The sequence below is a fragment of the Tepidicaulis marinus genome, assembly GCF_000739695.1.
In the GTDB taxonomy this organism is placed as follows: domain Bacteria; phylum Pseudomonadota; class Alphaproteobacteria; order Parvibaculales; family Parvibaculaceae; genus Tepidicaulis; species Tepidicaulis marinus.
In genome coordinates this window covers 1-54,204 of the sequence record NZ_BBIO01000014.1, presented here as the reverse complement: position 1 = coordinate 54,204, position 54,204 = coordinate 1, and the positions used below count along the sequence as shown (strand labels likewise).

The 54,204-nt window shown below is 61.2% G+C and carries 56 protein-coding genes and 3 tRNA genes (1 of these 59 only partly in view); 37 read left to right on the top strand and 22 right to left on the bottom strand.

Translation table 11 applies throughout. From position 1 onward, the window contains the following. Positions 1-807, top strand: partial view of a hypothetical protein gene (locus tag M2A_RS18040; protein ID WP_156101758.1) — the 3' portion only. The gene continues 27 nt to the left of window position 1, outside the view; 807 of the gene's 834 nt are visible here — the last part of the coding sequence; its start codon lies beyond the left edge, outside the window; its stop codon occupies positions 805-807. A gap of 258 nt (positions 808-1,065) precedes the next feature. Here the strand turns inward: M2A_RS18040 and hfaB are convergent, their stop codons facing one another. Further along, the gene (gene hfaB / locus M2A_RS12690) at positions 1,066-2,046 is read right to left on the bottom strand and encodes a holdfast anchoring protein HfaB (RefSeq protein ID WP_045448174.1); all 981 of its coding nucleotides are present in this window, start codon (positions 2,044-2,046) and stop codon (positions 1,066-1,068) included. Between the two features lie 16 nt (positions 2,047-2,062). Beyond that, positions 2,063-2,515, bottom strand: coding sequence for a holdfast anchoring protein HfaA (gene hfaA, locus M2A_RS17485; protein WP_052379463.1), 453 nt, complete (start codon positions 2,513-2,515; stop codon positions 2,063-2,065). Positions 2,516-2,848: 333 nt separating this feature from the next. On the opposite strand from hfaA, the gene M2A_RS12680 reads away from it, so the two are divergent. From M2A_RS12680 to M2A_RS17480, 3 genes are all read left to right on the top strand, one after another. After that, complete coding sequence (locus tag M2A_RS12680) at positions 2,849-3,481, top strand: 2-hydroxychromene-2-carboxylate isomerase (protein WP_045448172.1); 633 nt, start codon at positions 2,849-2,851, stop codon at positions 3,479-3,481. Next, the gene (locus M2A_RS12675) at positions 3,474-4,259 is read left to right on the top strand and encodes a rhomboid family intramembrane serine protease (protein WP_045448170.1); all 786 of its coding nucleotides are present in this window, start codon (positions 3,474-3,476) and stop codon (positions 4,257-4,259) included. The genes M2A_RS12680 and M2A_RS12675 overlap by 8 nt, the downstream gene beginning before the upstream one ends. A gap of 108 nt (positions 4,260-4,367) precedes the next feature. Beyond that, positions 4,368-4,703 (top strand): DUF4389 domain-containing protein, encoded by a 336-nt coding sequence (locus M2A_RS17480; RefSeq protein ID WP_156101757.1) that lies wholly within the window; start codon positions 4,368-4,370, stop codon positions 4,701-4,703. Positions 4,704-4,724: 21 nt separating this feature from the next. Here the strand turns inward: M2A_RS17480 and M2A_RS12665 are convergent, their stop codons facing one another. Beyond that, on the bottom strand, positions 4,725-5,702 hold the full coding sequence (locus tag M2A_RS12665) for an NADPH:quinone oxidoreductase family protein (protein WP_045448168.1): 978 nt from the start codon (positions 5,700-5,702) through the stop codon (positions 4,725-4,727). Between the two features lie 218 nt (positions 5,703-5,920). Between M2A_RS12665 and M2A_RS12660 the strand changes: the two genes are divergently transcribed. After that, positions 5,921-7,342 carry a carotenoid oxygenase family protein gene (locus M2A_RS12660; RefSeq protein WP_045448165.1) on the top strand — a complete coding sequence of 474 codons (1,422 nt, stop codon included), beginning with the start codon at positions 5,921-5,923 and terminating at the stop codon, positions 7,340-7,342. 10 nt (positions 7,343-7,352) lie between these two features. Here M2A_RS12660 and M2A_RS12655 read toward each other — a convergent pair whose 3' ends face one another. Together M2A_RS12655 and M2A_RS12650 are read right to left on the bottom strand one after the other, a co-directional pair. Further along, a complete protein-coding gene (locus M2A_RS12655) occupies positions 7,353-7,985 on the bottom strand; it encodes a GDYXXLXY domain-containing protein (RefSeq protein ID WP_052379461.1) in 633 nt (210 codons plus the stop codon). Then, the gene (locus M2A_RS12650) at positions 7,982-9,289 is read right to left on the bottom strand and encodes a DUF2157 domain-containing protein (protein WP_045448163.1); all 1,308 of its coding nucleotides are present in this window, start codon (positions 9,287-9,289) and stop codon (positions 7,982-7,984) included. The genes M2A_RS12655 and M2A_RS12650 overlap by 4 nt, the downstream gene beginning before the upstream one ends. A gap of 234 nt (positions 9,290-9,523) precedes the next feature. Between M2A_RS12650 and M2A_RS12645 the strand changes: the two genes are divergently transcribed. Further along, positions 9,524-9,952 (top strand): CBS domain-containing protein, encoded by a 429-nt coding sequence (locus M2A_RS12645; RefSeq protein ID WP_045448160.1) that lies wholly within the window; start codon positions 9,524-9,526, stop codon positions 9,950-9,952. Between the two features lie 2 nt (positions 9,953-9,954). On the opposite strand, the gene M2A_RS12640 is transcribed toward M2A_RS12645, so the two are convergent. From M2A_RS12640 to folE, 3 genes are all read right to left on the bottom strand, one after another. Beyond that, entirely contained in the window at positions 9,955-11,019 is a 1,065-nt protein-coding gene (locus tag M2A_RS12640; RefSeq protein WP_052379460.1) for a patatin-like phospholipase family protein, read from the bottom strand. A gap of 94 nt (positions 11,020-11,113) precedes the next feature. Beyond that, positions 11,114-11,578, bottom strand: coding sequence for a phosphoribosyl-AMP cyclohydrolase (hisI, locus tag M2A_RS12635; protein ID WP_045448155.1), 465 nt, complete (start codon positions 11,576-11,578; stop codon positions 11,114-11,116). 25 nt (positions 11,579-11,603) lie between these two features. Further along, complete coding sequence (gene folE, locus M2A_RS12630; RefSeq protein WP_045448321.1) at positions 11,604-12,227, bottom strand: GTP cyclohydrolase I FolE; 624 nt, start codon at positions 12,225-12,227, stop codon at positions 11,604-11,606. A 492-nt stretch (positions 12,228-12,719) separates the two neighbouring features. On the opposite strand from folE, the gene cysS reads away from it, so the two are divergent. From cysS to thrS, 4 genes are all read left to right on the top strand, one after another. Continuing rightward, positions 12,720-14,117: a cysteine--tRNA ligase gene (gene cysS, locus M2A_RS12625; protein WP_045448152.1), complete on the top strand. Its 1,398-nt coding sequence runs from the start codon at positions 12,720-12,722 to the stop codon at positions 14,115-14,117. 18 nt (positions 14,118-14,135) lie between these two features. After that, on the top strand, positions 14,136-14,576 hold the full coding sequence (locus M2A_RS12620) for an iron-sulfur cluster assembly scaffold protein (protein ID WP_045448149.1): 441 nt from the start codon (positions 14,136-14,138) through the stop codon (positions 14,574-14,576). A gap of 500 nt (positions 14,577-15,076) precedes the next feature. Further along, positions 15,077-15,457 carry a membrane protein insertion efficiency factor YidD gene (gene yidD / locus M2A_RS12615; protein WP_197052928.1) on the top strand — a complete coding sequence of 127 codons (381 nt, stop codon included), beginning with the start codon at positions 15,077-15,079 and terminating at the stop codon, positions 15,455-15,457. A gap of 10 nt (positions 15,458-15,467) precedes the next feature. After that, the gene (thrS, locus tag M2A_RS12610; protein ID WP_045448146.1) at positions 15,468-17,456 is read left to right on the top strand and encodes a threonine--tRNA ligase; all 1,989 of its coding nucleotides are present in this window, start codon (positions 15,468-15,470) and stop codon (positions 17,454-17,456) included. A 43-nt stretch (positions 17,457-17,499) separates the two neighbouring features. On the opposite strand, the gene M2A_RS12605 is transcribed toward thrS, so the two are convergent. Next, positions 17,500-18,312, bottom strand: coding sequence for a hypothetical protein (locus M2A_RS12605; RefSeq protein WP_045448143.1), 813 nt, complete (start codon positions 18,310-18,312; stop codon positions 17,500-17,502). A 172-nt stretch (positions 18,313-18,484) separates the two neighbouring features. Between M2A_RS12605 and M2A_RS12600 the strand changes: the two genes are divergently transcribed. Next, a complete protein-coding gene (locus M2A_RS12600) occupies positions 18,485-19,078 on the top strand; it encodes a nitroreductase family protein (RefSeq protein WP_045448140.1) in 594 nt (197 codons plus the stop codon). A 12-nt stretch (positions 19,079-19,090) separates the two neighbouring features. Here the strand turns inward: M2A_RS12600 and M2A_RS12595 are convergent, their stop codons facing one another. From M2A_RS12595 to M2A_RS12580, 4 genes are read right to left on the bottom strand one after another with little or no spacing between them, the layout of a single operon-like run. After that, on the bottom strand, positions 19,091-19,390 hold the full coding sequence (locus M2A_RS12595; protein ID WP_156101756.1) for a hypothetical protein: 300 nt from the start codon (positions 19,388-19,390) through the stop codon (positions 19,091-19,093). Between the two features lie 46 nt (positions 19,391-19,436). Beyond that, positions 19,437-20,264 (bottom strand): phytanoyl-CoA dioxygenase family protein, encoded by an 828-nt coding sequence (locus M2A_RS12590; RefSeq protein ID WP_045448134.1) that lies wholly within the window; start codon positions 20,262-20,264, stop codon positions 19,437-19,439. A 19-nt stretch (positions 20,265-20,283) separates the two neighbouring features. Continuing rightward, a complete protein-coding gene (locus tag M2A_RS12585) occupies positions 20,284-21,147 on the bottom strand; it encodes an HpcH/HpaI aldolase/citrate lyase family protein (protein ID WP_045448131.1) in 864 nt (287 codons plus the stop codon). Between the two features lie 4 nt (positions 21,148-21,151). Beyond that, positions 21,152-21,610, bottom strand: coding sequence for a MaoC family dehydratase (locus M2A_RS12580; protein WP_045448128.1), 459 nt, complete (start codon positions 21,608-21,610; stop codon positions 21,152-21,154). A gap of 83 nt (positions 21,611-21,693) precedes the next feature. On the opposite strand from M2A_RS12580, the gene M2A_RS12575 reads away from it, so the two are divergent. The 3 genes from M2A_RS12575 to M2A_RS12565 all read left to right on the top strand — a co-directional run bounded on the left by M2A_RS12575 (position 21,694) and on the right by M2A_RS12565 (position 23,970). Then, entirely contained in the window at positions 21,694-22,863 is a 1,170-nt protein-coding gene (locus M2A_RS12575; protein WP_045448124.1) for an acyl-CoA dehydrogenase family protein, read from the top strand. A gap of 8 nt (positions 22,864-22,871) precedes the next feature. Then, positions 22,872-23,288 carry an HIT domain-containing protein gene (locus M2A_RS12570; protein ID WP_045448121.1) on the top strand — a complete coding sequence of 139 codons (417 nt, stop codon included), beginning with the start codon at positions 22,872-22,874 and terminating at the stop codon, positions 23,286-23,288. A gap of 166 nt (positions 23,289-23,454) precedes the next feature. Beyond that, positions 23,455-23,970 carry a response regulator gene (locus tag M2A_RS12565; RefSeq protein ID WP_081875611.1) on the top strand — a complete coding sequence of 172 codons (516 nt, stop codon included), beginning with the start codon at positions 23,455-23,457 and terminating at the stop codon, positions 23,968-23,970. 112 nt (positions 23,971-24,082) lie between these two features. Here the strand turns inward: M2A_RS12565 and M2A_RS12560 are convergent, their stop codons facing one another. Next, positions 24,083-25,465, bottom strand: a complete 1,383-nt coding sequence (locus tag M2A_RS12560) for a spinster family MFS transporter (RefSeq protein WP_052379459.1) — start codon at positions 25,463-25,465, stop codon at positions 24,083-24,085. 156 nt (positions 25,466-25,621) lie between these two features. Between M2A_RS12560 and M2A_RS12555 the strand changes: the two genes are divergently transcribed. Beyond that, positions 25,622-26,524, top strand: coding sequence for a hypothetical protein (locus M2A_RS12555; RefSeq protein ID WP_052379458.1), 903 nt, complete (start codon positions 25,622-25,624; stop codon positions 26,522-26,524). Positions 26,525-26,551: 27 nt separating this feature from the next. Here M2A_RS12555 and M2A_RS12550 read toward each other — a convergent pair whose 3' ends face one another. Further along, positions 26,552-27,757, bottom strand: coding sequence for a CaiB/BaiF CoA transferase family protein (locus M2A_RS12550; RefSeq protein WP_045448116.1), 1,206 nt, complete (start codon positions 27,755-27,757; stop codon positions 26,552-26,554). Between the two features lie 140 nt (positions 27,758-27,897). Here M2A_RS12550 and M2A_RS12545 point away from each other — a divergent pair, with 140 nt between their 5' ends. The 4 genes from M2A_RS12545 (at position 27,898) to pcaF (ending at position 31,900) form a co-directional block, all read left to right on the top strand. Further along, the gene (locus M2A_RS12545; RefSeq protein WP_045448114.1) at positions 27,898-28,242 is read left to right on the top strand and encodes a TraR/DksA family transcriptional regulator; all 345 of its coding nucleotides are present in this window, start codon (positions 27,898-27,900) and stop codon (positions 28,240-28,242) included. A gap of 122 nt (positions 28,243-28,364) precedes the next feature. Continuing rightward, positions 28,365-29,288 carry a sterol desaturase family protein gene (locus M2A_RS12540; RefSeq protein ID WP_244444452.1) on the top strand — a complete coding sequence of 308 codons (924 nt, stop codon included), beginning with the start codon at positions 28,365-28,367 and terminating at the stop codon, positions 29,286-29,288. A 178-nt stretch (positions 29,289-29,466) separates the two neighbouring features. Next, the gene (gene spbR / locus M2A_RS12535) at positions 29,467-30,627 is read left to right on the top strand and encodes a SpbR family protein (protein WP_045448110.1); all 1,161 of its coding nucleotides are present in this window, start codon (positions 29,467-29,469) and stop codon (positions 30,625-30,627) included. A 58-nt stretch (positions 30,628-30,685) separates the two neighbouring features. Beyond that, a complete protein-coding gene (gene pcaF / locus M2A_RS12530) occupies positions 30,686-31,900 on the top strand; it encodes a 3-oxoadipyl-CoA thiolase (RefSeq protein WP_045448108.1) in 1,215 nt (404 codons plus the stop codon). 17 nt (positions 31,901-31,917) lie between these two features. Here pcaF and M2A_RS12525 read toward each other — a convergent pair whose 3' ends face one another. Continuing rightward, positions 31,918-33,063: an EAL domain-containing protein gene (locus tag M2A_RS12525; protein ID WP_045448105.1), complete on the bottom strand. Its 1,146-nt coding sequence runs from the start codon at positions 33,061-33,063 to the stop codon at positions 31,918-31,920. Between the two features lie 225 nt (positions 33,064-33,288). Between M2A_RS12525 and M2A_RS12520 the strand changes: the two genes are divergently transcribed. Further along, entirely contained in the window at positions 33,289-34,086 is a 798-nt protein-coding gene (locus tag M2A_RS12520; RefSeq protein WP_045448102.1) for an NUDIX hydrolase, read from the top strand. Positions 34,087-34,091: 5 nt separating this feature from the next. Here M2A_RS12520 and M2A_RS12515 read toward each other — a convergent pair whose 3' ends face one another. Further along, positions 34,092-34,859 carry an NAD kinase gene (locus M2A_RS12515; protein ID WP_045448099.1) on the bottom strand — a complete coding sequence of 256 codons (768 nt, stop codon included), beginning with the start codon at positions 34,857-34,859 and terminating at the stop codon, positions 34,092-34,094. A gap of 101 nt (positions 34,860-34,960) precedes the next feature. On the opposite strand from M2A_RS12515, the gene cutA reads away from it, so the two are divergent. After that, positions 34,961-35,296 carry a divalent-cation tolerance protein CutA gene (gene cutA, locus M2A_RS12510; RefSeq protein ID WP_045448096.1) on the top strand — a complete coding sequence of 112 codons (336 nt, stop codon included), beginning with the start codon at positions 34,961-34,963 and terminating at the stop codon, positions 35,294-35,296. Here cutA and moaA read toward each other — a convergent pair. Beyond that, on the bottom strand, positions 35,293-36,330 hold the full coding sequence (gene moaA / locus M2A_RS12505; RefSeq protein ID WP_045448093.1) for a GTP 3',8-cyclase MoaA: 1,038 nt from the start codon (positions 36,328-36,330) through the stop codon (positions 35,293-35,295). The two genes, cutA and moaA, sit on opposite strands and share 4 nt — an antisense overlap. 194 nt (positions 36,331-36,524) lie before the next feature. Here moaA and glpK point away from each other — a divergent pair, with 194 nt between their 5' ends. The 9 genes from glpK to M2A_RS12460 all read left to right on the top strand — a co-directional run bounded on the left by glpK (position 36,525) and on the right by M2A_RS12460 (position 47,821). After that, the gene (gene glpK / locus M2A_RS12500; protein WP_045448314.1) at positions 36,525-38,021 is read left to right on the top strand and encodes a glycerol kinase GlpK; all 1,497 of its coding nucleotides are present in this window, start codon (positions 36,525-36,527) and stop codon (positions 38,019-38,021) included. A 190-nt stretch (positions 38,022-38,211) separates the two neighbouring features. Then, positions 38,212-39,606 carry an FAD-binding oxidoreductase gene (locus M2A_RS12495; protein ID WP_045448090.1) on the top strand — a complete coding sequence of 465 codons (1,395 nt, stop codon included), beginning with the start codon at positions 38,212-38,214 and terminating at the stop codon, positions 39,604-39,606. A 319-nt stretch (positions 39,607-39,925) separates the two neighbouring features. After that, entirely contained in the window at positions 39,926-40,702 is a 777-nt protein-coding gene (locus tag M2A_RS12490; protein WP_045448087.1) for a class II aldolase/adducin family protein, read from the top strand. A 90-nt stretch (positions 40,703-40,792) separates the two neighbouring features. Continuing rightward, positions 40,793-43,135 (top strand): xanthine dehydrogenase family protein molybdopterin-binding subunit, encoded by a 2,343-nt coding sequence (locus tag M2A_RS12485; protein WP_045448084.1) that lies wholly within the window; start codon positions 40,793-40,795, stop codon positions 43,133-43,135. After that, positions 43,132-43,917, top strand: a complete 786-nt coding sequence (yaaA, locus tag M2A_RS12480; RefSeq protein WP_197052927.1) for a peroxide stress protein YaaA — start codon at positions 43,132-43,134, stop codon at positions 43,915-43,917. Before M2A_RS12485 ends, yaaA begins: the two co-directional genes overlap by 4 nt. Positions 43,918-44,052: 135 nt before the next feature. Beyond that, a complete protein-coding gene (locus M2A_RS12475) occupies positions 44,053-44,718 on the top strand; it encodes a TetR/AcrR family transcriptional regulator (RefSeq protein ID WP_045448080.1) in 666 nt (221 codons plus the stop codon). Between the two features lie 36 nt (positions 44,719-44,754). Beyond that, entirely contained in the window at positions 44,755-45,789 is a 1,035-nt protein-coding gene (locus M2A_RS12470; RefSeq protein WP_045448077.1) for a hypothetical protein, read from the top strand. Positions 45,790-45,824: 35 nt separating this feature from the next. Next, positions 45,825-47,042, top strand: a complete 1,218-nt coding sequence (locus tag M2A_RS12465; protein WP_045448074.1) for an LLM class flavin-dependent oxidoreductase — start codon at positions 45,825-45,827, stop codon at positions 47,040-47,042. A gap of 239 nt (positions 47,043-47,281) precedes the next feature. Beyond that, positions 47,282-47,821, top strand: coding sequence for a hypothetical protein (locus M2A_RS12460; RefSeq protein ID WP_156101755.1), 540 nt, complete (start codon positions 47,282-47,284; stop codon positions 47,819-47,821). 3 nt (positions 47,822-47,824) lie between these two features. Here the strand turns inward: M2A_RS12460 and M2A_RS12455 are convergent, their stop codons facing one another. Continuing rightward, positions 47,825-48,790 (bottom strand): zinc transporter ZntB, encoded by a 966-nt coding sequence (locus M2A_RS12455; RefSeq protein ID WP_045448068.1) that lies wholly within the window; start codon positions 48,788-48,790, stop codon positions 47,825-47,827. A 77-nt stretch (positions 48,791-48,867) separates the two neighbouring features. After that, positions 48,868-49,203 (bottom strand): darcynin family protein, encoded by a 336-nt coding sequence (locus tag M2A_RS12450; RefSeq protein WP_045448065.1) that lies wholly within the window; start codon positions 49,201-49,203, stop codon positions 48,868-48,870. A 110-nt stretch (positions 49,204-49,313) separates the two neighbouring features. Between M2A_RS12450 and M2A_RS12445 the strand changes: the two genes are divergently transcribed. From M2A_RS12445 to M2A_RS12435, 3 genes are all read left to right on the top strand, one after another. Beyond that, entirely contained in the window at positions 49,314-50,219 is a 906-nt protein-coding gene (locus tag M2A_RS12445) for a LysR family transcriptional regulator (RefSeq protein WP_045448062.1), read from the top strand. Between the two features lie 96 nt (positions 50,220-50,315). Further along, a complete protein-coding gene (locus tag M2A_RS12440) occupies positions 50,316-50,963 on the top strand; it encodes a glutathione S-transferase family protein (protein ID WP_045448059.1) in 648 nt (215 codons plus the stop codon). 39 nt (positions 50,964-51,002) lie between these two features. After that, the gene (locus M2A_RS12435; protein WP_045448056.1) at positions 51,003-51,593 is read left to right on the top strand and encodes a hypothetical protein; all 591 of its coding nucleotides are present in this window, start codon (positions 51,003-51,005) and stop codon (positions 51,591-51,593) included. Positions 51,594-51,637: 44 nt separating this feature from the next. Here the strand turns inward: M2A_RS12435 and M2A_RS12430 are convergent. Next, positions 51,638-51,713 (bottom strand) — tRNA-Thr (locus M2A_RS12430). Between the two features lie 153 nt (positions 51,714-51,866). Between M2A_RS12430 and M2A_RS12425 the strand changes: the two genes are divergently transcribed. Then, positions 51,867-52,631 (top strand): TSUP family transporter, encoded by a 765-nt coding sequence (locus M2A_RS12425; RefSeq protein WP_156101754.1) that lies wholly within the window; start codon positions 51,867-51,869, stop codon positions 52,629-52,631. A 12-nt stretch (positions 52,632-52,643) separates the two neighbouring features. Here M2A_RS12425 and rlmB read toward each other — a convergent pair whose 3' ends face one another. Then, positions 52,644-53,450 carry a 23S rRNA (guanosine(2251)-2'-O)-methyltransferase RlmB gene (gene rlmB / locus M2A_RS12420; RefSeq protein WP_052379456.1) on the bottom strand — a complete coding sequence of 269 codons (807 nt, stop codon included), beginning with the start codon at positions 53,448-53,450 and terminating at the stop codon, positions 52,644-52,646. Positions 53,451-53,669: 219 nt separating this feature from the next. Here rlmB and M2A_RS12415 point away from each other — a divergent pair. The 3 genes from M2A_RS12415 to M2A_RS12405 all read left to right on the top strand — a co-directional run. Continuing rightward, a tRNA-Tyr gene (locus M2A_RS12415) sits at positions 53,670-53,754 on the top strand. Positions 53,755-53,800: 46 nt separating this feature from the next. After that, positions 53,801-53,874, top strand: a tRNA-Gly gene (locus M2A_RS12410). 132 nt (positions 53,875-54,006) lie between these two features. Further along, on the top strand, positions 54,007-54,204 hold a 198-nt coding region (locus M2A_RS12405), incomplete at its 3' end, for a GTP-binding protein (RefSeq protein WP_045448054.1).

The following is a 54,204-nucleotide window of genomic DNA, read 5'->3' as shown; positions in this document are numbered from 1 at the left end:
ACTGCGGTTGGGGGATTTCTAGCCCTAGCCTTGGTTTATGCGGGCTCACTGAACGAGCATGGTAGCGCCAGTGGCAGCTATCAAAGCGCCGCCGAGATACATACAGAAGCCGATAGGATCGAAACGCAGTTCCCTGCGGCCCAGTCCCTGAAAGCCGATCCAGAAGCCACCCAGGATGAACGAGAGCGCCGCGATCTCGCGGCTCAAGAAGGCATGGCGCTTTGGGCTGAGCGGCTTTTCTGGATCACCTTTGCCGGTGTCGTCTTGCTTGCTCTGACTTTTTTGGAGGCTTGGAAAACTGCTGTTGCCGCTCAGGAAATGGCCACTATCACCCGAACGTCCGCCGAAAAGCAGTTGCGGGCCTATATCAGCATTGAAGATGTGCTGCTTCACAATTTTGATGGTCCCTACGCCACTCTGATTGAGGTTCAGTATAGGAACCGTGGGCAAACGCCCGCCTATAACGTAAGGCGCTCTCTTAAATATCACGTCAGCCCGTCTGGTGAAGTTCCCAAAGATCCAGAAGATGACTTTCTCGTCAATGCTGAACGCCAAGGGCGCCTTGGTATTGCTCCATCTCAAGGAAGATCGGTCTCTATCCCCATAGAAAACCGTTTGTTTGATATGCTTAAGGGCCAAATCTCTGCCGGTAGAACGCCCATGTTTGTAGTGGGTAGATTTTATTACAGAGACGTTTTTGGAGTAGAGCGGATTACCGCCTTCAATATCCGAGTACCGGGCGATATTGATGGCCCGCTTGATGGTGCCGTATTCATGTATTGCGATGATGGGAATTGGTCCACATAAAGCGGCCCACGTGCAGACAATCCCAACCACCAGCCCCTTATCATGGCTTCCGCCTGACTTGGGCCTTGTCCCAGTTCCTACATAATGCCGCACATAGAAGCCGTCACCCCGGGCTTGTCCCGGGGTCCATAGGCATTCGCCTCACCCGCCCGTGCACAAAAAAAGAGGGAGGATCTTGCGATCCTCCCCTAGTTGGCTCTCAGGCTTTCCTCTTGGGAAACTTGGGGCCGGGCCGGAGCCCGGCGGAATTCTTGGGTGTTAGTTGACCCGGCCGCGCAGGCCCGTGAAGACCGGCTCGGAGTAGTAGTCGTAAGGACGGACCGGGGCGGCGGCGGTGCGCATGCCGCTGTCGGCATTCTGCTGGCCGCGCGGGGCGTCGTAGTAGATTTCACCCAGCGGATCGCCGTTCTTGCCGAAATTGGCGCAAGGGGCCGGATCGATGCCATAGACCGGCACGATCATTTCTAGGACGGCGCGTTCGATGACCGAGCGCACGGCGAGCTGCAGCGGCTCGAGGGCCTTTTCGCCTGCGGCGATGTCGAAGATGTTGCCGCCGAAGAAGTCGAAGACGCCGGCTTTGATTTCACGGCCGATGATCTGCTTCTGGTAGGAAACGACATCGATCACTTCCAGCGTGCGGCTGTCCACGAGGCGCAGGTCCAGGCCCACATTCATGACGAACTGGTTGACCAGCAGGTTGGCTTTCGCGCCGTCCGTGTCGAGATCGGAGAAGAAGCCGTCCACGCCGCCGGAGCGGATGTTGAAGTTCAGCTCCGTGATGCCGCCGACGAGGTAATAGTCGGAGCCGCGGATGGTGCCGGCAACGATCTGGCGGAAGGCCTGGCCGTCCTGGTCGCCGATCAGCTTGTTATTGGCATATTTCAGCTCAAGCTCGGTGACACCCGTGTCATACCGCTCCACCTGGCGCACGCCGGCTTTGGCGAGGGCGGAAATGGCCATCAGGGCGGCGCCCTGGGTCACTTTACGGCCGCCTTCAGGCTCGGCCTTGCCGGTGTAATCCTGAATGTTGCCGACAGCGATGCGCGGGGCAGTGCTGACGTTGCGGGAGGAACGCGCGATGCAGCGCAGCGCGTTCGAATAAGGTGTTTCATTGTTGATCACCGGGGCATTGCCGATCGGCTCCGCATAACGGCCCGTCGTATCCGCCACCGGGGAGATGCAGCCTGCAAGGGCCGCTGCGACACTTGCGACGGACAGAATGCGGCCCGCGCTTTTCATCGTGTATCCAAGAGGGTTACTGAACATTGTTGGTCACCGTAGCCTGCTGATTGCCATTGTTTATTTGTTCTGCGTTGATCACGACCGTGTTGTAGGAGCCGGTCGTCACAACGTTGATCTGGTTCCCGATGGCTTGTGCCGAATTGGAACCACAGCTCACACCAGTGCAATTGCCGTTCCCGCCGCTGGTGCTGGTGAAGCCGACGCCCGAGGTGTGGGTGCCGCCGCCAGATGCGGTGAGATCGCCGTTTGCAATGACGCGGTTGCCATTGTCATCGCGGAACGAGGGGTACATGGGCTGGTTCAGCTCGACCGAGGAATCCATGCCGTAGGGCACATTGGCCGTGAAGCGGTTTTCCTCGAAATCGAAGGCGGCTGCCGGCGTAAGTGCCGACAAGGTGCCGATGGCAATACCGGCGGTGATGCCGGTAAGGGCGCTGAGCGCTTTTTTTGTTGCCGTGCTTGCCATGTTGAGCCTCGTCAAACGATTGGTCTGAGATCTTTTTTTGTTTTGCCAAAGGGATCGCAATGGCCGTGCCAGCGGCGGGGCGAAGGAATTTTCGCGAAAAATGCGAGCTTTTCTGCGGGGTTTTTCTCATGGTTAAGGCGGCGTTAAGGGGAAAACGGGGGAAATCCCGCTTTCGGCCTCCCTTTGGCACGCCGGATTTGTCTCTTGCTGGGACAGGTGGCACCGGGCCGTGGTGGCCGGGAACGGGCACGCGTTGCGAATCCGGCCCCGAGCGGCCACACTCGCGCTCAATGCCCGCGGCAAGCCGGGCGGTTAACCATAAGGAGCGGCGGGATGGCGACGCTGGAATTCTATTTCGATTGTTCGAGCCCTTGGACTTACCTTTGTTTTGCGCGGGTTCACGAGGTGATCGAGCGCACGGGCGCTGAGGTGATCTGGAAACCCATCCTGGTGGGCGGTGTCTTCAACGTGGTTAACAAGGAAGTTTACGAGCTGCGCGCCAAACCCAATCCGATCAAGGGCAAGTATTATGTGAAGGACCTGCAGGACTGGGCGAGCTTCACCGGCATCAAGATCGGCCAGCCGCCCGTTTTTCCCGTCAAGGCGGTGGACCCGATGCGCGGGGCGATCGTCGCGCAGGATGAAGGCAAGCTCGTGCCCTACGCCTGGGCCATGTTCGAGGCCTATTGGGGCGATCTGAAAGACATCAGCCAGCCGGAAGAGATCGCGAAGATCTGCGAGAAAGTCGGTATCGATCCTGAAATGCTGCTGAAACGGATCAAGGATCAGGATATCAAGGACCGGTTGAAGCAAAATACGGAAGAAGTGATCGAGCGGGGCGGGTTCGGTTCGCCCACCATGTTTGTGAATGGAGAGAGTATGTTCTTCGGCAATGACCGGCTGCCCCTCGTCGAGGCGGCGCTGAAAGGCGAGCTTCCCTTGAAGAAGGCGGCGGCCCGTGGCTGATTTACAGGAATATAAAGAGCCGCCCGCATTTAACGCGCCTTCCGTGGTCATTGCGCTGGTCGCCGCCATTTTCGCGGTCTTTCTGCTGCAAGCCTATGGCGGGCGTGAATTATCCGGCGATCTCCTCATCTGGGGCTCGCTCATTCCCGCGCGTTATGCCCCGGCGGTGGACGGCAACCTCTACTTTTTTCCCGGCGGCATTCTCGCGGACCTTTGGACTTTCATCACCTATGCCTTTTTGCATGGGGGCTGGACCCATGTGATTTTCAATTCGATCTGGCTGCTTGCCTTCGGCACGCCCGTGGCGCGGCGGATCGGCACGGCGCGTTTTCTTACCTTCTATTTGATCTGCGCCATTATCGGCGGCATTACCCATGTGGTGATCTATGCGGGCGAGCTGACGCCGGTTGTAGGGGCCTCGGCGGCGGTGTCCGGGCTCATGGGCGGGGCGGCGCGCTTTGTCTTTCTGGCGGGCGGCCCGCTCGGCATGATCGGCACGGGCCAGACGGGGCTTCCCGGCGCGCCAAGGGCGCAGGCCAGCATCCTTCAGGCGCTGACGGACCGGCGCACGCTCATCTTCATTGCCATCTGGATCGGCATGAATCTGCTTTTCGGCATTACGGGGCTGACGCCTTCGGGCCAGATCGTCTCGGTTGCCTGGGAAGCCCATCTTGGCGGGTTTTTCGCCGGGCTTCTGCTTTTCGGGTTTTTCGATCCGATCAAAACCTCGCCTTCCGGCGGGCCGGGCAATGTGGGCTATGGCGAGTGGAAGGGCTGAGGACCAGTCTCTCTAGGATTGGCTCTCAAGCTTGAAAGCGCGCGCCTGCCCCCCACATCTTATGAGGCGCGGCTTTCGGCGCGCCGGCGCGAACTCCAGGAGACCCCAATGAGCGATGCATCTTCCCATTCGAGTTCCGGTTCGGATCGCAGCGGCGAGCAGGCGGGTGAGCGCCCAGGCGGCGCAGCCTGGCAGCGCGTGCTTTACATGATCGGCTTCTGGTTTTTGGGAAATATCGCCTTTTCCCTGTCGATCCTGCTCGGCGCGGTGCAATTCATCGTCGTGCTGATCAATGGCGAAAAAAACGAGGAGCTGGCTGCCTTTTCCAAACGGCTGGTCGCCTATGTCTGGGAATGCCTGACCTTCATTACTTACGGGCAGGAAGAAAAACCCTTTCCCTTCGGCAAGTTTCCGCAAGAGCGTGGGGACGAGCGGGACGACTAAGCGCCGTCCCGCGCCTCTTCTTTAGTCGTTCGTCAGCACCACTTTGCCCAGCGCCTTGCGCGCGGCAATGTCGCTGAGCGCCCGCCCGGCTTCGGCCATGGGATAAAGGGCAAAACCTTCCGGTTTAAGCTTTCCCTTGGCGATCATTGCCATGAGATCGCGCATGAAGGGCGCCGCATTCTGCGGCTCGGCCCGGGCAAAGCCCCCCCAATCCACGCCGACCACCGAGCAGCGCTTCAAAAGCGGCAGATTGAGCGGGATGCGGGGAATGTCGCCGGCCGCAAAGCCGACCACGAGATGCCGCCCGCCCGGCGCGAGCGAGCGCAAGGCCGCTTCCGAGATCGGCCCGCCCACCGGGTCATAGACGAGATCGACGCCTTTGCCGCCGGTCAGTTCCTTCAGATCGCTCCGCCAATCTTCCTTCGTATAATCGACGGTATGGTCCGCGCCGAGCGTGCGTGCGGTGTTGCGCTTTTCCTCGCTGGAGGCGGCGGCAATGACGCTCAGCCCCATGGCTTTTGCAAGCTGAATGGCGGCGCTGCCGACCCCGCCTGCCGCGCCGAGGACAAGCAGCGTTTCGCCTCCCTTGGCATTCGCGCAGGCGCGCAGCCCGTAAAGCGCGGTGCAATAAGAGATGATGATGCCGGCGGCAGGTGCAAAGTCCAGATTATCCGGAATGGGCACGCAGGACGCGGCAGGCACGGCGATTTTTTCCGCACAGGCCCCGCCCATGGCCGAGCCGAGCACTCTGTCACCCGGTTTTAAGTCTTTGACGCCTGCGCCTACGCTTTCCACGATGCCGGAAAACTCCGTGCCGGGAATAAAGGGCAGGGGGATTTTGACCTGATAGAGCCCCTGGACAAGCAGGCCGTCCACAAAGCCGACGCCCGCCGCTTTGATGGCGATAATGGCCTGGCCGTCTTTGGCGGCAGGATCGGGCACGTCTTCAAAGCGCAGTTTTTCCGGCGGCGCGTAGTCGTGGCAGAGAATGGCTTTCATCGGAGGCTCCCCAATTCGTTTGGCGCCATCATAGAAGCGGGAAGGCCAAGCGCAATGGCGCCTATTCCGACGCCGCGTCGGCAAGGGCGGCATTACGGTGCAAGCGAATCGAACGGGCGGTCCCTGCACATCCTATTGTTCACAAATGGGCCGGATGAGCGGTGGCAATTGCCGCGGCGCGGCTGTGTAATAGCCGGGAGGATGGAGGAGCTTGGCTTATGAAACCGTTTCCTGAAATTGGTGTCCTGAAGGGCAATTACGCGCCGGTGCTGGCCGAGATGGACGCGCCGGATCTCGTTGTGACGGGCGATATGCCCGAGGCGCTTTCCGGCACGCTTTACCGCAATGGTCCGAACCCGATGTTTCCCCCGCTCGGGGAAAAGCATCACTGGTTTCTGGGCGAGGGCATGGTGCATGGCATTCATGTGGAAGGTGGGCGCGCCTCTTACCGGAACCGCTGGGTGCATACCGAGCAATATGAAGCGCAGCGCAAGGCGGGGCGAAGGCTCGTCGGAACCGGCTTTGGGGAGCCGCGCGCGCCGGGCGGCGAGGAACTGCGTAACAATGTCGCCAATACCAATATCGTCTGGCATGGCGGCAAGTTATTGGCGCTGGATGAAGGAAGCTCGCCCGTTGCCATGGACCCAGTGACGCTGGAAACGGCGGGCAGCTGGACCTTCGAGGGCAAATATAAAGGCGCGATGACCGCCCATCCCAAGATCGATCCTGAAACCGGCGAAATGCTGTTCTTCGCCTATATGGCGGACGGGCCGGGCTCGAAGACCATTGCCTATAATGTGGTGGGCGCGGATGGGCGCGTGACGCGAAGCGAAAAATTCGAGGCGCCTTATTGCACGATGATGCATGACTTCATTACCACGGACGAGCATGTGATCTTTCCGCTTTTCCCCGCGACCATCGATGTTGACCGGATCATGCAGGGCGGGCCGGTCATCGCCTGGGACCCGGATACGCCGAGCATGATCGGTATTATGCGCCGGGACGGGGCGGTGGAGGACATGCGCTGGTTCGAGGGCGATCCTTGCTATGTCTATCATCCGATGAATGCCTATACGGTGCGTGAGGGCGGGCATACGAAGGTCATTGCCGATGTGATGAAATATTCCCGCGTGCCGCTTTTTCCGGACGCGAATGGCGCGCGCCCGCCTTCCGATCTGTCGAGCGAGCAGGGGCTGCTCGTGCGCTGGACCTTCGATCTCGACGGCAACACGAACAGCTATAGCGAAGAAGTGCTGTCCGACCTTCGCGGCGAGTTTCCGCGCCTCGATGAGCGCTTTGCGGGACTCGGCTACCGCCACGGCTATTATGCCTCCATGGCGCGGCCGGAAGCGGAGGCCGCTTCCTATGACGTGCTGGTGCATATCGATCTTGAGACCGGCAAGAAAACCGAGTGGGATGCGGGCGCGGGCAATACGGTGCTCGAACCCGTCTTCGTGCCGCGCGCGCCGGGCTCTGCGGAAGGGGACGGCTATCTCGTCACCGCGATTTACCGGCGGGAGACGAACCTCTCGGATTTTGCCGTTTTCGATGCAAGCGATGTTGGCGCGGGGCCGCTCGCGCTCGCGCATCTGCCCGTGCGCATCCCCCATGGTTTCCACGGCAATTGGCGGCCCGCGTGAGCTGTGTAAATTAGAAGAGCGGTTCTTCGTAAATCAGCTCGCCGTCAAGGAGGAGCCCCTTGATGGCGGCTTCCCCGTCACTGCCGAGCGCAATGCGTGCGGCCAGGCGGTTTTCGTTGCGCTGCTCTTCAAGGTCCCAGCCCGTGCCCTCCGGCACGAAATAGCTTTCGATGCCGTAGAAAAGCGTGAGCATGCGGCAATTCTCGCAGGGTTCCTCTTCTTCCACGGTGCGCGGGCGGGCGCCGATCGCATAATCCACCCGGCCCTTGATGAAGATGCCATCGTCAGGTGCTGCGCGGTAAAGGGCGGCGGCCTGCCAGAGGCCGTCTTGTTCTTCGAGCGTCACCCAGACCTCGTCGCCTTCTTCAAAGCCGTTGTCGCCTGCAAGTTTCGATTCTTCCAGCCGCGAAATGTCGTAGGTGAGGACAACATAGTCACCGCGGAAAAGATCGCGCGGGTCCACCGGCTCGATGGCGAGCGTGACTTCCGTGCCGGAGCGCAGGAGCGCCATACGGTCCCAGATCATGGCGCCGAGAAAGAGCGCCTGAGCAAGGAAGATCGCGGCGACGGCCAGCGCAAAGGTGCCGCGGGCGCGGGGGGCAGGGGATTGCAGGCCTTTGATCTGCTTATCGATGAAGCTCATTGGGCCTCTCCCTTCCCGGTTTCAGCCAACATTCTTTTGCGCCAGCGGTTGAGCGCCCAGCTCCCCGCGATCAGCAGGATGCCGCCCAGGGCGAAGAAGAGCGCGGTGTCGAGCAAAGTGCCGAGCGTTTCGGCATAAATATAGAAAGCCTCGGCGGCAAAGGCGGTAAAGCCCAGATTGACGAGGAAGCGGCTTGCCGACTGTGTGCCGAGGAAAATGAGCCAGATGGCGAAAGCGAAATAGAGAATGCCGCCCATGCCGGTCGTCATATCGAGATAATTCGTTTCCCCGCTTGTGAGGATCGCGGGCAGGACGGTCAGCGCCAGCAGCGCGCCGAAGCCTGCAAGCCCCGTCATGGTGAAGGCGCGGCGCATCACACAGAAAAACAGGAGCGCTACGTTGAAAGCGCCAAAGGCGAGCAGCACCAGACGCCAGCTCATCTCGCTCGTGAAATCGAGCGCGTCGAGTTGCAGGGCAAAAAGCAAAATGCCGGTGACGATGGCGCCGTAAGCTTCGGCAACGCGCCCCATGCGCAGGCCGAGCGCGCCGCCGAGCCGGCCTTTCAGCCAGACGGTAAGCGCGATGGCAAGGCCGAAGAACAGAAGATTGCCGCTGTCCCAATGGTAATTGCCGAACCCTTCAAGCCCCATCAGCAGCCAGCCGAAGAAGGAGAGGAGGGACAGATGGTAGGAGGGCGTCCATTGCAGGCGGAAGCCGAGCAAGGTTGCCGCTGCCCAGGCGGGAATATAGGTCCAGTGCGGGCTGATACCGGCATCGAGCGAGGCGGTGCCCGTCCAGATGAAGAGCAGTACAAAGGAGCCGGCCAGCACGGCGCGGGATTTTGCCGCCCAGGCAAGCGCCAGCGCGCCGAGCGACCAGGCAAAAAGCCCGCCCGTATAATCGCTCGCCAGATGATACATCTGCGCGATGAGCATGATGTTCGCGCCGAAAAGGAGCGCGGCAAGTAGAAGCGCGGCTTCGGCGAAGCCCGTGTGTTTTTTCAGATAAAGCCAGATCGCCGCGCCGTACGCAGCACCAAGCGAAACAAAGAGAATGAGAAGGCGCAGGAGCTTCGGCATCTCCGCCCAATTGGCGGCAACGAAAGAGAGAGCGGCAAGGCCGAGCAGGGCCGCGCCCAGAAGCGAAAGCACGAGAGGCAGGCGGCTGCCGCCATCTTCGCTTTCCAGCGAGCGGCGGATCGCTTCGGCATTTTGCTGGGTGACCCAGCCCTTCGTAACCCATAGGTCCAGATCACGATTTATTTGCCTTTGATACAGGCGTTTCCAGAAAGGCCAACCATCCATGCCCGTTTCCCCCGGCTTCCTGCGCTTTTAACTATAATGGTGACGTCAGTGTCAGGATTATTGTGTCGCAAATAGGGCAGCGTCCCTGACGTTTTAATGATGTTTTCGTCTCGCATGCATCTTGAATGTCGGGCGTGGCGGGGTCATCATTTTTATTCGCGGGCTTGGGAGAGCCTTTAGTCTCCGGGGGATGATGGCGATGCCGCAGGCACGCGCCTTTACAGGAGGAGCCGAATGAACGTTGAAACGATCCTGAAGGAAAAGGGCCACAAGGTCGTGGCCATTCCCGCCGATGCGACGCTGAAAGAGGCTGCCGATCTTCTGAGCGAAAAGAAAATCGGTGCCGTGGTTGTTGCAGACGGGAAAAAGCTGGGCGGCATCCTGTCCGAGCGCGACATCGTGCGCGCGATTTCCAAATTCGGCGCTGCCGTGCTGAACAAGCCCGTTCGCGAAACCATGACGCAGAACGTCATCACCTGTACGCGCGCGGACACGGTGGACCATCTGATGGGCATCATGACCGGCGGGCGCTTCCGTCACGTGCCCGTGGTGGAAGAAGGCGAGATGATCGGCCTCATCTCCATCGGTGACGTGGTCAAATACAAGATCGCGGAAACGGAGATGGAAGCCGAGCAGCTCAAAATGTATATCGCCACCGGCTGAGCTTAGCTGAGCTGTTTGAGCGCCCGTTCGATGAAGGGCATGGAACGGTCGGCTGCCTCGCGGCCGTGACGGATCAGTTCATCGGCCTTGTCGAAATCGATGAGATTGATATGACCCACATCCGGCTCGATGACGACATCGGCCGGATCGGCGGCCATGCGCGCGCGGGCCAAGCGGTCTTGAATGATGTTCAGCGCGCTGGTCATGACAGTAACCAGCCCCGGCCCTGAAGGCGCGTCGCGTTTGAAAAGCTGCTGCAGCAGCGCGCGGTCCGTGCCACCGCGCATTTGTTTCAGCCGGTCGGAGATGGATTTGCGCAGGCTCTTTTCCGGCGTCTCGTCATCTTCGATCGGTATTTCCAGATCCGTGTTTTCGAGGCTGATCATGTCCTCCGTCTCGAGGATGCCCCGTTTCGCCTCGCGCTTGGCCTCGCGCTCCGCTTCCAGTTCTTCTTCCAGGCGGTAATAATTCAGCGCCGAAGTCATGCCGAACGCATCGAGGTTGAGGTTGACGGCGATGACGAGATGCGCGTCGAAGGCGCGGCAAATGGAAATCGGCACCGGATTGACGAGGGCGCCGTCGATCAGCCAGCGCCCTTCATGGGGCACGGGTTCGAAAACGCCGGGCAAAGCATAAGAGGCGCGGATGGCATCGATCATCGAGCCGTGTTTCAGCCACACCTCATGACCGCTATTCATATCCGTCGCAACGGCCACGAATTTGCGCGGCAGGTCTTCGATCTGGCGCTCGTGCAAATGTTCTTTCAAAAGCTCGGCAAGTTTGCTGCCGCCGAAAAGTGCCGAGCCGTTGAAGCGGATATCCATGAGATTGAAGAGCCGGCGCGCGTTCAGCGAGCGGGCGAATTCTTCCAGCGCATCGAGCTTGCCTGCCGCATAACACCCGCCCACCAGGGCGCCAATGGAGGTGCCCGAAATCACGTCGATCTCGATGCCTTCTTCGGCAAGGCGCTGCATGACGCCGATATGCGACCAGCCGCGCGCCACGCCCGAGCCGAGGGCCAGGCCGATTTTCGGTTTGACGGATTGTTTGGGTACCGGTTTGCGCATGATTGGCCTTCGCTTTATCTGCGCATTACATCACAAAGGCCGGGCAAGGCAAGGCCCGGAAGGCATGACGGGGCGGCGGCGCGGGGTGGCGGACCTATTTCCCGTAAACGTCTTTCGGGTCGTAGACTTTCTCATGCTCGGTAAAATCGAGCGGCGCGGGTTTCTTGCCCGTGCCCACCGGAATGGAGCGGTAAAAGCAGGCTTTGTAACCGACATGGCAGGTCGCGCCATTGCCGGCGACATTGACCTTCAGCCAAATGGCGTCCTGGTCGCAGTCGGTGCGCATTTCCACCACGCTCTGCACCTGGCCGCTGGTCTCGCCCTTCTTCCAAAGGCCGCCGCGCGAGCGGCTCCAATAGACCGCCTCGCCCGTCTCGATGGTCAGGGCAAGGGCCTCGGCATTCATATAGGCATGCATGAGAAGATCGCCCGTTGCCGCATCTGTGGTGACAACGGGGATCAGGCCGTCTTCGCCGAATTTCGGCGCGAAGACAGAGCCTTCTTCGATCTCTGCCTTTGCGCCGCGCTCGGCAAAGTAGGATGCGGATTTATCGCTCACGGCAAGTGCCTTGCTGCGGGGCGGCTTACCGTTCCTGGTAGCCGCGGATCATCTGCAAGAAGCGCTGTTCCATGCGCAGATCGTCGCGGAAGACACCCGTAAACTGCGTGGTGATGGTCGCCACGTCCGGCTTGCGGATACCGCGCGTCGTCATGCACTGGTGCTTGGCTTCGATGAGAACGGCAACGCCTTTGGGCTTCAGCACGCGGTTGATCGAGTCGACGATCTGCGCCGTCATGGTTTCCTGCGTCTGCAGGCGCTTGGCGTAGATTTCGATCACGCGGGCCAGCTTGGAGATGCCGACCACCCGGTTGGTGGGGACATAGGCGATATGCGCCTTGCCCAGAATGGCCACCATATGGTGCTCGCAATGCGATTCCAGCGTGATGTCGCGCAGCATGACCATGTCGTCATAGCCTTCGACTTCCTCGAAGGTCTTGCCCAGCACTTCGTCCGGATCTTCTTCATAGCCGGCGAAGAACTCTTCATAGGCGCGCACGACGCGGTTCGGCGTTTCGATCAGCCCTTCACGGTCCGGGTTGTCCCCGGCCCAGGCGATGAGGGTGCGCACGGCCGCTTCCGCTTCCTCGCGGGAAGGGCGGGCGCTATCGGTTTTCGTTGAAGACAAGCTATCCACTACAGCATTCATATCCATTTTGACCAATCTCTTAGGGGTTCGCCGGCCAAAACCCGACGGGAGGGTTTGAAAGTGCCGGTTCAAGTCACAGGCAGCGGTCTTCCTCTGCCTATTTTGCCCATCAAGCACGGGTCTTATGCCATGCTGCAGATGATGTGACACCGTCTAGAGTGTGCATATAGCCTTGCAGAAAGAGGCTATCAAGCTTTGTAGACCTTGCAAATGCGCAAAGCCTTGACGGAATGTTGACACAAGGCGGGCCTTGAACCGGCGGAATTGGCTTTTCCTGTGCTTTCTAGGTGGCATTTAGGCCATTTAGGCTGGTTTTGAGGGGCCTTCTGCATTAGGTTCCGGCGGATTCCGACACCTTGGGGTTGACGATATGAGCTGTCATCTGTGTTGCCGTTGCCGCCACATTCCGTTTAACCGGCTGGCCTAGGCCTCTTTTACGGAGCGCCGGCCGCCGATATTTCCCGGCCCGATCCGACCGAGAGAACAGATCCGATGAGTGCTGAGACCGCCTCCCTCAAGCTTTACAACACGCTGACACGCCGCAAAGAACCGTTTACGCCGCAAGATCCCGAGCGGATCACCATGTATGTGTGCGGGCCGACGGTTTACAATTTCGCCCATATCGGCAATGCGCGCCCGGCGGTGGTTTTCGACCTACTGGCGCGGCTGCTGCGCCATCTTTATGGCGCGGAGCACGTCGTTTACGCGCGCAATATCACGGATATCGAGGACAAGATCATCAAGGCCGCCCAGGACGAGGGCGTGCCGATTTCCGCGATTACCGAGAAATATGCCGCGATCTACCGGGAGGATATGGGCTCGCTCGGCGTGCTGCCCCCCGATATCGAGCCGCTGGCGACCGAGACGACAGAAACCATGATCTCGCTCATGGAGCGGCTCATCGCCTCCGGCCATGCTTATGAAGCCGAAGGCCATGTGCTTTTCGATGTGCCCAGCTTTGGCGATTACGGCGCGCTGTCGCGGCGCGACCAGGATGAGATGGAAGCGGGTGCGCGAGTGGAGGTTGCCCCTTACAAGAAGAACGCCTCCGACTTCGTGCTCTGGAAGCCTTCGAGCGCCGAGCAGCCGGGCTGGGAAAGCCCCTGGGGCCGCGGGCGGCCGGGCTGGCATATCGAATGCTCGGCCATGATCGAAAAGCATTTGGGCGAAACCATCGATATTCATGGCGGCGGCATCGATTTGCAGTTTCCCCACCATGAAAACGAGGTGGCGCAAAGCACCTGCGCCCATGGCGGCAAGGCGCTTGCCCGTTTCTGGATGCATAATGGTTTCGTGAATATCGAGAAGGAAAAAATGTCGAAATCGCTCGGCAACGTCCTTCTCGTGCATGACCTGTTGAAAGAAGCGCCGGGCGAGGCGATCCGCCTTGCGCTTTTGAACGGCCATTACCGCCAGCCTTTGGACTGGACGGGCGAGGGGCTCAAGCAAGCCAAGCGCATGCTCGACCGGCTTTACGGCGCGCTGCGCACGCTGGCGGATGTTGAGGCGGCGCCCGGCGAGATGCCGGAAGCGTTCCTCGAGGCGCTGCTCGATGATCTGAATACGCCCAAAGCGCTCGCCGAGCTTTTCGCGCTCGCCAAGAAAGCCAATCAGGCCGAAGGGCAGGCGGAGAAGGCGGAGGTGAAAGCCCAGCTTCTGGCGGCAGGCAAGGTGATCGGCCTTCTGCAGCAGGACCCGGCGGCCTGGTTTGAACAGGCAGGCGGGGATACCCATATTGAAGCTGCGGAAGTCGAACGGCTCATCGCCGCCCGGCTTGAAGCCCGCAAGGCCAAAGATTTTGCCGAGGCGGACCGGATCCGCGATGCGCTGACCGAGATGGGCATCGCCATCGAGGACGGGCCGGACGGCACAAAATGGCGGGTGGCGTAAACCCCGCCGGAGACGGATATGCTCGACGACATTTATAACGCGCGCATTCTCAAATATGCTGGGGACATTCCCCGTATCGGCCGGCTGGAAAATCCGGACGGCACGGCGACGGCCGTCTCCAAGCTTTGCGGCTCCAAGGTCACGGTTGATGTGAAGGTGACGGACGGCAAGGTCGTGGACTTCGCCCATGATGTGAAGGCCTGCGCCCTTGGCCAATCCTCCTCCTCGATCATGGCGCATTTCGTCATCGGCGCAGACGTGGAAGAGCTGCGCGCGCTCCGCGATCAAATGAAAGCCATGCTGAAAGAGGGCGGCCCCCCGCCCACCGGCAAGTGGAAGGACCTCGAAATCCTCGAGCCTGTGCGCGAGTACAAAGCCCGCCACGCCTCCACCCTCCTTACCTTCGAGGCAACGCTCGAAGCGGTGGAGCAGGCGCTGGAAAAAGCCGGGGCGGCTTGAGGATTATCGTTTTTCGCCGAGGCTCCATGGACCCCGGCACGGGGGCCGGGGGGACGGCCTCATGTGAGTGACGGACGGTGCATCAAACGCAAAGCGTCACCCCGGGCTTGTCCCGGGGTCCATAAGGCGGATTAGCCTTTGCTTAGCATTCCGGTTATTATGATCGGGACGCACGAAATGGAGCAGTAATGAGTTACGGCAGAAACAGCGCGAAGATGTCAAAGGCGGGGCCCGACGGGCACCGGGCTTTTGCGCGCGCTTGCGCCATCGCGCTCACCGTCACGCTCACTACCCCCGGCTCCGGACGGGCGTAAGCCTGCGCCCCGGGGCCAGCCGCTCCCCGCGAGGGCGCGCCGGGCGGCTTCTTTCCAACTCACAATCGATGAAAATTGAAGGATGAGAACGGTTTAGCCGTCTCCTTTCCTTCCATCCGCGCTGTTGAGCCGCCTTTCAATACCGGCTACACAGTCATGAACGAGCCGCCCTCAAAGGGGCGGGGAATGCGGGAGATAGCCGTGGCGCGCAATCCTTTAGGCTTTTTGGGAAGCCTTTTGATGATCGGCTTCATCCAGGTCTACCGCCTGGGGATTTCGCCGCTGATCGGGCCGCGCTGCCGCCATTTGCCCACCTGCTCGGAATATGGGCTGGAGGCGGTGCGCCGGCACGGGGCCTGGCGGGGCTTTTGGCTGACGCTTGCCCGCATTGCCCGCTGCCAGCCCTGGGGCAGCCACGGCTTCGACCCGGTGCCGGCGGCGCTTCAGCCCCAGCCCATCTATGCGCCCTGGCGCTATGGTGTCTGGCGGCTTTCGGAAGCGCATCTGGCGGAAGCGGATAAAGGAAATGAAGAGGCGGCCTGCCGGACATCCGGTAAGCACGTTTAAGAGAGAAACGATGATCAAATTGACGATGCCGGACGGGTCCGTCCGCGAGTATGAAAAAGCCTTGAACGGTTTCGAGCTGGCCGAAAGCATTTCCAAATCGCTCGCCAAAAAGGCCGTGGCGGTGAAGATCGACGGGAAGATCGACGATCTTTGCTCCGAAATCGCCCATGACGCCAAGGTCGAGGTGGTGACGAAGGAAAGCCCGGACGGGCTCGAGCTTCTGCGCCACGATGCGGCTCATGTCATGGCGCAGGCCGTGCAGGAGCTTTTCCCTGGCACCCATGACACGATCGGCCCGGTGATCGAAAACGGCTTCTTCTACGACTTCCACCGCGAAGAACGCTTTTCCGAAGACGATCTGGAGAAGATCGAAAAGCGGATGCAGGAAATCGTCGACCGGGACGAGCCCATTGTTCGCGAGGTCTGGTCGAAGGATGAGGCGATCGCCTATTTCAAGAAGATCGACGAGCCCTACAAAGTCGAGCTCGTGAACGACATTCCGGACGGCGAGGACATCCGCATCTATCGCCAAGGTGACTGGCTGGACCTGTGCCGCGGGCCGCACCTGCCCTCCACGGGCAAGCTCGGCAAGGCTTTCAAGCTGATGCGCGTCTCGGGGGCGTACTGGCGCGGGGATGCGAAGAACGAACAGCTTCAGCGCATCTACGGCACGGCCTGGACGAATGAGAAAGAGCTGAAAGCCTATCTCCACATGCTTGAGGAGGCGGAAAAGCGCGATCACCGCAAGCTCGGACGGGAGATGGACCTTTTCCACCTTCAGGAAGAAGCGCAGGGCTCGGTTTTCTGGCACCCGAAAGGCTACCGCATCTGGCAGGCGCTCGAGCAATATATCCGCCGGCGGCTGGAAGAGAGCGATTATGTGGAAGTGAAAACGCCGCAGCTTCTCGATTCCAAGTTCTGGGAACAGTCCGGCCACTGGTCGAAATTCCGGGAAAACATGTTCGTCGTGCCGGATGAAATTCCGAGCACGGAGGAAGATGCGCCGGTGCTTTCCGGCGAGGCGGAATTCATGGCGCTGAAGCCGATGAACTGCCCGGCCCATGTGCAGATCTTCAAGCAGGGCATCAAGTCCTACCGCGATCTGCCCTTGCGCATGGCCGAGTTCGGCTGCTGCCACCGCAACGAGGCGCATGGCGCGCTGCATGGCCTCATGCGCGTGCGGCAGATGACGCAGGACGATGCGCATATTTTCTGCCGGGAAGATCAGATTACGGCGGAAAGCGTTGCCTTTTGCGAGCTTTTGCAGAAGGTCTATCGCGACCTCGGCTTTACGGACATTGCGGTGAAACTGGCTACGCGGCCTGAGGTGCGCGCCGGTGAAGATGCCGTGTGGGACAAGGCCGAGAAAGGTCTTGAAGATGCGCTCAATGCCGCCGGGCTCGAGTTCGAGTTCGCGCCGGGCGAGGGGGCCTTTTACGGGCCGAAGCTCGAATTCCACCTGCGCGATGCGATCGGGCGGACCTGGCAATGCGGCACGCTGCAGCTCGACTTCGTGCTGCCGGAGCGTCTCGATGCCTCTTATGTGGGTGAGGATGGCGGCCGCCACCGGCCCGTCATGCTGCACCGCGCGGTGCTCGGCACGCTGGAGCGCTTCATCGGCATCATGATCGAGAACTATGAAGGCCGCTTCCCGCTCTGGCTGGCGCCCGTTCAGGCGGTGGTGACGACGATTACGTCGGATGCGGACGAGTATGCGCGCGAGTCCTACGAGAAACTGCGCGCGGCGGGGCTGCGCGTCGAGCTCGATCTGAGGAACGAGAAGATCAACTACAAGGTGCGCGAGCACTCGGTCGCCAAAGTACCGGTCATTCTCGTCGCCGGCCGGCGCGAGGCGGAGGAAAAGACTTTCTCCATCCGCCGTCTCGGCTCCAAGGACCAGACGGTTGCCGGGCGCGATGAAACGATTGCCGCGCTGCGCGAAGAGGCGCTGCCGCCGGATCTTGCGCCCGCCCGAAGCGCGGCAAAAGCCGCCGAATAAGATTGGGAAAGGCCGGGACATCCCGGCCTTTTCTTTGGGCTCTTTAAAAGTGATACCAGAAGCCGAGTTTGATGCCGCTGTCTTTCACCGTGTTCATGCCAGCATAGGTCGTATAGCCGCCGATCTCGAGCGAGAGAATGGGGCTCATACGGATGACGGTTGAAAGATGCGCCTTATAGGCGCTGGCCGAGCCGCGCGGCGCGTTTTCCGGGCCGATGGAAAGAAAGTTCGAGGATTGGAGTAGCACCGTCCAGTCCTGGCTCATGTGAATGCCTGCGGTTGCGATAGCGTTGATCTCATCGGGCTTGCCGCCGGTGCGCAGCCGGTAAGCCACGCGCTGATCGGTAAAAGCATCCCGCCCCAAAAGCGTTGTCGTCTGGCCGAAATAGACCGCGCTTTCGAAATCCACATTGCCCGCTTCGGGTGAAAACGTGTCGCCTTCGTAAGTGGCGGTGGTGAGCGTGCCCAGCGTTTCAAGCGCGATGCGGGTGCCCCGCCATTCTCCGAGCGCCACGCGCACGCCCCCTTCGATGAAGCGCAGATCGTTCGAGCCGACCCGCCCGATGGGGCTCTTCGCGATTTCGCTGGAATAGGCGGCCTTGCCGACCAGCGTGACGGTGTCGCGCCAGCCATGTTCGGCGTAGATCTGAAATTCTTTTTTGCTGAAGGGATTGGTGGGGGCCGCCCGGCCGTCTGCGCCGTACGCCCGGCTGGCTTCGGCCACCGTGAAAGAGGCGATGAGGAGCGTCTTGCCTTTCTCCTGCGGCCAGGCGCCGGCATGGGCGGGCAGGGCGCCGAACACCAGCGCCAGTCCCGTTCCCGCGATACCGCCCCATATCCCGTGTGCCGCCCCCATCGGAATATGGTGAAATGCAAATTTTCAGAGGTAAAGCCAAAGCTCGCCCGCGCGCGTAAATGTGATGTGCGGCTCGCAGGCAGGCTCGATGCCGGTTTGAACAATGGGCCCGGATGGCTTATGTGAGGAGCACTTTGTTATTTTTGATAAAGATTCGCAAAAAGGACTTCCCATGAGTGCGACGCCGCTTCCCGCGCTGCCCGGTTTTCTCGATGTACTGCTTGCCCGCCGCTCGGTCACGGCAAAGGACATGCAGGGGCCGGGGCCGAGCAAGGCCGAGCTTGAGCAGATATTGGAAGCGGGCTGGCGCGTGCCCGATCACGGCAAGCTCGGGCCCTGGCGCTTCGTCGTTTTCGAAGGCGAGGCGCGGGCGGCGTTCGGCGAAGAGCTTGCCCGTATCTTCAAGGAGCAGGAACCCAAGGCCGATAAGAAACGCGTGGCACTAGAAGCCGAGCGGTTAACGCGCGCGCCGGTTGTCGTGGCGGTGATCTCCACCGCCGAAGATCATCCCAAAATTCCGAAATGGGAGCAGCGGCTTTCCGCCGGCGCCGTCTGCCAGAACATGCTGGTTGCCGCGAGCGCGCTTGGTCTTGCCGCCCAATGGCTGACGGAATGGTATGCCTTCGACAAGAAGGTGCATAAGCTTCTCGGCATGAGAAAAGGCGACCGGGTGGCCGGGTTCATCTATCTCGGCTCCGCTACCGCCAAGCCGGATGAGCGCGTGCGCCCGCCGCTTGAAGAGCGGGTCACTTACTGGAAAGGCTGACGGCGCCTGCGCTTATGCATTGCCCGAAGGTGGCGCGCCGCTGATCTCGCCTTCCTCGCGCCGTGTCATGGCGCGGCCCTGGCGCACGGCAACCCCGCGCAGCGCGGCCTTTCGCCCTTCAAGATCGTCCGACGCAAAGCCGCCCGAGACGCGCCGGTCGAGAACACCGCCCGCCGCCAGAACCAGCGCCAGCACGGCAATGCAAATGCCGCCCAGCGCGCTTTCCAGATAGATCAGAAAAGCTGCAATGCCCGTGGCAAGTGCCAAGGCAAGGCTTGCAACGCGTTTAATGGTCAAATCTCTCCAGCTCATCTTCGCCCCCATCCTGGATCGGATCAGCATAGCATGAAGGACGGGATCAGGAGACCGGTTCCTTCTTGTCGTGATCCCAGATCGATTTATGGCCGCCTTTCTGGCCCAGCACCGCCTCGCGCGGGCTTTGCTTGTCGATATGGCCGATCAATCCCTGATAGGTGCCGAAACCGGCAAGCTCCTGCAGGCGCGGGGAAAACTCTTTCACCCGCTCTAAGGGAATGCCGAGCTGCTGGTTTTCCTGCTGGCGGATGAAGCCTGCGCAATAATTCATCGCAAGGCCGGTGCGCCGCTCTTCAGCTTTGTGCGCGCCGCCGCCATGCCAGAGGCTGCCTACCCAGACCAGCACGGAGCCTTTCGGCATTTCGGCGGGAATGGAGGCGTAATGCTCGCCGTAAACCGGGCAATGGTCCCATTTGTGACTGCCGGGCACGAGGCGCGTTGCGCCGTTCTCTTCCGTAAAGTCGCTGAGCGCCCACATGGAATTGCAGACGACGGATTTATGCGGCCGGGTGAGGCCGATCACCTGATCGTCGGAATGGATGGGCTGGGCGCGCTCACCGGGCAGAATGGCGATGGAGGAGAGCGAGGAGATGAGGCAGCCCTTGTCGAGCACGCCTTCGATGAGCGGCAGCACATTCTCATGCACCGGCACGCGCTCGAAAAGCCGCGCGCGGGCAAGCAGGTTGTAGATGCGCAGCGTCTTGTGCCCTTCGAAGGAATTATAGGCAGGCTCGATGCCGAGCTCTTTTTCAAGGCCAAGCAGGGTCTCGTTCAGCGCGTCGATGAAATCGGGCTCAATGGCGTTTTCGACGATCGTGTAGCCGTCTTCCGCCAAGCGCGCCAGATGCGCTTCTTTCTGCTTTTCCTCCATCTTCTCCTCCCGGTCTTTTTTATTCTGCCGCTTTGGCGAGAATGCGCTCGGCCTGTTTCAAATGCGGGCGGTCGAGCATCACACCGTCGAGGCTTACCACGCCCACATCGCCTGCTTCCTCAAAGGCTTTCACAATGGCGCGGGCATGGGCAAGGTCGTCATCGCTCGGTGTATAGACCTCGTTGATCACCGGCACCTGGGCGGGGTGTATCGCCATTTTGCCGGTAAAGCCGTCGCGCAGCCCGGCGCGGGTTTCCGCCCGCAAGGCGGCTTCATCGCGAAATTCCTTGCAGATGGAATCGATGGGCATGGCCTCCGCCGCCACGGCGCCCAGAAGGCAGAGCGTGCGGGCAAGCTGATAGGGGCCGGTATAGACCCCGCTTTCATCCTTGTTGGAGCGCGCGCCCAGATCGGCGGCCAGATCTTCCGCCCCCCAGGTCATGGCAAAGAGCCTGGGGCTCGCGCCTGCGTAACTGCCCATGTTGAAGAGAGAGGCGGCGGTTTCCGTCGCCACATTGCAGAGCTTCACGGTTCCTTCCGGCAGGCCGTTTTCCTGTTCCAGCCTATCCAGCGCCCCGGCGACTTTCGCGATACAGGCGCCCGAAATCGTTTTCGGCACCATGATCGCGAAGGGCCGGGCGGGGACGATGGCTTTCAAATCCTCTTCCCAGAAAGGCGTGTCGAGCGCGTTCATGCGCACGATAAGTTTAGGGCCCGTTGCAGGCGCGGCTTTCACATATTCGGCGGTCATGGCCCGCGCGGTTGCCTTCGCTGATAGGGCGACGGAATCTTCCATGTCCAGGATCAGCGCGTCCGCGCCACTATCCTGGGCCTTGGCCTGCTTCTTTTCGCTGTCGCCCGGCACAAAGAGAAAGGAGCGCATGGGATCAGCCCTCCGTCTTGGCGTGCATGAAAGCCTGGCGGGTGCATTTGGCCACTTCATCGCCGTGCTGGTTGAAGGCGGTGTGCTCGAAGGTCACGATCCCCGCCTTGGGCCGCGACTTCGAGCGGCGCTTGCCCATGACTTTCGTTTCGATGCGCAGCGTGTCGCCGTGGAAAACGGGTTTGGGGAAGGTGATGTCCGTCATGCCCAGATTGGCGATGGTGGTGCCGAGCGTCGTTTCATGCACCGAAATGCCGATCATCAGGCCGAGCGTGAAAAGCGAATTGACCAGGGGCTTGCCGAACTCCGTCTCTTTTTCGGCGTAGTCATGATCGAGATGCAGCGCCGCCGGGTTCATCGTCATGGTGGAAAAGAGCACATTGTCCGTTTCCGTGACGGTGCGGCGGATGGCATGGGCGATGATCTGGCCCTCTTCGAATTCTTCAAAATACATACCCGGCATGAAAGGCTCCCTGTCGTCCGGCGCCGCTCTATCGGCGGCTTGAGAGATTGGGTAGGTTATAACGCAAAAAGAGGGGAGGCCCCATGGACTTCACATTCTCGCCGGAACAAGAAGCGGTGCGGGACGCCGTCGCCCGGATTTGCGCGAAATATGATGATACTTATTGGCTGGCCCGGGACACGGACGGCGAGTTTCCGGAGGATTTCGTCGCCGATATCGCGAGCGGCGGCTGGCTCGGCATCGCCATGCCGGAGGCATATGGCGGCGCAGGGCTCGGGGTTACGGAAGCGGCCATCATCGCCCAGACCATTGCCGAATCCGGGGCCTGCCTTTCCGGCGCCTCCTCCATCCATATGAACCTTTTCGGGCCGATGCCCGTTGTCGTCTTCGGCACGGCGGAGCAGAAAGAGCGCATGCTGGTACCGCTCATCAAGGGCGAGGACCGCTGCTGTTTCGGGGTGACGGAGCCCGATGCCGGGCTCAACACCACGGCGATTTCCACCCGCGCGGAAAAGGCGGGCGATCATTACCTTGTCCATGGCCGGAAAATGTGGACCTCGACCGCCCAGACCGCGAATAAGATCCTGCTTCTTGCCCGCACGACGCCCAAGGAAGACTGCGCCAAACCGACGGAAGGCCTCAGCCTCTTTTACACGGACCTCGATAGAGGCGGGGCGACGGAAGTGCGCGAGATCGCCAAGATGGGCCGCAAGGCGGTGGACACGAACGCGGTTTTCTTCGACGGGCTGAAAGTGCCGAAGGAAAATCTCATCGGTGAGGAGGGCAAGGGCTTTCACTATCTCCTGCACGGGTTGAACCCGGAGCGCGTGCTGATCGGCGCCGAAGCGGTGGGTATTGGCCGTATCGCTCTTAAAAAGGCCTCCGATTATGCCCGCGAGCGGGTGGTTTTCGGCCGGCCCATCGGCCAGAATCAGGCGATCCAGCATCCGCTCGCCAAAAGCTGGGCGGAGCTGGAAGCGGCAAACCTCATGGTCTTCAAGGCCGCTTCTCTTTACGACGCGGGCCAGCCGTGCGGGGCGGAGGCGAATGCCGGCAAGTATCTGGCTGCCGAGGCCGCCTTCCATGCCTGCGAAAGCGCCATCCTCACCCATGGCGGCATGGGCTATGCCAAAGAGTTTCACGTGGAGCGCTATATGCGCGAGGTGATGATCGCCCGCATCGCGCCCGTGAGCCGCGAGCTCATTCTTTCCTTCATCGCCGAGCGGGTGCTCGGCCAGCCGAAGTCCTATTGAGAGGCCTCATGTTCGAACTCCATCCCCGCCTGGAGGCAGACACGAAAACCGTCGACGATTGGGAACTCTGCCGCGTCCTTCTGATGGACGATGCGCGCTATCCCTGGCTCATTCTCGTGCCGCGCATCGAAGGCCTGCGCGATTTCGATGAGGTGCCGGCGGTGCATAAATGGCGGTTTTTCGAGGAGATCGAGCTTGCGAGCCGGGCGCTCCGGGAAACCTCGGGAGCGGAGAAGATGAATGTCGCCGCTCTCGGCAACATGGTGCCGCAGCTCCATGTTCATGTGGTTGCCCGGTTTGAGGGGGACGCGGCCTGGCCGAAGCCGGTCTGGGGTGTAGGGGAGGCGGAGCCTTATGGACCCGGCAAAGCCGACCTTCTGATCGGTAAGCTCAATGTCACCGTCGCCCGGCTTGCGGTGGGGTAAGGCGGCCCAAAAGCCCGGTTATCCACAGATCGGCCCCCAAATGGCCCCCTGAATAGGCCCCAAATGCACCTTGGCGCTCATAAATTGTAAATCAGGGTTAACCGTTGGTTTAGAAAGCCTGTGTAGTCTCAGGGCCAGTCGAAACGGGACCCCGGCAGGGGACCCCATGGAGAACTGCCCCATGCCTTGCTGCGTCATTGCCGATTCCGAAGATCCGCGCCGCCGCCGGTTTGCCGACCTTTTGGTCCGGCTGGGCTTTGAGGTGCTGGAAGCGCGCTGCGGGGCAGATATCCGCTATCACGCCCGTACCCAGGATTTCCATGTGCTCTTCGTGCAGTCCTGGTTGAAGGACGGGGCGGGCGCGCAGGCGATCGACGCTTTCCGTGATGCCTATCCCTCCCAGGGCGCTCATGTGGTGCTGCTCGCCGAAGAGGTGACGGAAAAGCTCATCCGCGACGCACTGGCCGCCGGGGCGGATGACTATCTGGCGGATGCGTTCGATGCCGACCAGCTTCTCTTCAAGATCGATCTTGCCGCCGAGCAGGGCCGCGTGCCGGGCTGGATGACGGCGCTCGAAGCCGAACGCCAGGGTGAAGCCGTCGGCCAAGGCAATGCAGGAATGAGCGGTACCGTGACCCAAGGTCAGGCCGCTTCTGCGAAACCCGATCTAAGGCTTTGCTGAGCTTCGGCTTTTTCCGTTCTAAAGAGTTCGATTCAAGGGCGCCTTCAAAAGTGAAGCGGGGCTCCGAAACAGATTCCGGAACCCCGCATAAATGTTTGTTTTTTATGGTTAATCAGGCTTCCGCGGCCTCATATTGATCGCGGAAGTCCCGGCTGCGCCGATAGGCCCGCAAACCGATGAAGCCGAAGAGCGAGGAGCCCGCCAGAAGCACTGCCGGCACGATGGCGATCGAATAACGAAGCTGCGATTCATCCTGCAAAATGAAGTCGGTCATGAAGGCAATGGCGCTCGGGCCGAGGCCGAGGCCGATGATATTGACCACGAAAAGCATGATCGCCGAGGCCATGCCGCGCATCTTGTTGGGCATGAGTTCCTGCATCGCCGAAGGCCCGCCGCCGGTCGTGAAGGTGGCAAAGAAGGTCGCCGGAATGAGCAGGTAAACGGCAAGCATGGGATTATCCACCAAAGGTGCGGCAAGGGCGAAAGGCAGGGTCAAAATGCCTGTCAGCGCCAGCACCAGCATCCGCCCGTTGCGGGCGCGTTTGGCGGCAAAATCACCGAGCCAGCCGCCAGCAATTACCCCCGCCGTGCCGAAAATCGCAATGATCCAGCCATAAGCCGAGCCGATCTGCCCGGCGCTCCAGCCATGGGTGCGGATCATGAATTCCGGTATCCAGGCGGCAACGCCATAGCCCATCATGGCCGAAAGCGCGTAGCACATATTGTGGCAGACGAGAGTGAAGCGGTTCGCCTTCATATAGGCCAGAACCTGGCGCAAGGGCGGGGTTTCCGTTGCCCCGTGGCGCGGCGGCTCGCGCAGCGTCCAGGCCCAGAGCGCCACCAGAAGGCCGGGCAGCCCGACAATGAAAAACACCATCTGCCAGGGATAGACCGTGCCGATGACGGGCAAGGTGGTCGAGCCCGCGGCCCGGGCCGCTTCCACAACCTCCGCGCCGATGACGAGGGCGAGCCCCGCGCCGATATAAACGCCGGTGCCGTAAACCCCGATGGCGACGCCGATCCGCTCCGGCTTGAAATAGTCCGAGAGCATGGAATAGGCGGCGGGCGAGAGCGCGGCTTCGCCGACACCTACCCCCATGCGGTAGATGAAGAGTTGTAGGTAAGACTTTGAAATCCCACACAAAGCTGTCATCAGGCTCCAGACGGCAATGCCGATGGTGATGATCCGCACCCGGTTGTGGCTGTCCACCATCCGCCCGATGGGCAGGCCCATCAGCGTGTAGAAAATGGCAAAGGCGAAGCCCTGAAGGAGACTCATCTGGAAGTCGGAAATTTCCAGATCCCGTTTCATCGGCCCGACGAGCAGGCTCAATATCTGTCTGTCGATGAAGGAAAACGTATAGGCAATGACGAGAACCGCCACCGCGTACCAAGCATAAAGCTGGCTGGGATACTCGATATGCCCTGCTTTTGCATGGGCCTTGGCCGTCTCTTCGGCCATCGCCGTCTCCGCGGCGATTTCGGTTTCCGCCATGGGCCTCCCCTCCCTTGGTGACTCGCGGGCAAATGATACGCATAAGTGCCCGCATTGTCGCATGGCGTCTTCGGGCGGGGATATTTTGGCGGCGGGGATATTTGAATCTGGCACAGGCTTTGCTCCTGACAGGGCAGATCTTGGAGCAAGACCCTTATGAGCCTAATCAGCGCCATATCACCGCAGAGCCCCGTCACTCAGGCCATCCACAAGGCGAGCCTGAAAACCGGCACGGATTTCGACTATCTGTTGAAGACGGCGGTCCGGGAGTCGGGGCTGGAAACACAAGCAAAAGCAAAGACTTCGAGCGCCGCTGGGCTCTTTCAGTTCATCGAGCAGACCTGGCTCGGCACGGTCAAGAAGCACGGGCCCGAGCTTGGCTATGGGCAGGAAGCGGCGGCCATTCAGCAGGACGGCAAGGGGCGGTATTTTGTGCCCGATGGGCAAGCGAAGGAGGCAATTCTTGCCCTGCGCCATGATGCCGAAGCGGCCTCGCTCATGGCCGGGGCGCTGACCAGCGATATTTCGGATGCCCTGGAAAAGACGCTCGGCCGGGAGCCCAATCAGGGCGAGCTCTATATCGCCCATTTCATGGGGACAGGCGGAGCTATCGATTTTCTGACGGCCCTCGACCGGAACCCGAATGGCGCGGCGGCGGAATATTTTCCTCAGGCCGCAAACGCCAATAAGCCGATCTTCTATTCCAAATCCGGCGAGCTGCGTTCGCTGAAAGAGGTATATGCCAACCTCGTCTCGAAACATGGCGACACGGATGTGCCCGTGCCCAGCCTTCCGGCGAATGAAGCGCCGGGGCGCTTTTATGCGGTGGCGCGGGATTTTGCGCCGAGCGCGCGCAGCTATGGCGCGCCCTCGGGTGAAGCTGGCGGCGGCTATGCGGGGCTTCCCGGTTCCGGCGTGCCCGGCAGCGGCGGGCTGCAGCTTTCGCCGGTCCTGATCGATATTCTCGCCTCGCTCGACGTGCCTTTTGCGGAGAGCGGCGGCAATGGCGCGCGCAAGGCGGCGAATGACGCCTATTCCCTGCGCGGCGCGGTGGCGTAATTAGCTCATCAGAGGGTGTATAAGAAATCAGGCAATCGTGCCGGATTTCTGCAGCCCTGCGATATCCGCTTCCGAATAGCCGAACTCCTTGAGCACATCGAGCGTGTGCTGGCCGAGATCGGGCGAAGGACCGCGCGGATGGGCGTCCTCGCCCTCGCCGCCGAAGCGGATGGGCGAAGCGGGCGCGCGGAAGGTGCCCGAGCCATCATTTTCCGGTACGTCGAAAAAGGCCCCGGCGGCTTCCGCCTGCGGGTCGGCGGCGACATCGGCGGGCGGCATCATCGGCGCCCAAACCATGTCCTGCTCATCGAGCGCTTTCGTCCAATATTCCAGATCGTGCTGGGCGAAGGCCGCATCGAGAATGTCCACGAGCTCGGTGCCGTTGGCGCGCCGGTCGCGCGAGCTTTTGAAGCGCGGGTCCTCGATCATTTTGGGCTGGCCGATGGCCTTGCAGATCGCATCCCAATCGACGGAGCCCTGGCGCGGGATGATGGCGATCCAGATACCGTCGGAGGTCTTGAAGAAATTGTTCAGCGGGTTGATCGCTTCATGGCGCGATTTCGTCGAGCCCAGCTTGCCGAATTTGAGCTGGATGGACATGTCCGAGCCCAGCGCATAAATGCCGGTGCGCAGCAGCGAGGCTTCGACGAGGCGGCCCTTGCCGGTGCGCTGGCGCTCCAGAAGTGCGCCCAGAATACCCGCCGTGGTGGCCATGGAGGTCGTGTGATCGCCCACCGCGGTGCGCAGCGGCGCCGGTTCCTGGCCCTTGGGCGTGGTAATGGCGCCGAGCCCGGAGCGGGCATAGAAGGCGGCCATGTCGAAGCCCGGCCGGTCCCGGTCGGGTCCCTGAAGGCCGTAGCCGGAAACGGTGGCGTAAACCAGCTTCGGGTTGACCTTTTTCAAGCTCTCGTAATCAAGGCCAGCGCGCTCCAGCCCGCCGGGGCGCACATTGGTCAAAAAGACATCGGCGTCTTTCACCAGCCGTTTGATGGCTTCCACCCCTTCCGGCGTTGCCGTGTTGAGGGCGACGGAGCGCTTGCCGCGATTGTCGAGATCGAAGACCGGGTTGCCTTTCAGATGATCGACGCCCACGGATTTGAAGAAATTGCGCATGGGGCAGCCGGACAGCGGCTCCACCTTGATCACCTCCGCGCCCCAGTCGGCCAGAATGCCGCCGGCGCCGGGCGCTGCGATATAGGTTGCCATTTCGATGACGCGGATGCCTTCGAGCATGTGACGTTCCCCGTATTTGCTTATTGTTGCTGTTTCTTAGGTTGAATTTTGATGGGCGGATCATCCACGAAACGGGCGGTCTGTCAAAGCGCGCCTGCCTCCGGGTGGCCAGATTTGCGGGGGAGGGCTAGGCTCGGGGCATGGACGATCTGACAGAATCGGAGCTTGCCCGATACAAAGCGCTGCTTTTGGCGCAGAAGGACGAGCTCGATGCGCTTTCCGGCGCCTCCCGCGAGGCGGTGAAAACCGTGACGCTGGATCAGCAGAGCGTCGGGCGGCTCTCGCGCATGGATGCCATGCAGGCCCAAGCCATGGCGCAGGAAACGGCCCGCCGCCGCCAGGTGCAATTGAAGAAGATCGATGCCGCCCTTTCCCGCATGGATGAGGGGGAGTATGGCTATTGCGCGGTGTGCGGCGAGCCTATTGCCCGCAAAAGGTTGGATCTCGACCCTGCGGCGGCCACCTGTATCGCGCATGCCAAATAAGTGTTCAGGTGTGCTTTTGGGGAAATTGCACCGGCCCGGTAAAGGGGCTAATCATGAAAACCCTCAGCAAGTACCTGCGGCTGCCGGTATGGTGGCCCAAAAGTGTTCGAACGGAGGGCGAGGTGAGTAAATCGTCTGAAATGCAACCTACACATAGCGCGGCCGGTTGGCGGCGCGCCGTCTCCTATGTCATCTGGCCGGGGCTTTTGGCCACGGCGCTGACATTGACGGGGCTCGGCATGCAGACGGATTATCCGGTTCTCGTCTTCAATGCGGTTTATGTGGCGTTCGCGCTGACGGTGGGCCTGTTCGAGCGGCTTCTGCCGCATGAGCAGACCTGGCTGGAAAACGATCATCAAACGCTCGCCAATCTCTCTCACACGCTGCTCAACAAGGGGCTCGTGCAAGTTGCGGTTGTGGTTTCGGCTGCAGTCGGCGCTGCCGCCGTGGTCGATCCGAGCGAAGCGTCTTATGCGATCTGGCCGGAAAGCTGGCCGCTCTGGGCCCAGGCGGTGCTGGGGTTGGCCGTGGCCGAATTCGGCCTTTATTGGGCGCACCGGCTTGCCCATGAAATACCGTTTCTCTGGCGTTTCCATGCCGTGCATCATTCGGTGACGCGGCTCTGGTTCATCAATACCGGGCGCTTTCATTTCGTCGATACGTTTTGGAGTATTCTGCTCAGCCAGCCGCTGCTTTATGTGCTGGGCGCGCCGCTCGACGTCTTCCTCTGGGTCAGCGCGACGACAGCCTTTATCGGCATTCTGACCCATTGCAATATCGAAACGCGCACCGGCTATCTCGATCTCGTTTTCAATACGCCGCAGCTGCACCGCTGGCACCATTCGATGAAGCTGGAAGAGGGCAACCGCAATTACGGCGAGAATCTGATGCTCTGGGATCAGCTTTTCGGCACTTACTATGACGATCCCAGCCGCCGCCCGCCTGCGCGGATCGGCATTCACGAGCCCATGCCGGCGCGTTTCCGCGATCAGCTCGTTTACCCTTTCCGCAGCCCGCCTGCCGAGGAACGTTCCGCAACGGAATGAGAGGGCTCGCAGGTAAGAGCTTGAAGGGAAAGCGGAAATCCGCCTTCGATCTTAATAGAGCTTTTATAAAAAGCGACCTACCTGCCGAACGGGTTATTAACGTCTGATTGATAATTTGGTCCGACCGAAGATGCCTATGGAAGCGGGCATGCGCGCGAAAGCTCGAAAGGAACGGACCATGGCGGAAACCCTGACGCTCAGCGAACGTGATATCGAGCGGCTTTTGACGGAACCTTCCGACACGGTGCGGGCCGAGGTGGCGGTCAAAGTCGCCCGGCAATATGAGATCGTGGAACTGACGGACCGTCAGCGCGAATTGGCGCAGGACATTCTGGGCTTCATGGTACATGACGCCGCCGTGCTGGTGCGCGAGAGCCTGTCGAAAAGCCTGAGCACGCTGCCCGGCGCGCCGCGTGACATCGTGCGTATTCTGGCCCGCGATATCGACGAAGTGGCCGCGCCCATTCTCGAAGAATCTCCCGTTCTGAGCGACGCCGATCTCATCGATATCATCGTCAAGGGCTCGGCGGCCAAACAGGTGGCGATCGCCGGACGCGCCACCGTTTCCGCGCCCGTGAGCGAAGCGCTCGTCAATACCGATAACCGGCGCGCCGTGGTGCGCCTGGTCGGCAATGACGGGGCGAAGATCGCCGATGCCACAATGAACAAGGTGGTCGATCTTTACGGTGACGATGAAAGCATCGCCGCGCCGCTGGTGCGCCGCAGCGATTTGCCGCTGACCATGGTCGAACGCCTGATCACCATGGTCTCCGACCGGCTGCGGACATATCTGATCGAACAACACGATATCAGCGAAGACGTTGCCGCCCGGCTCATCGATGAAAGCCGCGAGCGCGCCACCGTCAATCTGGTGGATAGCGATGCGCGTGCCGATGACATGCCGCATCTCGTGCGCCAGCTTGCCGGCAATGGCCGCCTGACGCCCTCGCTGATACTGCGCGCGGCCTGCCTTGGCGAAATGCTTTTCGTGGAAGCAGCCTTTGCTTATCTCACCGGCCTGCCGGAGCAGAAGGTCTGGCGGCTTGTGCATGATGAAGGTCCGCTCGGCTTCCGCGCCATTTATTCGCGTGCCGGCCTGCCGGAAGTTTTCTATCCCGCTTTCCGCGTGGCGCTCGATATCTATCACGAGCTCATGGAAGCGCATCTCGATCTGGGGCGCCCGGCCTTCCGCGCGCGCATGGTCGAGCGTGTGCTGACCCAGTATCAGGGCATGGAAACGAAGGATCTCGATTTTCTGCTGGCCGGGCTCGCCAAGCTCATCCGCCACGAACAGCAGTTGAATAAAAGCGCAGGGCGGGCCGCAGAAAAGGTTGCCTGACGCAACGGAAAAAAGCTGGTAGGGTCCCCATCCTGATTCACACTGGATGAGGCCGACAATGATCCGTTCTTCCCAAGAAGCATTTATCTGCGATGCCGTGCGCACGCCCATCGGCCGCTATGCGGGCTCCTTGTCGAGCGTGCGGGCGGACGATCTGGGCGCGGTGCCGCTTATGGCACTGATGGAGCGCCAGAGCGGCGTCGATTGGGAGCGGGTCGATGATGTGATCTTCGGCTGCGCCAACCAGGCTGGCGAAGACAACCGCAACGTCGCGCGCATGTCCACGCTGCTCGCGGGCCTGCCCGTCGGCGTTTCCGGCACGACGCTGAACCGGCTTTGCGGTTCGGGCATGGATGCGGTGGGCACGGCTGCGCGGGCCATCAAATCCGGTGAAGCCGATCTCATTCTGGCCGGCGGTGTGGAAAGCATGTCGCGGGCGCCTTTCGTGGTCGCCAAGGGCGGCACGGCTTTTGCGCGCGATGTGCAGATGTATGACACGACGATCGGCTGGCGCTTCGTCAATCCGCTGATGCAGAGCCAATACGGCACCGACTCCATGCCGGAAACGGGCGAGAACGTGGCCGAGGAATTCCAGATCAGCCGCGAAGACCAGGATGCTTTCGCCTACCGCAGCCAGAAGAAGGCGGGCGCTGCCATGGAAGCCGGGCGGCTGGCGGAAGAAATCGTGCCCGTCACCATTTCCACCCGCAAGGGCGAGACGGTGGTGGACAAGGACGAGCATCCGCGCCCGCAAACGACGCTGGAGGATCTGGCAAAATTGCCGACGCCTTTCCGCAAAGGCGGGACGGTGACGGCGGGCAATGCCTCGGGCGTCAATGACGGGGCCTGCGCGATGATCGTCGCCTCGGAAGAGGCGATTGCCGCCCATGACCTCAAGCCCCGCGCGCGCATCGTGGCCATGGCGACCGCAGGCGTGCCGCCGCGCATCATGGGCATGGGGCCTGCGCCTGCCACGCGCAAGGTGCTGGAGAAGACGGGGCTGACCATCGACGATCTGGATGTAATCGAGCTGAATGAGGCTTTCGCCTCGCAGGGCATCGCCGTGCTGCGCGATCTCGGTATTCCGGAAGATGCAGAGCATGTGAACCCGAATGGCGGGGCGATCGCGCTTGGCCATCCGCTCGGCATGAGCGGGGCGCGGCTTTTGACCACGGCGGCCTATGAGCTGGAGCGGCGCAAGGGCCGCTATGCGCTGTGCACCATGTGCATCGGTGTCGGCCAGGGCATTGCGACGATTATCGAACGCGTCTGATCGATCTGAGTGAGAGCTTAAAAGCCGAGGCGGGCCAGCATACTTGGCCGCCTCGGTTTTTTCATGGGCGGTTCTTGTACCTTCATGACGATGCGCTTGCCGATACCGGGCACGCGCCGGCCATGAAGCTGCGGCGCATGGCGGATGAGGCGCATACGTTCGGCCATGATGAGGCAGAGCGGGTTGAAATTACCCGGCCCCGGCAAGGCGAGGTCGAAATCGCCGATCGCCTCGAAATCGAGCGTCACCATCTCTGGCCCGAAATCCGTGTCCTGCAGGCTCTGTTTGAGCGGCGCTGTTTTGGGCGCCGGTTTTTTCTCCGTGCGCGGCGTGGCAGCGGCCCGGCGGGGGCGGGGGGCAGGCTCCGTCAGCGCGGCCTTGACGGCGCCAGGCACCGTCCAAGTATCCAGAACCCGCGCTTCTGCCGGGCGGCTGATGAAAGCGCCTTGCGCGTAGGTAAAGCCCAGTTCTTTGAGCGCATGGAGCGTGCGGGCATCTTCCGCGCCGACCGCCGTTAGCGGCAGGGAATGTGCCGCCGCCATTTTCTGGCGCTCTGCGATCAGCCCGCCGGCGGATTTCGTCGTCAGGGCGAATTTGATGATGGCGCTGCCGGACACCTTGATCTCATTGAAAAGGGCAAGGGGAATGTCTTCCGCCGAGGCGGTCATCGCGCCGCGCCCTTCCAGCGCCAGGGCGAAGCCGCGGCGGCGCATATCTTCCAGCACCGGGACCAGATTTTCATCGCGCACCAGAAAAGCCGATTCCGGAATGTCGAAAACGAAAAGTCCGTAAGGCAGTTCGCATTCATCGACAAGGGCGGTCAGCCGGTCGCCGAGCTCCGGGTCGATGAGTTCGGCCGGGGAAAGGTTGACCGTTACATGCCAGCTGCGGCCCTGATTGTACCAGCGCCGGGCGGCCTGGGCGCTTTCGCGCAAAACCATATTGGTGAGATCGGCCAGCCGCTCCTGGCGCTCGAGGGCGGAGAGAAAACTTGCAGGCAAAAGCCGGCCGAGCTCGGGATGCGCCCAGCGCACATAGGCCTCGGCGCCCGTCATCTTGGCGCTGGCAAGCTCGATCTTCGGCTGGAAGAGCAGGTGAAACTCGCCCTGATCGAGGGCGATGGCCGCTCTTGCATCGTTCAAATCTTCCAATTGCTGGAGCATGGGTCCGCCGTCTTTTGTGCCTTCCCGTTTCTAGCAAGCGGGCGTTAGAAGGCGGTGAAGCGGAAATCTAAAATTGTCCCTTTTGTCCTTTTCAAAGCGCGGATTTCCTTTGGTTTTGCGCTTTTCTTTCCCATTCCCGCTCTCTCTGCTAGCAAGGAAGAAGGGGCGGGAAAGCCTCATAACCAAAAACGGCGGAAAACGCCCGTGTCTCTTGGGAGGACATATATGAGCGAGAAGAAATCCGGCGCCCTGATTCCGGCGGCGACGATTATGTTGCTGCGGGACGGGGATAAGGGGCTCGAAGTTTTCATGGTGGTGCGCCATCACCAGATCGACTTTGCCTCGGGCGCGCTCGTCTTTCCGGGCGGGAAAATCGACAAGCATGACAGCGCGCCGGAAGTGCGCGGGCTCTGCCGCGGGGCGGACGGGCTCGACGATACGCTGCTGGCGCTGCGGGTCGGCGCCATCCGCGAGGCGTTCGAGGAATCGGGGGTGCTGCTTGCCTATGACAGGAAGACGGGCAAGCTGGTTGCCGGCAGCCGCCTCGATGAAATGGAAAGCTGGCGCGAGCCGCTCAATCGCAGCGAGAAGGGCATTGCCGAGTTCCTGACCCATTTCGATCTGGAGCTTGCCTGCGACATGCTGGTGCCCTTCGCGCACTGGATCACGCCGGACATGATGCCGAAGCGTTTCGACACGCATTTTTATATCGCCGTGGCGCCGGAAGACCATGTCGCCGCGCATGATGGCGGGGAATCGGTGGATTCCGTCTGGATCGATCCCAACGAGGCGGTGCGGGAAGCGGAAGCGGGCACGCGCACGGTGATCTTCCCGACGCGGATGAACCTTTTGAAGCTCGGCAAGAGCGCAAACATGGAAGCAGCGTTCAAGGCGGCGAAGGCGGATAAGATCGTTACCGTGCTGCCTAAGGTCGAAAAGCGCGGCGAGGGCGCGGTGCTCCTCATTCCCGCCGAAGCGGGCTACGCGGTGACCGAGGAGCCGCTTGAAAACATCATGGGCTGAAGCGCCTAATGAATGAACTGCTCGGCGAGGATGCGCTCGTCGAGCGTGTGGCCCTCATCGAACATCATCAGAAGGTCGATGCTGCTTTCTTCCGAAACGGTGACGCATTCCACATTGCGCACTTCGGTATGATCGGCGACGGCGGAGACGGGCCGTTTTGCCGCTTCGAGCACCTGAAAGGTCACGGAGGCCGTGTGCGGCAGGAGCGCGCCGCGCCAGCGCCGGGGGCGGAAGGCGCTGATCGGCGTCAGCGCCAGAAGCTCGGCATTGATGGGAATGATCGGCCCTTGCGCGGAAAAATTATAAGCCGTGCTGCCGGCGGGCGTTGAGACAAGCACGCCGTCGCAGATCATTTCTTCCATCCGCACGCGCCCGTCGATGGCGATGCGGATTTTCGCGGCCTGGAAGGTTTCGCGCAGCAGCGAGACTTCGTTGATGGCAAGCGCCGAGGTTTCTTTTCCATCGACGCTCACCGCTTCCATCTTCAGCGGGTGGAGGGTCGTGGTCTCCGCCGCGTTCAGCCGTTCTTTCAGGTCGTTGTCCCGGTATTCGTTCATCAGGAAACCGACCGAACCCCGGTTCATGCCATAAATGGGGATGCGCTTTTCCATATAGCGGTGGAGCGTTTGCAGCATCAGCCCGTCGCCGCCCAGCGCGACGATGACGTCGGCCTCTTCGGGCGGGCAATTGCCGTAGCGCTTGGAAAGCTGTTCCAGGGCATCTTGCGCTTCGGACACGTCCGTGGCGACAAAGGCGATTTTTTCAAACGTCATTGGCCGTCTCGTTATTGGGCGCGGGCTAGCGCATTGGCTCTTTGGCCGGTGGCGGGCACTATACATGTTCGGCGGGGGCGGGGGAATCGCAAGGAGGACCCATGAGCGAAGACGCGCTTTTATTCATTTACACCACCGTAGGCGATATGGACGCCGCAGAGAGAATTGCAACCGCGCTGGTGGAGCCGGGGCTTGCCGCCTGCGTCAATATCTATCCGGGTATGCGCTCGGTTTACCGCTGGCAGGGCAAGGTGGAGATCGACGAGGAGGTGAGCCTCTTTATCAAGGTGCCTGCCGCGTTATCGGCGCGCGCAATGGAGGAGGTGCGCCGCCTCCATCCTTATGACGTCCCCGCGCTCCTGGAAATTCCGCTCGGCCGGGTGGACGGCGATTACCTGGCCTGGGCCAAAGAGCAAACTAGGGAGCAGAGATATTAGCCGCCGGTGAGGGACATGTGGCGTTTGACGGCGGGCGCTTTGTGCGCGCGGTCGATGACGAAATTATGGCCCTTGGGCTTGCGCGAAATCGCCTCATCGATGGCCGCTTCCAGAAGCTCGTCGCCTTCGCTCGCCCGCACCTTGGCGCGCAGGTCTTTGTCGTCATCCTGGCCGAGGCACATGAAGAGCTGGCCGGTGCAGGTGAGGCGCACGCGGTTGCAGCTTTCGCAGAAATTATGGGTGAGCGGCGTGATGAAGCCGAGCCGGCCGCCGGTTTCCTTCACCTCCACATAGCGGGCGGGCCCGCCAGTCTTGTAGGGAATGTCGGAGAGCGTCCAGCGCTCTTCGAGTTCGGCGCGCACTTTGGAGAGCGGCAGATATTGATCGGTCCTGTCGCCGTCGATATCGCCGAGCGGCATGGTTTCGATCAACGTGATGTCATATCCCTCGCCATGCGCCCAGTCGATGAGCGCGGGAATTTCGCTCTCGTTCGTGCCTTTCAGCGCGACGGTGTTGATCTTCACCTGCAGCCCGGCGCGTTTTGCGGCTGCCAGGCCTTCCATGACCTGATTCAAACGGCCCCAGCGGGTGATCTCGGCGAATTTTTCTTCATCGCGCGTGTCGAGTGAGACATTGATGCGGCGCACGCCCGCCTCATAAAGCTCGTCGGCGAAACGGGCGAGCTGGCTGCCATTCGTCGTCAGCGTCAGCTCGTCCAGATTGCCCGCTTTCACCTCATCGCCCAGCGAGCGGATCAGCGTCATGATATTCCGGCGCACCAACGGCTCGCCGCCCGTCAGGCGGATCTTGCGCACGCCTTTGCGCATGAAGGCTTTGCAGACGCGGTCGAGCTCTTCCAGCGTCAGAATTTCCTTCTTCGGCAGGAAGGTCATGTGCTCGGCCATGCAATAGACACAGCGGAAGTCGCAGCGGTCCGTCACGGAGACGCGCAGATAGGTCACGGCCCGCCCAAAGGGGTCGATCATCTGCCCGGCGGGCGCGCGTTTCGTCTCGATGGGCTGGTGTTGATCCATAAGCACTGTTTAACATGGTTGCGGGGGATTTTCGTCCCCCGTTTCTGAATGGTTTCTTGCGCATATAAGCGTTCTTTGGCCGGAGAGAAGCGCTAAAGGCGGCAAAGGCGGTGTGGGGCCGCCTTCCGGCTTGCGCCATCCGGCCGGAAGGGTAGCCTAGCGCGGAATAAAAGCGGTATGTGAAGGGGGAAAGTGTGGCGGCGGATCACGTGATTTTGAGTATCGACCAGGGCACCACCAGCTCGCGGGCGCTGGTTTTCGGCAAGACGGGGGAGCAGCTTGCCGTCGCGCAGCGCGAGTTCCGGCAGATTTACCCTGAAGATGGCTGGGTCGAGCATGATGCCGCCGAAATCTGGCGCGATACGGTGGAGGTCTGCCGCGAGGCGCTGAAGAAAGCGGGCTCCCCCTCCATTGCCGGGATCGGCATTACCAATCAGCGCGAGACGATCGTGCTGTGGGAGCGGGCAAGCGGTAAGCCTTTGCATCATGCCATCGTCTGGCAGGACCGGCGCACGGCGGGCCTTTGCGAGACGCTGCGCGCCGAGGGCAAAGAGGCCGTGGTGCAGGAGAAGACCGGCCTGCTGCTCGATCCTTATTTTTCCGGCACGAAGCTCGCCTGGCTGCTCGACAATGTGGAAGGCGCGCGCGAGCGGGCGGCCAAGGGTGAGCTGGCCGCAGGCACGATCGACAGTTGGCTGATCTGGAACCTGACGGGCGGCAAAGCGCATGTGACCGATGCCACCAATGCCTCGCGCACCTTGCTCTTCAATATCCGCACCCAGGACTGGGACGATGAGATTCTGGGCTGGTTCGATATTCCCCGCGCGCTCCTGCCGGAGGTGAAGGATTGCTGCGCGCGCTTCGGCGTTGCGGGCAAAGAGGTGCTGGGGGCGGAAGTGCCCATTCTCGGTGTCGCGGGCGATCAGCAGGCAGCTTTCATCGGCCAGGCCTGTTTCGAACCGGGGATGATGAAATCCACCTATGGCACGGGCTGTTTTGCGCTTGTGAATACGGGCACGGAATTCGTCGCCTCGCAAAACCGGCTTTTGACGACGGTGGGCTACCGGCTCGGCGGGGAAACGCATTATGCGCTGGAAGGCTCGATCTTCATGGCCGGGGCGACGATTCAGTGGCTGCGCGATGAAATGAAACTCATTAAGAGCGCGGCGGACTCGGAAAAGCTGGCGGCAGAGGCAGATCCGGACGGCCATGTCATTCTCGTGCCGGCCTTTACCGGCCTGGGCGCGCCTTATTGGGACCCCCATGCGCGGGGCGCCATTCTCGGCATGACGCGGGACACCCATGCCGCCGACATTGTGCGGGCGGGGGTGGAGTCCGTCTCCTTCCAGACCCGCGATCTCATGGAGGCGATGGGCGCGGATATGAAGGGGGCGGGCCTCTCGCGCCCGAACGCGCTGCGCGTCGATGGCGGCATGGCGGCCAATAACTGGTTCCTGCAGAACCTCACCGACATGATCGGCTGCCCGGTGGAACGGCCCGAAGTGATCGAGACGACGGCGCTGGGGGCGGCCTATCTTGCCGGGCTCGAAGCCGGGCTCTTTCAAAGCCCCGCCGACATTTCCGCCAAATGGCGCTGCGACCGGCATTTCGATCCGGCATTGGCGGGCGCGGATGCGGACCGGCGTTACGGGCGCTGGAAAGAGGCGGTCGGGCGTATTTTGTCGAGATAGGATGTTTTCCTTCAGATGTCATGCCCCGCTTTATGCGGGGCATCCACGAGCGGCTTTCTCAAGCGTTTCGGCTGGTTGCTGTGGATGGCCCGGATAAACCGGGCCATGACAGTTGAGAGGTGAAGAGCAAATGCGTGTCCCGGCCTCTTCTGCTATAGTCGGCGCAAGAAACAGACAGCGGAGGAACGTCATGGGCGTGCTCGAAGATCTGAAAGCCAAGCTCGGGGAGAGCGGGGTTCTGGAAGGCGAGGCGGCAGCGGAAAAAGCGCAAGGCGGCTGGAGCCATCTTGGCACGCCGAAAGCCGTGATCCGGCCCGCGACGACCGAAGAAGTGTCCTTCGTGCTGAAAACCTGCCACGCGGCGGGGCAGGGTGTTGTCGCCTGGGGCGGCAAGACCGGCCTTGTGGAAGGCGGTAATGCGGAAGGGTTGATCGCGCTCTCGCTCGAACGCATGAACAAGATCGAGGCGATCGATCCCGTGAGCGGCACGATGACGGCAGGCGCCGGGGTGCCGCTGCAGGCAGCTTGCGATGCGGCGGAAGAAAAAGGCTTCTTCTTTCCGCTCGATCTCGGCGCGCGCGGCTCGGCAACGATCGGCGGCAATATCGCGACGAATGCGGGCGGCAACCGCGTGCTGCGTTACGGCATGATGCGCGAGCTGGTGCTGGGTGTGGAAGCGGTGCTGGCCGATGGCACCGTTATCTCCGCCATGAACCAGATGCTCAAGAACAATGCGGGCTACGATTTGAAACAGCTTTTCATCGGCTCGGAAGGCACGCTCGGCATCGTCACGCGCGCCGTCTTGCGCCTGCGCGCCGCGCCCAAGAGCCAGGATACGGGCTTCGTGGCGGTGGATGAGTTCGCCAAATTGCCGAAACTCCTTCGCCATATGGAAGCGGCGCTGGGCGGCACGCTCTCGGCCTTCGAGGTGATGTGGGAGGATTTCTATAAGCTTGTTTCCACCGAACCTGCGCAAGGCAGACCGATCCTGCCCCATGGCTCGCCTTACTATGTGCTGGTGGAAGGGCTCGGCGGCAACCAGGACGAAGACACGCCGCGTTTTGAAAACGCGTTGATGGGCGCGCTTGAAGCGGGGCTTGCAAGCGATGCCGTCATCGCCAAAAGCCAGGCGGAGCGCGATGCCATGTGGGCGCTGCGGGACGATGTGGCACAGGTGATCAATCTCTTCCCGATTTTCACTTACGATGTGAGCCTGCGCATCGCGGATATGGAAACCTATATTGAGAAAGTGAAAGCGGACCTTAGTGCGAAAGTGCCCGGCCATTCGCTGATCGTGTTCGGGCATCTGGGCGACGGCAATCTGCATGTGATTGTCGGCAGCCATGACGGCACGCCGGAGACGCGGCGCCTTGTGGAAGGGATCGTCTATGACCCCTTGCGCGATATCGGCGGGTCCGTTTCCGCCGAACACGGAATCGGGCTTGAAAAACGCCCCTATCTCGGCTGGTCCCGCAGCCCGGCGGAAATCGCGCTCATGGCCACACTGAAGCGTACGCTCGATCCGAAGAACATTCTCAATCCGGGCAAGGTGCTGGAACCGGAAATCAAGGCCGCGGCGGAATAAAGGTTTCGCCTGTCGCGGGCGCTTCATGGACCCCGGCTCGGGGGCCGGGGTGACAGCTTCGGTAAAAGGCACCGCATTGCACTAGACTCAACGTGTCGCCCCGGGCTTGTCCCGGGGCCCACGGGAACTGGCGGTAAGCCGAAAAGCCCAATGGACCCTCGGGGCAAGCCCGAGGGTGACGAGCCGGGGAAGAAAGCGGAACCGGCAATTTCGTCACCCAAATGTCAATGCCTGCTGCCCCGCATTTTTAACCGGGCGGTTTGACAGTTGCCGCTCAGCGGGCCAATCTTGAGGTAATTCAGCAATTAGGGAGGACGCCATGTCCGTCGCGGAAGATCTTAGCTTTCCTGCGGTCCGTGAACAGGTGAGCGCTGCCGAATGGGAGCAGCGCGTCAATCTGGCCGCCACATACCGTCTCGTTGCCCATTACGGCTGGGACGATCTTATTTACACGCATATTTCGGCGCGGGTGCCGGGGGAGGACAATCATTTCCTCATCAACCCGTATGGCCTGACCTTCGATGAAATCACCGCCTCGAGCCTGGTGAAGATCGACCTCGATGGCGAGATCGTGATGGACACGCCCTTCAAGGTGAACCCGGCCGGTTTCACGATCCACAGCGCCGTGCATTCGACAGGCAAGGATGCGCACTGCGTCATCCATACGCATTCGAATGACGGTGTGGCGGTCTCCGCACAGGCCGACGGGCTTCTGCCGCTCAGCCAGACGGCAATGATTGTGCTCGGTGATCTGGCCTATCACGATTATGAAGGCATTGCGCTCGATCTCGATGAGCGCGAGCGGCTGATTGCCGATCTCGGCGAGAAACATTCCATGATCCTGCGCAATCACGGGCTGCTCACAACGGGGGCGACCTGCGCGGATGCCTTCCTGCGGCTCTTCTTCCTGGAGCGGGCCTGCACCATGCAGGTGCGCGCGCTGTCGGGCGGACGCGAGCTGACCATGCCGGATCAGGGCGTGCCGGAGAAAACCGCCGGTCAGGCGAAATTCGGCACGGCGAATGGTATTGGCGATTTGGCCTGGCCCGCGCTTTTGCGCACGCTCGACCGGCAGGACGCGTCTTACCGGGATTAAGGTAAACTTGTTTTCGATAAGGCCGGTGCCTAGATAAAGGCATCGGCTTTTTCAGCTTGAATTCTCATAAGAACTGAGCGGGGACTTTCCATGGTCAAATTCGGTGTCGGTCAATCTGTGCGGCGTGTGGAAGACGACCGGCTGATCACGGGCGGCGGCAGATATGCGGATGATTTCCGCGCGCCCGGGCAAGCCTATATGGTGGTCGTGCGCTCGCCTTATGCCCATGCGAAAATTCTTTCCATCGATACCGAAAGCGCGCGTGCAGCGCCGGGTGTGGTCGACGTGCTAACCGGCCAGGAATTGCAGGAGGCAGGGCTCGGCGAAGTGTCGAACGCGGCAGTGGCGCTGATCAAGCAGCGCGACGGCAGCCCCGCCTTCAAGACGACGCGCCATGTGCTGGCGGTGGACCGGGTGCGCCATGCCGGTGATGCCATTGCCGCGGTGATTGCCGAAAGCGAAGCTGAGGCGCGCGATGCCGCCGAGCTTGTGATGATCGATTTCGAGGAATTGCCCGTTGTCGTCGATACCGAAAAAGCCGCCGACCCCTCAAGCCCCGCGATCTGGGAAGAAGCAGGCTCCAACCTTGCCTATGACTGGGGCAAGGGCGATGAGGAAGCAGCGCGCGCAGCGATTGCAAATGCCCATCACGTCACCAAGCTCAAACTCATCAACAACCGCATCGTCGTGAATGCGATGGAGCCGCGCGCCGCGCTCGGTATGTACGATAAAGAGCAGGACCGCTATACGCTGCATGTGCCGAGCCAGGGCGTGCACGGGCTGCGTGACCGCATTGCGAATGACACGCTGAAAATTGCGCCGGAAAAACTGCGCGTCATTACCGAAGATGTGGGCGGCGGTTTCGGCATGAAGACCTTTGCTTATCCCGAATACCCGCTGGTGCTTTACGCGGCCAAGAAGCTCGGCCGTCCGGTAAAATGGACGGCGGACCGCGCCGAATCCTTCCTGAGCGACACGCAAGGGCGCGACCACGTGACCGAAGCGCAATTAGCGCTCGATGCGGAGGGGCATATTCTCGGCATCTATATCGACACGATCGCCAATCTCGGCGCCTATCAGAGCCAGTTCGGCGCGTTCATCCCGACGCTCGCCCCGCGCGACATGCAGGCGGGCGTTTATAAAGTGCCGGCGATCTATAACCATGTGCGCGCGGTGCTGACGAATACCGTGCCCGTCGATGCCTATCGCGGTGCGGGGCGGCCGGAAGCTTCTTATCTCATCGAACGGCTGATGGATAAGGCGGGTTATGAGACGGGGCTCGGGCCCATCGAAATCCGCCGGCGCAATTTCATTCCCGCCGAGGAAATGCCCTATAACCAAAAGCCTTCTCTGCCGTTCGATTCCGGCGACTTCAACCGCAACCTCAACGATGCGCTGGCCAAGGCCGATTACGAAGCCTTTGAAAAGCGCCGGGCGGAAAAGGCGAAGGAAGGCAAACTTCTCGGCCTCGGCCTTTGTTATTACGTGGAGCGCACGGCGGCAGGCATGTCCGAATTCGCGCAGCTTGCCGTGGATGCGGAGGCCAATGTCGTGCATGTCTATACCGGCTCGCAGACGAACGGGCAGGGGCATGAAACGGTCTGGACGCAGTTTATCTCCAGCCGCCTCGGGCTCGATGCCGATCAGATCGTCGTGCATTCCGGCGACAGCGACGTGCTGCCGGGCGGCGCGGGCACCGGCGGCTCGAAAGCCGTTTACATGTCGACGGGCGCGCTGGGCGTTGCCTCCGACACGCTGATCGAAAAGGGCAAGCAGATCGCCGCCAACGAGCTGGAAGCAGCCGTCGCCGATATCGAATACCGGGGCGCGGATGGCGAGGCGGTTTTTGCCGTCGTCGGCACGGACAAGCGTATCGATCTTTTCGAGGTGGCGCGCAAAGCCGAAGGCCAGACGGACAGCGCTGCGCTCGAAGCGGCGGGCGAATATAAGGAAGCCGGAAACTCCTATCCGAACGGCGCACATATTTGTGAAGTCGAGATCGACCGGGACACGGGCGATTTCGAGATTACGCGCTATATTGCTGTCGACGATTTCGGCCATGTCATCAACCCCATGATCGTTGCGGGGCAGGTGCATGGCGGGATCGTGCAGGGGCTCGGCCAGGCGATGGGCGAGCGGACGGTCTATGACGAGGAATCGGGCCAGCTATTGACCGGTTCCTTCCAGGATTACTGGATGCCGCGCGCCGATGATCTGCCGTTCTTCGACACGAGCTATAACGAGATCCCGTCCAAGAGCAATCAGCTCGGCGTCAAAGGGGCAGGGGAAGCCGGCACGGTCGGTGCGCCGTCCGCTTTCATCAATGCCGTTCTCGATGCGCTGCGCTTGGCCGGGGTGGAGAATATCGACATGCCCGTGACGCCTTATAGCTTGTGGAAGGCGCTGCACGGGGCGGAGGAGAAAGCTGCGTGAGTTTGTTGTGTGTTGTGTCGCCTGCCAAGGCGCTCGATTTCGGGCCGCTCGCCCTTGATGCCTCTCCCACGATGCCCCGCCTTTTGGACGAGGCGGGCGCGCTTGGCAAAGTGGCCCGCCAATGCAGCCGCTCCGACTTCAAATCGCTCATGGACCTTTCCGAAGATCTTGCCGATCTGACCTATGAGCGGTTTCAGGCCTTCGATCCGGAACATCCTGAGCGCAGTTCCAAGCCTGCCATCTATGCTTTTAACGGCGATACTTATCGCGGCTTCGATGTTGCAACGCTGAAACGCCCGGCGGTGGAGGAAGCGCAGAAAAGGCTGCGTATTCTCTCCGGCCTTTACGGGGTCTTGAAACCGCTCGATCTTATTCAGGCCTACCGGCTGGAAATGGGCACGCGGCTGCCCAATCCGAAGGGGCGCGACCTTTATGCCTTCTGGAAGGAAGAGGTGACGGCGCTTTTGAACGCGGATATCGAGGACGCGGGCGCAACCGCGCTCGTCAATTGCGCCTCGGTCGAATATTTCAAAGCCGTCGATACGAAAAAACTTTCCGTGCCCGTCATAACGCCGGTCTTCAAGGAAGAGCGGGCGGGGGCGGCGCGCGTCGTCAGTTTCTATGCAAAGCGCGCGCGGGGCATGATGGCGCGTTTCATCGTCGAGAATGATGTGCGCGATGCGGACGGGCTGAAAGCCTTCGATATGGCCGGTTACAGGTTCCGCGCGCCGCTGTCGGATGCGCATAATCCGGTCTTTACCCGCTTGCAGGATGAAGAGTGACGCAGCGGGCTGCGCGTTTCACAAGGTGTTTTGAGGAGCTGGCTTGCGCCTGATGGGGAATCGGGCGCATTCTTTTTTGACGAATTGTCATAATGCGTATTGACAATTTGTCAGGTGAAGGGGGAGACTTTACATATGAGTGACACGACAACCAAGGAAGCCGTGAAGGACGCGGATCGCGCGCCCGCAGCAAAGGCGGGGAGCGGCGATGCGGCGAACGGCCTCTCGCGCCGGCGGCTGGAAAGCCGGCGCAAGCTGATTGCCGCCGCCCGCCAGCTCTTTGTCGAGCGCGGCTACCACGCAACGCGCCCGCAGGACATTTCCAAATTGGCCGGTGTCGGCCATGGCACTTTCTATCTTCATTTCACGGACAAGCTCGATTGCTTTCTCACCTTCGCCGATGAAGTGTGCGACGAGCTGGAAGTCGTGCTGCAGGACCATTTGGGCCGCGCGCGCAATGTGGAAGAGAGCGTGAAAGAAACGCTCTATGCGATTTACGAATATTCGGACGCCAATCCCGGCGTGCTGGCCGCGGCCATGACGAACACGGCGATGCTCTCGGTGGAAGAGACGAAGCGGCGCTCGCCGATGGAACGCTGGGCCGGGCAATGGACCGAGATGGTGCTGCAATGGCGCGCGGAAAAGGACATTACATCGGATGTCGACCCGCTGCTCTCCGGCCACCTGATCGTCGGCGCCATCAGCCAGGGCATGGCCTATGGCTATCTCTATCAGGTCGACCGGGACAAATTGATCAACGATATCGCGCAGGCTCTGTTCGGGGCACTGACGCGGCAATAGAACCGGCAGACCGGACCTTTGGGAGGAGGAAAGGCAATGGCAAAGCTCGTTTACAGCCAGGAAGAGTTGATGGCGGATCATCCTTATGCCAAGCGGCAGGAGGATGCGGGATATTTGATGCATGGCGGCTTCGATGAAGAAGGCACCTACATCTCCCCGCGCACGCTTCACCGCTGGCCGGCTGTCAAAGCCTGGCAGGGCGCGCTGAAGGAAAAAGGCGTACCGCTGATCGATGCCTCGGTCGAGCTTTTGAAGCACGGCAATTTTCCGAATGTCGAGCAGCAGAAATTTCTCCTTAAAAACGGCTACAGCCAGTCGCTCTGGAATTCGCTGACGGTAACAGGCATCGTCGAGGCGCGCGGGCGGGCGCTGTGCGAATTCACTGCGCCGGATTTTCAGGACATCATTGTCGATGACATTTCCGAAACGGCGACGGGCCATCTCGGCAAGGGGCTTCTTTATGCCCATGGCGCCGATGAAGGCGGCGATCCCGAGCAGCCGCAATATGGCGCGCATGATGCGATGTGGTTTGCCGCGCGCGATCTTCTGTTCGGCGCGAATGCCTATCCCGCCGATATCGAGCCCGACAATATCAGCCGCCCGGATCAGGGCCGCCTGATGCCGCAATTGCCGGAGGTCTATGAGCAGATCATCCTGCTTTTGATGAATGTGCTGATGATCGAAGTGCGCGCCGAAGCCTTTTTCAGTTTCTGCCAGAAAGTCATGCGCGACCCGGACGTCTTCCAGGACCGGCGCGAGGCGGCGGAGCGGGCGGCAACCATGGTCGAACGCATCCGCACGGACGAGGCCATTCATGTGGGCTATCTGCAAACCGTCGTTTCCGAGATGCGCAGCTTCACCTTCAAAACCGTGGATGGCGGCACGATTGCGGGCAAGGACCTGATCGATCCCATCTGGCAGGGCATGATCCACTGGCATGCCGAAACCCAGCATGAAAAAGCGCGCGAGCTGTCCTATGCACGTGTGCAAGAGCATTTCGAGGCGATGCCGGACGGCGCGAAACTGCTCGATCAGTTCAATGCACTGGGTGCGCGGGCCAAAGCCGCTTGAATTAAAAAGAGCGGAAGGCCAAGGGAGGCAGTCTCATGAAGTTCGGTATTTTTTACGAGCACCAATTGCCGCGCCCCTGGAAAGAGGGCGACGAGCTGAAACTTTTCCAGGATGCGCTCGATCAGGTGGAACTGGCGGACAAGCTCGGCATCGACCACGCCTGGGAAGTCGAGCATCACTTCCTTGAAGAATATTCCCATTCCTCCGCGCCGGAAGTTTTTCTGGCCGCTTGTTCGCAGCGCACGAAGAACATCCGTCTCGGCCATGGCATCAATCTCATGCCGCCGCCCTATAATCATCCGGCGCGCGTGGCCGAGCGTATTGCGACGCTCGATCTCGTCTCGAACGGGCGGGTCGAATGGGGGACGGGCGAATCCTCGGCGCTGGCCGAGCTTGGCGGCTTCAACATTCCCGTCGCCGACAAGCGGCCCATGTGGCGCGAGGCGGTGGAGCAATGCGCCAATATGATGGCCATGGACCCTTACCCCGGTTTCGAGGGCAAGTATTTCTCCATGCCCTGCCGCAATGTGGTGCCCAAGCCCGTGCAGCGCCCGCATCCCCCGCTTTGGGTTGCCTGCTCGAACCGCGAGACAATCAAGCTTGCTGCCCGGCTCGGCATCGGCGCGCTGACCTTCGCTTTTGTGGACGCGTCCGAGGCCAAGCAATGGGTGGATGATTATTACCGCATCTTCAAAGAGGAGTGCGTGCCGATCGGCCATGCGGTCAATCCGAACATCGCCATGGTGACGGGCTTTTCCGTGCATCAGGACGCAGAAGAAGCCAAACGCCGCGGCATGGACGGCTTCCGCTTCTTCGGCTACGGGCTCGGCCATCATTATATCTTCGGCGAGCACAAGCCGGGCCGCACGAATATCTGGGAGGCCTTCGAAGCGGCCCGGGACACGATGCCCGAAGAGGGCGGCAACCGGGGCATCGGCACGCCCGATCAGATGCGCGATCATCTGCGCGGTTTCCAGGAAGCGGGCGTCGATCAGGTGACTTTCATTCAGCAGGGCGGGCGCAACCGGCATGAGCATATTTGCGAGGCGCTGGAGCTTTTCGCCAGCGACGTCATGCCCGAGTTCAAGGAAAAGGAAGCCGAGCGGCAAAAGCGCAAGGATGAAGAGCTTGCGCCTTATGTCGAAAAAGCCATGGCCCGCAAGGAGCGGATGAAAGAACTGGCCGACGATGAAATTCCGACCATCGTCGCGCTGGGCCGTCAGATTGCGGAAGAAGGCAAGAAGACTGGCTAGACAAATTTCGAGTTAAACGGCGCCGGCCAGAGCGTTCCGCAAGAAGAACAAGAGGCCGCAGCCGTAACAACCCTGGATCAACCAGGGAGGCGTCGAACGCCGCTGAGGCCGGTTCCTGGAACCGGCCTTTTCTTTTTGCCCGCCAAGGGCCATGGTCGAGGGCAGGGCTTGTGCTGGATCAAGGCGGCGCGATGGCGTATCCGCCAGAATGGTGCAAGTGGTCAAGAATGGAGGACGGCATGATTTGGCGTTTACTCATTGCTTTTGTTCTGACGGTGGCGGCGGTGCTCGCTTCCGCCCGCACCCATGCTTATGCGGCCGAAGGCGGGGCCAATGTCATTTCCTTCAAGAACCGCACGTGCGGCGAGCTGACGCTGAAGGCGACGGGGAACGACGCCTGTTTCGGTTTCGGCGGCTGTGCGCTGACCATCCCGGCGGGCGAGACGAAACGTTACGGTCTGCGCGAAGGGGTGCGGCCTGAATGGGCGATCGTAAAGGTTGCCGGCCAATGCCCTGTGGAAGAGGACGCGCAGCTTAAGACGGAACTGAAAGGCGAATGCGCCATCGATCTGACGCGGGCCTTCAGGGGCACGAATTACCGGCCCGGCATCGACACGCCGCTGCCGGCCATGCCTGGCAGCCCCGTCAAACCGCAATTCGAGGAATTGCCGGGCCTGCCCGCACCGGGCGCCAAGACGGCTTCCATCGTGCTCGACACGGGCATTTGCGAAGTGGTGGACGGTAAGGAGATTTGCGAGGTCTCCTGTAAGGTCAACTGATCTTCATATCCACTTCAGCCAGCGGAAAAGCGCGATCTCCGCTATCCCAATGGCGAGCAGGATGGCACAGACGATGTAAAAGGCCGCCGCATCTTCCGCGCCCGGTATGCCGCCCACATTGATGCCGAGAAGGCCGGTGGCAAAGCTGAGCGGCAAAAAGACGGCGGCGACGAGTGAGAGAATATACATGTTCCGGTTCAGCGCTTCGGAGAGCCGGTTCGACAATTCCTCGTGCAAAATGCCGGCCCGCTCGCGCAAGGCATCAAGATCTTCCACATAGCGGATCACCTGGTCCGCCACTTCGCGCAAGCGGCTTTGCTGCCAATTGTCCAGCCAGTCCGGCTTTGCCGCAATGAGCTGGCCAAGCGCATCGCGCTGCGGGGAAAGGTAGCGGCGCAGCGGAATGGTCTTGCGCCGGATGTCGATCAGTCTTTTGCGGATGTCCTGGCTCGGCAGGTCGATGCCGGTTTCTTCCAGATCGTCGATCTCTTCTTCGATATCGCGAATGGCGGCGCCCATACGCTCGGTCAGCCCCCGGGCAAGGTCGACGATGAAGTCACCGATGCTGGCAGGCCCCGCGCCCGCTTCATAAGCCCGGCGGATGTCGTCGATGGCAAGCAGCTTGACCTTGCGCAGGCTGACGACGCGGCCCGGCTCGATCCAAAGGCGGATGGAGACGAGCGCGTCGGGGTCGGCTTCGGGGAAGAGATTGACCCCGCGCAGGATGAGCAGCGTGCCTTCCGGTGAAATCGCGCAGCGCGGACGGGTTTCCTCGGCAAGCAGCGCTTCGGCCACATGTTTCGGCAACCGGCTCTCCTTGCGCACCCATTTCACCGCGGAAGGCTCGGTCCGGTTGAGATGGATCCAGCGCCAGCCTTCGGCGGGGGGCGGAGATTTCAATGCGTCCCAGCTGATGCCGGAGGGCGTTTCGGAAATGTCGAAGGCGCAGACAAGAGCGGCGGCGGTCATCGGCTCTCCTTTGGCGTTGGCCGTGTCGCTCTTATCTTACCGCTCAAGCGGCAGGGCGGGAACCGCCGGAAGTGTCTTCAAGCTGCCAGATTGCCGGCGCGGAACGTGTCTTCGACGCTTGGGATGATGTCGATAAGCTCGTAATAGGGCACGGTGAAGAGGTCGGAGTCGCGCAGGCGGTCCATCAGCCCGCAATGGGCAGCGAGGTTATTTGTCTCGATCTGCAGAATGTCCGAGCAGCGGCCCGAAAACGCCTCGGCATCGAAATAGCGGATCTTTGCGTCTGGATGGTTCTCCATCCAGGGAGCGAAGGCGGCGCTTGCCGCCTTGCGGCGTTCTTCATGGGTGAGGCGCAGCCAAGGGGCGGCGGCGCGCAGCAGAATGAAAATCGTGAAGGTGGGTGTGGCGGTCATGGGCCGGCTCCTTTCAGCATGTTGAAATGGCCGGCTGACGCTAGGGCGATTGCATGACGGGAAAAACAGAATAATGTTGTCTTTCTCGTTCAAATAATTCGATTGTTCATATGCACCCCAATCTTCTCGATCAGCTCCGGGTTTTTCAGGCGGTGGTGGAAGGCGGCAGTTTCGCCGCTGCCGCGCGCGCGCTTGGCCGCGCGGTCTCGGCCATCAGCTACGCGATCAATGCGCTTGAAGAGCAGCTCGCCTTTCAGGTCTTCGACCGGTCCACCTACCGCGTTTCGCTGACGCCGGAAGGCCAGGCGCTCCTCAATGATGCGGAAATTCTTCTGCGCCGGGCCGAGCGCTGGGAAGCGCGGGCGCGCTCCTTGCGCGAGAAAGTGGAGGCGGTGCTCCCCCTCATCGCCGATCCTTCTTACCCGGAAGGCTTTCTCGTGGACGCGCTGAAGAAATTCGAAGCGCAATATCCGCTCGTCACAATCACCGTGCGCCGGGCGGAAAGCGAGGAAGTGGTGCGGGCGGTGCGCGAGGAAGAGTTTCCGCTCGGCATCATGCTGCTCGATCATGGCCGCCAATGGGACGGGATCGACGGGCGGCAGGTGGCGGCCGACAAGATTGCGCTTGTGGCCGCGCCAGACCATCCGCTGGCGCAGATCGAGGGCGCTTTTCCGCTTGCCGAATTGGAAAATCACCGCCAGATCCATCTGCATAGCGGCGCCTTCGATATCCGCGCTTTCGATTACCGCGTGCACCGCACGGATGTCTGGGGCGTCGATACGCAAAGCGCGCTGCGAATGATGATCGAAGAAGGGCTCGGCTGGGGCTTCATGCCGGAAGAAACGGCGCGTCCGGCCATCGAAGCCGGACGGCTCGTGCATTTGAATTGCGACGGCATCGCGCAGCCTTCGCTGCGCCGGTTCGCGGCGGTCTGGACGACGCGTCACCCGCCCGGCAAAGCGGGGGAGGCGCTTGTCGCCTCGCTCTTGCGCGATGAAGAACCTGTACCTGCTTGAACCCGGGTAAGAGGATTGCGGGCGGGTTTGAAATTGGTCCGTGTAAAAATCAGCGCCATGCACATCTTCACTCTCTGACAAAGAGAGGGCGAGAAGATGAAGCTACTGACAGGACCGCTCAGCATGTTCGGCACGAAGGCGCGCATTGCCGTCGCCGAGAAGAATGCGCCATGCAAGATCGAGTATGTGCCGTTTTCCTTGAAGACCCGCTATCACCCGCTGCATCCGGATGTGGCGCGGCTCAACCCGAAAGGGCAGGTGCCGGTGCTGCTCGACGGGCAGGTGGAAATTTTCGATTCCACGCAGATATTCGAATATCTAGAGGACAAGTTCCCGGAACCTCCACTTTGGCCGCGCAGCATCGAGGCGCGCGCCATGGCGCGGCTGATGGAACTGAAGGCCGACGAAATTTATTTCCCGAATGTCATTGTGCTGATTAACGCGGCAGCGGATGTCTCCCGCCCCGAATGCAAAGAAGCGCTGAAAAAGATGGCGGCCTATTACCGCGATATGGATGCGCGCCTTGCGGGCCAAGAATTTATTGCCGAGCGATATTCCTACGCCGATATCGCTTTTTTCACGGCAAGCTATTTCGCATCCTTCCTGGGCGGCGCGCCGGACCCGGCGCTTTCCCATCTTGCGGCCTGGCGCAAACGTATCGCGGCACGCCCTGCCGTGGCGCCCATCGTCAAAGAGGTGGCCGATTATCTTGCCGCCAACCGCTTGCCTGTGCCGGAAATATAGAAAAGATGGAAGCCGTGGACGGTCAAGCTGGGGAGAGATGTGCTTTACAAGGAATTGCTCAGCGCCATTGCGGTGGCGCTCACCTTTCTTGCCTTCTGGCCTTATATCCGCTCCATCCATAAGGGGGCGACGCGGCCGCATGTTTTTTCCTGGGTGATCTGGGGCGCGGTGACATTCATCGTCGCGCTCGCCCAGCTTGCGGATGGGGCGGGCGTCGGCGCCTGGCCCATCGCGCTTTCGGGGCTCATCACCTTCTATGTGGCGTTCCTCGCCTATCGGCGCCGGGGCGACACGGCGATCACGCGGCTCGATTGGATATTCCTGACGCTCGCGCTGAGCTCGCTGCCGCTTTGGTATCTGACGCAAGATCCCCTATGGGCGGTGGTGGTACTGACAAGTGTTGATCTTCTCGGCTTCGGGCCCACCTTCCGCAAGGCCTATCATTTTCCGTTCGAAGAACAGGCGGGCTTCTTCGCGCTCGCCGCGCTGCGCAATTTTATCGTCTTGGGGGCGCTTGAGAATTACACCCTCACCACCATGCTCTTTCCGGCGGCGGTGGGCGGGGTCTGCGTGATCTTTATTGCGATGCTGGCCTACCGGCGGCGCCTTGCCGGTGCGCCTTCCATCTAGACGAATGCGGGGATAAATGCCCAGGCGAAATTATGCGCGGAAAATGGTGCCCCCGGAGAGACTCGAACTCCCGACCCCCTGATTACAAATCAGGTGCTCTACCAACTGAGCTACAAGGGCTTCGGGCGCGAACATACTGGCCGCCGTCTGATCTCACAACAGGCTTTTTGCGGGATTTGAGGCGCGCATTTGCGGCGTTCGCGGCATCTTTTCCCCGGGTGCGCTGGAAAGGGTAAGCTGGCGCAGCATGGAGGCGGTGCGCGGGGAGGGGACGTGGAGATTGTGACGTTCATGGCCGGGGAGGCGGGCCCGGCGGCGCTCTGGTTTGCCGCCTTTGCGGTGGCGCTTGCCTTTTTCCTGCGCGGCTTTGCAGGTTTCGGGGCCTCGCTGCTTTCCGTTTCCGCGCTCAGCCTCATCTGGCCACCGGTGGAGGTGGTGCCGGTGATTTTTCTTCTGGAAGTGCTGGCAAGCGCGGTGCTGCTGCCCGGCGCCTTTGCGCATGTAAACTGGCGCGCCCTGTTCTGGATGTTCGCGGGCATGGTGGTGGCGACGCCCCTAGGCCTCGCGCTTCTCATGGCGCTGCCGGCCGCCGCCATGGCGCTTGTCATTCAGGCGGGGGTGGCCTGCGCGGCGCTGGCGCTTCTTGCCGGGATCGGCCCAAAACATGCGCCCGGCAAGGCGGCGTCGGCGGCGACGGGGCTTGCGGTGGGCGGGCTCAACGGGGCGGCGGCGATCGGCGGGCCGCCGGCGGTGCTTTTCTTCTTCTCGGTGCCGGGGCGGGAGGAAATGGCGCGTGCCTCGCTGATCGGCTTTTTTCTGGGCACGGACCTCGTGGCCGCGGGTTTTGCCGCCTGGAACGGGCTTTACGGGAGCCTTGAAGCCTGGCGCTTTGCTTTTCTTGCCCCGGTGATGGTGGCCGCGGCCTTTGCCGGGGCGCATGTTTTCACGCGGGTGGACAAGGCGCTGGTGCGCAAAGTGGCGCTGATCGGGCTTTGCCTTTTGGCGCTTGTGGGCCTCATGCGCGGCCTGATGACTTAGAAAACTGGCGGGTTAACGGCGCCTGGCGATCTCATAAAGGGCGACGGCGGCGGCGTTGGAGACATTGAGGCTGCGCATCGGCCCGGAAGCGGGCAATTTTGCCAAAAGATCGCAGGTTTCCCGCGTCAGGCGGCGCAGGCCCGCGCCTTCCGCCCCCATCACAAGGGCGATGGGCCGGGCCGTGTCGACCTCGGAAAGGGGCGTCTCGGCATCTCCGTCGAGGCCGACCGTGAGAAAGCCCATATTCTTGAGGGATTGCAGCGCCCGGGAGAGATTTCCGATTTTTGCAATTTTTACGTGCTCTACGGCGCCGGACGCTGCTTTGGCAAGCACGCCGGTAAGCGGCGGGCTGTTGCGATCCGTCATGACAAGGGCCGAGGCGCCGAAAACGGCGGCGGAGCGCAGAATCGCCCCGACGTTGTGCGGGTCCGTCACCTGATCGAGCACGACGATGCGGTTTGCCTCCAGGCACGCCTCTTCCAGATCAAGCTCCGGCAGGGGGGCCACATGGAGCGCGATGCCCTGATGGACCGCGCCGGGGGGCAGAAGGCGGGAGATCTCCTCGGCGGAGGTAATATCGGGCGCGATTCGCGGCGGCGCGGCAAACCGGGCTGTGATTTCGTTCCAGGCATTCTGGGTCGCGAGGAGTTTATGAAGAGTGCGGGCGGGGTTTTGCAGCGCCGCCTCAACCGCATGAAGCCCATATATATAGGGCGTTTGCCCGCCGGATGGACGGGCGCCGCGCCGGGATCCCAGTTTTCCCGGAACTGCTTCTTTTTTCCCGATTTCCCGGCGGCCCGGGCGCTTGCGCTCTTTCATGAGGCCGCTTATAGTCCCGGCCACCGGCGTTCGCAACGCAAGTCAACACAGTGCTTCGAGCTCGATTGAATAAAACGAGGGAGGCGCTGCGGGGGCTTTTATGCATTTTAGCGGATTTTCGGTTGACACAGCTTGGGGAGGTCCGCATAAACCCGCTCACTGAGAGTGAGGGATTTTCTGCCGGAACTCACTGGGTTTAAACAGATTTTTGACTGGCACGGAGGGATGCCCGAGCGGTTAAAGGGGACGGACTGTAAATCCGTTGGCTATGCCTACGTTGGTTCAAATCCAACTCCCTCCACCACCGGTCAATGCGGGAATAAGGAACGGATCCAAGAGGATCGCTCAAGGCGGGTGTAGCTCAATGGTAGAGCAGCAGCCTTCCAAGCTGACGATGAGGGTTCGATTCCCTTCACCCGCTCCATCTCTTGAACTTCTGGAGCATTCACGCTCGAAGACACTTGAAGGGGCCGATCCTGTGGCCGGTAACGGCGGGACGGCAGGCGTTAACAAGACCGATCATAGATTAGGGTCAGGCAAAAGGTAAGATAGGGCAATGGCCAAGGAAAAGTTCTCGCGGAACAAGCCGCATTGCAACATCGGGACGATTGGTCACGTTGACCATGGCAAGACGACGCTGACGGCGGCTATTACGAAAGTATTGGCAGAGACGGGCGGCGCGACGTTTTCGGCGTATGATCAGATCGACAAGGCGCCCGAAGAGCGCGCGCGCGGTATCACGATCTCGACGGCA

What these genes read in the sequence shown, in the direction of transcription:
- hfaB (WP_045448174.1), bottom strand. Translation starts at nt 2,046, where the DNA reads ATGAAAAGCGCGGGCCGCATTCTGTCCGTCGCAAGTGTCGCAGCGGCC.
- hfaA (WP_052379463.1), bottom strand. Translation starts at nt 2,515, where the DNA reads ATGGCAAGCACGGCAACAAAAAAAGCGCTCAGCGCCCTTACCGGCATC.
- M2A_RS12680 (WP_045448172.1), top strand. Translation starts at nt 2,849, where the DNA reads ATGGCGACGCTGGAATTCTATTTCGATTGTTCGAGCCCTTGGACTTAC.
- M2A_RS17480 (WP_156101757.1), top strand. Translation starts at nt 4,368, where the DNA reads ATGAGCGATGCATCTTCCCATTCGAGTTCCGGTTCGGATCGCAGCGGC.
- M2A_RS12665 (WP_045448168.1), bottom strand. Translation starts at nt 5,702, where the DNA reads ATGAAAGCCATTCTCTGCCACGACTACGCGCCGCCGGAAAAACTGCGC.
- M2A_RS12660 (WP_045448165.1), top strand. Translation starts at nt 5,921, where the DNA reads ATGAAACCGTTTCCTGAAATTGGTGTCCTGAAGGGCAATTACGCGCCG.
- M2A_RS12655 (WP_052379461.1), bottom strand. Translation starts at nt 7,985, where the DNA reads ATGAGCTTCATCGATAAGCAGATCAAAGGCCTGCAATCCCCTGCCCCC.
- M2A_RS12650 (WP_045448163.1), bottom strand. Translation starts at nt 9,289, where the DNA reads ATGGATGGTTGGCCTTTCTGGAAACGCCTGTATCAAAGGCAAATAAAT.
- M2A_RS12645 (WP_045448160.1), top strand. Translation starts at nt 9,524, where the DNA reads ATGAACGTTGAAACGATCCTGAAGGAAAAGGGCCACAAGGTCGTGGCC.
- M2A_RS12640 (WP_052379460.1), bottom strand. Translation starts at nt 11,019, where the DNA reads ATGCGCAAACCGGTACCCAAACAATCCGTCAAACCGAAAATCGGCCTG.
- folE (WP_045448321.1), bottom strand. Translation starts at nt 12,227, where the DNA reads ATGAATGCTGTAGTGGATAGCTTGTCTTCAACGAAAACCGATAGCGCC.
- cysS (WP_045448152.1), top strand. Translation starts at nt 12,720, where the DNA reads ATGAGTGCTGAGACCGCCTCCCTCAAGCTTTACAACACGCTGACACGC.
- M2A_RS12620 (WP_045448149.1), top strand. Translation starts at nt 14,136, where the DNA reads ATGCTCGACGACATTTATAACGCGCGCATTCTCAAATATGCTGGGGAC.
- yidD (WP_197052928.1), top strand. Translation starts at nt 15,077, where the DNA reads ATGCGGGAGATAGCCGTGGCGCGCAATCCTTTAGGCTTTTTGGGAAGC.
- thrS (WP_045448146.1), top strand. Translation starts at nt 15,468, where the DNA reads ATGATCAAATTGACGATGCCGGACGGGTCCGTCCGCGAGTATGAAAAA.
- M2A_RS12605 (WP_045448143.1), bottom strand. Translation starts at nt 18,312, where the DNA reads ATGGGGGCGGCACACGGGATATGGGGCGGTATCGCGGGAACGGGACTG.
- M2A_RS12600 (WP_045448140.1), top strand. Translation starts at nt 18,485, where the DNA reads ATGAGTGCGACGCCGCTTCCCGCGCTGCCCGGTTTTCTCGATGTACTG.
- M2A_RS12595 (WP_156101756.1), bottom strand. Translation starts at nt 19,390, where the DNA reads ATGAGCTGGAGAGATTTGACCATTAAACGCGTTGCAAGCCTTGCCTTG.
- M2A_RS12590 (WP_045448134.1), bottom strand. Translation starts at nt 20,264, where the DNA reads ATGGAGGAAAAGCAGAAAGAAGCGCATCTGGCGCGCTTGGCGGAAGAC.
- M2A_RS12585 (WP_045448131.1), bottom strand. Translation starts at nt 21,147, where the DNA reads ATGCGCTCCTTTCTCTTTGTGCCGGGCGACAGCGAAAAGAAGCAGGCC.
- M2A_RS12580 (WP_045448128.1), bottom strand. Translation starts at nt 21,610, where the DNA reads ATGCCGGGTATGTATTTTGAAGAATTCGAAGAGGGCCAGATCATCGCC.
- M2A_RS12575 (WP_045448124.1), top strand. Translation starts at nt 21,694, where the DNA reads ATGGACTTCACATTCTCGCCGGAACAAGAAGCGGTGCGGGACGCCGTC.
- M2A_RS12570 (WP_045448121.1), top strand. Translation starts at nt 22,872, where the DNA reads ATGTTCGAACTCCATCCCCGCCTGGAGGCAGACACGAAAACCGTCGAC.
- M2A_RS12565 (WP_081875611.1), top strand. Translation starts at nt 23,455, where the DNA reads ATGGAGAACTGCCCCATGCCTTGCTGCGTCATTGCCGATTCCGAAGAT.
- M2A_RS12560 (WP_052379459.1), bottom strand. Translation starts at nt 25,465, where the DNA reads ATGGCGGAAACCGAAATCGCCGCGGAGACGGCGATGGCCGAAGAGACG.
- M2A_RS12555 (WP_052379458.1), top strand. Translation starts at nt 25,622, where the DNA reads ATGAGCCTAATCAGCGCCATATCACCGCAGAGCCCCGTCACTCAGGCC.
- M2A_RS12550 (WP_045448116.1), bottom strand. Translation starts at nt 27,757, where the DNA reads ATGCTCGAAGGCATCCGCGTCATCGAAATGGCAACCTATATCGCAGCG.
- M2A_RS12545 (WP_045448114.1), top strand. Translation starts at nt 27,898, where the DNA reads ATGGACGATCTGACAGAATCGGAGCTTGCCCGATACAAAGCGCTGCTT.
- spbR (WP_045448110.1), top strand. Translation starts at nt 29,467, where the DNA reads ATGGCGGAAACCCTGACGCTCAGCGAACGTGATATCGAGCGGCTTTTG.
- pcaF (WP_045448108.1), top strand. Translation starts at nt 30,686, where the DNA reads ATGATCCGTTCTTCCCAAGAAGCATTTATCTGCGATGCCGTGCGCACG.
- M2A_RS12525 (WP_045448105.1), bottom strand. Translation starts at nt 33,063, where the DNA reads ATGCTCCAGCAATTGGAAGATTTGAACGATGCAAGAGCGGCCATCGCC.
- M2A_RS12520 (WP_045448102.1), top strand. Translation starts at nt 33,289, where the DNA reads ATGAGCGAGAAGAAATCCGGCGCCCTGATTCCGGCGGCGACGATTATG.
- M2A_RS12515 (WP_045448099.1), bottom strand. Translation starts at nt 34,859, where the DNA reads ATGACGTTTGAAAAAATCGCCTTTGTCGCCACGGACGTGTCCGAAGCG.
- cutA (WP_045448096.1), top strand. Translation starts at nt 34,961, where the DNA reads ATGAGCGAAGACGCGCTTTTATTCATTTACACCACCGTAGGCGATATG.
- moaA (WP_045448093.1), bottom strand. Translation starts at nt 36,330, where the DNA reads ATGGATCAACACCAGCCCATCGAGACGAAACGCGCGCCCGCCGGGCAG.
- M2A_RS12495 (WP_045448090.1), top strand. Translation starts at nt 38,212, where the DNA reads ATGGGCGTGCTCGAAGATCTGAAAGCCAAGCTCGGGGAGAGCGGGGTT.
- M2A_RS12490 (WP_045448087.1), top strand. Translation starts at nt 39,926, where the DNA reads ATGTCCGTCGCGGAAGATCTTAGCTTTCCTGCGGTCCGTGAACAGGTG.
- M2A_RS12485 (WP_045448084.1), top strand. Translation starts at nt 40,793, where the DNA reads ATGGTCAAATTCGGTGTCGGTCAATCTGTGCGGCGTGTGGAAGACGAC.
- M2A_RS12475 (WP_045448080.1), top strand. Translation starts at nt 44,053, where the DNA reads ATGAGTGACACGACAACCAAGGAAGCCGTGAAGGACGCGGATCGCGCG.
- M2A_RS12470 (WP_045448077.1), top strand. Translation starts at nt 44,755, where the DNA reads ATGGCAAAGCTCGTTTACAGCCAGGAAGAGTTGATGGCGGATCATCCT.
- M2A_RS12465 (WP_045448074.1), top strand. Translation starts at nt 45,825, where the DNA reads ATGAAGTTCGGTATTTTTTACGAGCACCAATTGCCGCGCCCCTGGAAA.
- M2A_RS12460 (WP_156101755.1), top strand. Translation starts at nt 47,282, where the DNA reads ATGATTTGGCGTTTACTCATTGCTTTTGTTCTGACGGTGGCGGCGGTG.
- M2A_RS12455 (WP_045448068.1), bottom strand. Translation starts at nt 48,790, where the DNA reads ATGACCGCCGCCGCTCTTGTCTGCGCCTTCGACATTTCCGAAACGCCC.
- M2A_RS12450 (WP_045448065.1), bottom strand. Translation starts at nt 49,203, where the DNA reads ATGACCGCCACACCCACCTTCACGATTTTCATTCTGCTGCGCGCCGCC.
- M2A_RS12445 (WP_045448062.1), top strand. Translation starts at nt 49,314, where the DNA reads ATGCACCCCAATCTTCTCGATCAGCTCCGGGTTTTTCAGGCGGTGGTG.
- M2A_RS12440 (WP_045448059.1), top strand. Translation starts at nt 50,316, where the DNA reads ATGAAGCTACTGACAGGACCGCTCAGCATGTTCGGCACGAAGGCGCGC.
- rlmB (WP_052379456.1), bottom strand. Translation starts at nt 53,450, where the DNA reads ATGAAAGAGCGCAAGCGCCCGGGCCGCCGGGAAATCGGGAAAAAAGAA.